Below are 55,881 nucleotides of genomic sequence, written 5' to 3'. Positions count from 1 at the left end.
CACGCGCATGATCGACAGCCTGGAAGCCGCACGCGCGCTTGACGACATCGAGGACATGACCAGGCGCGTGCGCCAATCGCAGATCTACAGGCTGTCCAGCCTGCTGATGGTGCTGTGGGGCGCGCTGGTGTTTGCCGGTAATCTCGTGACCTATCTGACGCCTCACTACGCCGACAAAGCGTGGTTGTCGGTCTACGTGCTGGCGATCGGCGGATCGGTCGTGCTGGGCGCCACGGAGAAAACCCGGCGGGGGATGAGCAGTTTCGATGTCAGGTCGCTGCTCGCCTTCGTGATGTTGTTTGCCTTCGGCTTCTTCGTCGAGACGATCGGCCATTTTGGGCCGCGCGAGATGGGCGCGTTCTGGCCGATCTATTTCATGCTGTTCTACTGTCTTGCCGGATTATGGTTCGGCATCGCTTTCACGGTCTTCGGGCTCTGCGTCACCGTCCTGACCCTGATCGGCTACATCTTCATCGGCGCGGCATTCCCGCTCTGGATGGCGTTCGTCAATGGCGGCGGCCTGATCATCGGCGGTCTCTGGATGCGGCGGAGCTGACGGCGTTGGCGGAGCTCGACGAGATCATCCATCAGCCGCTGCGGCTCCGGATCATGGCGGCCCTGAATGCGCTGCCGGCAGGGACAGGACTGGAATTCGTCCGGCTGAAGAAGCTGACGGGGGCGACCGACGGTAATCTCGGCGCCCATATCGAGACGCTGGCGCGGGCTGGCTACGTCACCGTCGACAAGGCCTTTGTCGGCAAGAAACCGCAGACGACGGTCACGCTGGCCGGCCCGGGCCGGGCCGCCTTCGCCCGCCATGTGGCGGGCCTGCAGGAAATCATTGCCGGTGCCGCGGCGAAACCGCCCGAGCCATGATTTGACTCTGTTGCGAGGGCCGGGCAATTGGGACCTCCGAATTGACCCACCCTGCGACGGCATCGACGATGAACATTCTCCTGATTGGTTCCGGCGGTCGCGAGCATGCGCTCGCCTGGAAGATTGCCGGCTCTCCACTGCTCACCAAACTGTGGTGCGCTCCGGGGAATGCCGGCATTGCCAAGGAGGCGGAATGCGTTTCGCTCGACGTGACCGATCATGCTGGCGTGATCGCGTTCTGCCAGGCCAACAAGGTCGATCTCGTCGTGGTCGGGCCGGAGACGCCGCTCGCGGCCGGAATTGTCGACGATGTCGAGGCCGCCGGCATCAAGATTTTCGGGCCCCGCAAGCTCGCCGCGCAGCTCGAGGGCTCCAAGGGGTTCACCAAGGATCTGTGCGCTGAATACGGCATTCCGACCGGGGCCTATTGCCGGTTCGACAATGCGCCGGAGGCTCTCGCCTATGTCCGCGAGCACGGTGCGCCGATCGTCGTCAAGGCCGATGGCCTGGCGGCCGGCAAGGGCGTGGTGGTGGCCAAGACGCTGGCCGAGGCCGAGGACGCCGTCAGGATGATGTTCGAGGGCGGCTTCGGCGTTGCTGGCACCGAGGTCGTGATCGAGGAGTTTCTCGAGGGCCGCGAGGTGTCGTTCTTCGCGCTGTGCGACGGCCAGACCGCGATTCCGCTGGCATCGGCGCAGGACCACAAGCGGGTGTTCGATCACGATCAGGGGCCCAACACCGGCGGGATGGGGGCCTATTCGCCGACGCCGTTCGTGACGCCGGAGATCCACGATCAGATCATGTCGCGGATCATCCTGCCGACCATCGACGGCATGAATGCGCGCGGCACGCCGTTCAAGGGCATCCTCTATGCGGGTCTGATGCTGACGGCGCAGGGCCCCAAGCTGTTCGAATACAACGTCCGCTTCGGTGATCCGGAATGCCAGGTGCTGATGCTGCGCATGATGTCGGATCTCGTGCCGGCGATGCTGGCCGCTTGCGACGGGCAGCTGAAGAACTTCGATCTGCGCTGGTTTCCAGATGCGGCCGTCACCGTCGTGATGGCCGCGAAGGGCTATCCGGGCGACTACGCCAAGGGCAGCGTGATTGAGGGGCTCGATGCGGCGGCCAAGGTCGAGGGCGTCGAGATCTTCCATGCCGGCACGGTCGCCAAGGACGGCGCCATCCTCGCCAATGGCGGCCGCGTGCTCAACATCTGCGCCAGCGGCAAGACGGTCACCGAAGCCCAGGCGCGCGCCTACCAGGCCGTGGACCTCATCCAATGGCCGGACGGCTTCTGCCGCCGCGACATCGCCTGGCAGGCGCTGGCGCAGGAGAAGGCCGGCGGCTGACGTCGCGCAATCTCAGCGCCGCGCCTTGAAGAACGCCTTCAGCATCTCGGCCGCCTGCTGCTCGCCGACGGCCGAATAGACCTCCGGCGCGTGATGGCAGGTCGGCGCGGCGAAGAAGCGGACACCGGACTCGACGGCGCCGCCCTTGGGGTCGGCCGCCCCGTAATACAGCCGGCGGATGCGGGCGAAGGAGATGGCGCCAGCGCACATCGTGCACGGCTCGAGCGTGACGTAGAGATCGCAATCGACCAGCCGCTCGCTGCCGATCACCTGCGCGGCCTGGCGGAGCGCCAGAATTTCGGCATGGGCGGTCGGATCGCGATCGGTCAAAGTGCGGTTGGCGGCGGTGGCGATGACAGCATTGTCCCGGACCACGACGCAGCCGATCGGCACCTCGCCGGAAATTGCGGCCGATTCGGCCGCTTTCAGCGCCAAATCCATGAAAGAAGGGCTCTTCATGGCTCGTAATATCCGCCCAAGTCTGCTACTGCATCGCCCTTCAGCAAAACCGGACCCCGATTTCCTGCGTGACATGCGCTGCTCAGAGCGCGCGTATCACCCATCGTCCTGCACCTCGAAGCGAGACCTTCATGCCCCGTGACACCGACAAAGACAACGATTCCCGCGGCCGCCGCGGCGGCGCCCCGCGGGGGCGGTCCGAAGGCGGCAAGGGACGCTCGGGCGCCGCACGCGGGCCGGAGAAGAAGTTCGCCAAGCGCGGCTTCGGTGACAAGGACGCTGGCGCCAAGGGCAAGCGCTCGTTCGACGACGGCCGCGCCCCGCGCCGTCGCGACGACGGCGATGCGCCGCGCAAATCCTATGGCGACAAGCCGCGCTTCAACCGCGATGAGCGTCCGCGCGGCGATCGGCCGTTTGCCGCCCGTCCGGCGCGGGCTGCCGATGGCGAGAAGCGCGCCTTCAAGCCGCGCGGCGACCGGCCGAAATTCGACCGTGACGAGCGCAGTGGCGAGAAGCGCCCCTATACGCCGCGCGCCAATCGCGACGAGGCCCGCCCGGCGGGCCGCTCGTCCGAGCGCAAGTTCGGTGAGCGCAAGCCTTACGCCGGGCGAGAGCGTGACGGCGACAAGCGGCCCTATACGCCGCGCGGAGAGGGTGCGCGTGACCGCGGCGATCGTCCGCGTGCAGACCGCAGCTTCGGGGACCGGCCGCCGCGGACCGGTGATCGCCCGGAGCGCAAATTTGGCGGAGAACGCAAGTTCTCGCGCGGCGCTGAAGGGGATCGCGGCGAGCGCAAATTCGGAGCAGGACCGCGTGGGCCGCGCAAGGAGTTCGGGGATCGGCCGCAGCGCGGCGAGACCAAGCCCTGGCAGAAGCGCGGCGCGGATGGCGATCGTCCGGAGCGCAGCCCGCGTGCCCCGCGTGAGGGCGGCCGGAGCTTCGAGCGTCCGCGGTCCGATCGTCCGCGCGAGGATCGTCCGAAGTTTGACAGACCCAAATTCGACAAGCCCAAGTTCGATCGTCCGCGCCGTCCGGAAGGGCGCACCGACTGGCAGGAGCATCCGCGCAGCGAGCGCCGCGGTGGCGATTTCGGCGATCGTCCGCGCCGCGACAATGAGGACGACAGCAGGGTCTTCGCCAAGCGTCCGGCCTTTGGCGGCCGCGGTGCCTATCGCAAGCGCAAGCCGGAGACCGACAAGCGTGTGAAGCGCGTCGTGCCCGACGAGGCGCCGAAGCCCGGCAAGGCTGGCGATCGGATCGCCAAGGTGCTGGCCCGCGCCGGCCTGGCGTCGCGCCGCGATGCCGAGGAAATGGTGACGCAGGGCCGCGTCACCGTGAACGGCCGCGTCATCAACTCGCCGGCGCTCGACGTCACCGAGAACGACGTCATCCAGGTGGACGGCGCCCCGCTGCCGCAGCGCGAGCGCACGCGGCTGTTTCTGTACCACAAGCCGCGCGGCCTGATGACGACGCACAGCGACCCCGAGGGGCGCCCGACCGTGTTCGACAATCTGCCCGAAGGCCTGCCGCGGCTGATCTCGATCGGCCGGCTCGACTTCAACACCGAAGGCCTGTTGCTGCTCACCAATGATGGCGGCCTCGCCCGCGTGCTGGAGCTGCCGGACACCGGCTGGACGCGACGCTATCGCGTCCGCGCCCATGGCGAGATCACCCAGGCGCAGCTCGACCAGCTCGCCGCGGGTGTCGAGGTCGATGGCGTGAAATACGGCCCGATCGAAGCCACGCTCGAGCGCGACCAGGGCGCCAATGTCTGGCTCATCGTCGCGATCCGCGAAGGCAAGAACCGCGAGGTGCGCAACGTGCTGGCGCATCTCGGCCTCGAGGTGAACCGCCTGATCCGCGTCTCCTATGGTCCGTTCCAGCTGCTGGAGCTGCCCGAGGGCGAGGTGCAGGAGGTCAAGACGCGGGTGCTGCGCGAGCAACTCGGCGAGAAGGTGATCGCGCAGTCCGGTGCGGATCTCGGTCCGGCGGGCACAGGCAATCGCGAGCCGCTGCCGGATCCCAAGCCCAAGCCGAAGCGCGAGGTCGTCGCCGACCGCAAGGGCCGCCGCGTGCTGGTCCAGCGCACCGGCAGCGAGGAGGCGCGCGCGCGCCACGAGGCCGAGGCGCGCTTTCCCGGTCCGCCGCGGCGGCCGAAGCGCGGCTATCACGGCAAGCGCGATATCACGCCGCAGGACGAGTAGGGTGGTGCGATGCGTGTCGTCGGTGGACGGCTGAAGGGCCGCAACATCGCCTCGCCCGCCTCGCGCGACATCCGGCCGACCCAGGACCGGCTGCGCGAGGCGCTGTTCAACATCCTCGTGCACGCCTACGACGATCCGATCGACGGCGCGCGCGTGCTCGACCTGTTTGCCGGCACCGGCGCGCTTGGCATCGAGGCGGTCTCGCGCGGCGCCGCGTTCACGCTGTTCGTCGACAACGGCGCCGAGGCGCGGGCGCTGTTGCGCAACAATGTCGAGGCGCTCGGCCTCGGCGGCGTGACCAAGGTCTACCGCCGCGATGCCACCAACCTCGGCCCGGCCTATCCGGTCGAACCATTCTCGCTGGTGTTTCTCGATCCGCCCTATGGCAAGGGTCTGGCCGAGACGGCGCTGGCTTCGCTGCGCGACGGCGGCTGGCTTGTGCCGTCAGCGCTGCTGGTGGTCGAGGAGTCGAAAGCCGCCGCGTTCAAGGCGCCCGAGGGTTTTGAAGAACTCGAGCGCCGCGCTTATGACGACACCGAGTTCGTGTTCCTGCGCCGCCCTTGATCCTTGCTCGGTGTCGCCCCTGCGAACGCAGGGGCCCATAACCACAGAATTACGTTGGGCGCAGGCTGCTCGCCACGCCGATCTTTTCCCTCACGTCAGCTGCGGCACATGGGTCCCGGGTCTGCACCTCCGCGGCGCTTCGCGCCGCTGCGGCTTGCCCGGGACGACAGCTCGTTTGCATCTGTCGTCGTGCCGCTCCTCGTCGATCGCCAGGCCGTCTCCTATCTCCTCCCGAACAGCCTTTCGACATCGGCGAGCTTGAGCTCGACATAGGTCGGACGGCCGTGATTGCACTGGCCGGAGTTCGGCGTCTCTTCCATCTCGCGCAACAGTGCGTTCATCTCCTCCGGCTTGAGGCGGCGGCCGGCGCGAACGGAGCCGTGGCAGGCCATGGTGGCGGCGACATGCATCAGGCGGCGCTCCAGCGGCAGCGCCTCGCCCCATTCCTCCATGTGTTCGGCGAGATCGCGCAGCAGCCCGGCTGCATTGATCTTGCCGAGCAGCGACGGCGTCTCGCGCACCGCCACCGCGCCGGGACCGAAGGATTCGATGGCGAGACCGAACGAGGCCAGCTCATCGGTTCGCGCGAGCAGCGCCTCGACGATGGCCTCATCAAGCTCGACGATATCCGGGATCAACAGGATCTGCCGCTGCACGCCATGCGCGGATAGCGAGGCTTTCAGCCGCTCATAGACGATGCGCTCATGGGCGGCGTGCTGGTCGACGATGACGAGGCCGTCGCGCGTCTGCGCCACGATATAGGTGTCGTGGAGCTGCGTGCGCGCTGCCCCGAGCGGACGGTCGAGCAGGTCGGGCGCGGCCGGCTGCTCGTGCAGGCGCAGATCGGCGCGCGGGCCGCCGACGTCGAATGCGGCCTGGGCCGGCTCGGCAAAGGCCGCAGGCGAGAACGCCGCAGCGGCGGGCATCGCATCCGCGCCGTGATCGCGCGGCACCGGCGCGGCGGGCGCCGATGGCGAGCGCTGCCAATCCCAGTTCATGGGACCCGGGTTGGGGCGCGGCGGCGCGAACGCCGGGCGGAACGCGGCAATGGTCGCGCCGCCGTCATTGGCAGCGGTGCGGCGTCCCTCACGCGCCAGGCCTTCCTTCAGCGCGTGAATGATCAGCGCACGGACCAGACCGGCATTGCGGAAGCGCACCTCGGTCTTGGCCGGATGCACATTGGCGTCGACCTCGCGTGGATCCAGCGTCACGAAAAGCGCCACGACGGGATGACGGTCGCGCGGCAGATAGTCGGCATAGGCCGCGCGCACCGCGCCAAGGATGAGCTTGTCGCGCACGGGACGGCCGTTGACGAACAGATATTGGCCGAGCGCGTTGGCCCGCGTCAGCGCCGGCGCGGCCGCGAAGCCTTCGACCGCGACGCTCTCCCGCGCGCTCTGCACCGCGATGGCATGGCTGCGGAAGTCAGCACCCAGGATGTCGCCGAGCCGCGTCAGCTGGCCGGGCGCCCCCGGCAGGGCCGCGGCCCAGGTCACCGGCGCGCGCTCCTCGCCGGCAATGGTGAAGGCGATGTCAGGCCGCGCCATGGCCAGCCGCCGCACCACTTCGCGGATCGCCTCGGCCTCGGTGCGGTCGGTCTTGAGGAATTTCAGACGCGCTGGCGTGGCGTGGAACAGGTCGGCGACCTCGACGCGCGTGCCTTGATTGAGCGCCGCCGGAACGACCGGTGATTTCTCGCCGCAATCGACCTGCAGCGCCCAGGCATGCGGCTCGCTCTTGTGCCGCGTCGTGATCGACAGCCGCGCCACCGAGCCGATCGAGGGCAGCGCCTCGCCGCGGAACCCGAGGGTGCGGATCTGCAGCAGATCCTCATCGTCGAGCTTCGATGTCGCATGGCGCTCGACCGCGAGCGCCAGATCGGCCGCGGTCATGCCGCCGCCATCGTCGGTGATCGCGATCTTCCGCCGCCCGCCGCCATCGGTGAAGATGTCGATGCGGCTGGCGCCGGCGTCGATCGCGTTCTCGACCAGCTCCTTGACCACGCTCGCGGGGCGTTCGACCACCTCGCCGGCGGCGATGCGGTTGATGATCTGTTCGGGAAGCTGGCGGACGGGCATGAGGCAGACTGTCGGAGGATTCGGATGTGCTGTTGTAGCCACCGCAGCGGCGCGGAGCCACGCTGCCGCTCGCCACAATTGTGACGGTAGAATAGCCTTTTTCACGCAGTGCGGCAGGCGAAAGCCACGTTCTCCAACGGGATTGTGAGGCGGGCGGGGCCAGTATATCGTTTCACGAAAATCACAATCAGCCGGAGGAAGCCCATGTGCCGTCTGTTCGCACACCAGCCTCAGCACGATTATGAGTCGCAGACCCGCTCGTTGCGGATCGGCGGCCATAGCACATCGATCCGGCTCGAAATGGCGTTCTGGGACACGCTCGAGGAGATCGCCGCCAAGGAAGGCATGAGCCTCGCCAAATTCGTGACCACGCTCTACGCCGAGGTGCTCGATCATCACGGCGAGGTGAAGAATTTTGCCTCGCTGTTGCGCTGCTCCTGTCTGATCTACCGCGCCAAGGCGACCGCCGCGCTGCCGGATTTTCGCGCGGCGGCTGCGATCATGGACGCTGCCGAGTAGCCGCTCGGGCAGTCTCTCGTCTTCCTCGGCCCGCTTGCGGGGAGAGGGCAGGGTGAGGGGGACTCTCCACAGACCGCGCTCGTGAAGAGTCCCCCTCACCCGGATGCCATCTTGCGATGGCATCCGACCTCTCCCCGCAAGCGGGGAGAGGTCACGTCGAGCCGTCGTGCCGGATGCTGCGAACTCGCGATCACCCCGGGGGTCAGATCTCCTTCTTCTGCATCGCGCCCGCGATGTAGTCGGCCTGGCGGATCGCCAGCGCCACGATGGTCAGCGTGGGGTTGCACGCCGCGCCCGTGGTGAACTGGCTGCCGTCGGAGACGAACAGGTTCTTGATGTCGTGGGTCTGGCCGAACTTGTTGACGACGCCGTCCTTGGCTTTCTCGCTCATCCGGTTGGTGCCGAGATTATGCGTCGAGGGATAGGGCGTGGTCGGATAGGTCACGGTGGCGCCGACCGCCTCGTAGATCGCCGAGCCCTGCTTGTAGGCGTGGGCGCGCATCGCGACGTCATTCGGATGATCGTCGAAATGCACTGACGCCACCGGCATGCCGAACTTGTCCTTGGCGACCGGGTCGAGCGTGATGCGGTTGGTCTCCTGCGGCATGTCCTCGCCGACCAGCCACATGCCGGCCATGCGCGGATAGGTCTCCATGGCCGCGGTGAAGCTGCGGCCCCAGGCGCCGGGATTGAGGAACGCCGCCATGAACGGCAGGCCGAGCGACAGCGTTTCCATCTCATAGCCGCCGACGAAGCCGCGCTTCGGATTGAACGCTGCCTCGTCGCGGACGATGCCGGCCATCGTGGTGCCGCGATACATGTGCACCGGGTTCTCGAACGTCGCATAGACGCTGCCGGTCATGTGCCGCATGTAGTTGCGGCCGACCTGGCCGGAGGAGTTGGCGAGGCCGTCCGGGAACAGGTTCGAGGCGCTGTTGAGCAGGAGCCGCGGGCTCTCGATCGAGTTGCCGGCGACGGCGACGATGCGGGCCTTCTGCAACTGCATCTTGCCCTGGCTGTCGGCATAGACCACGCCGGTGACCTTGCCGGAGGCATCATGCTCGATCTTGATCGCCATGCTGCCGGAACGCACTTCGAGATTGCCGGTGGCCTCGCCCTTCGGGATCTCGGTGTACAGGGTCGACCATTTCGCTCCGGATTTGCAGCCCTGGAAGCAGAAGCCGATCTGCTGGCAGGCGCCGCGGCCGTCGCGCGGCTGCGAGTTGATCGCCATGTTGCCGGTGTGCACGGTCTTGTAGCCGAGTTTGCGGGCGCCGGCCTCGAGCACCTTGAAGTTGTTGTTGCCGGGCAGGCCGGGAATGTCGTTGGTGCGGGTCACGCCCATCTTGAACTCGGCCTTGGCGTACCACGGCTCCATCTCGGCGAGCGTCACCGGCCAGTCCATCAGGCTCGCGCCGGGCACGCCGCCATAGGTGGTGCGGGCCTTGAACTCGTGCTCCTCGAAGCGCAGCGAGGCGCCGGCCCAGTGCACGGTGGAGCCGCCGACCGCCTTCACGATCCAGGCCGGCAGATTGGCGAAGTCCTTCGCCACCCGCCAGGTGCCGGACGTCGTGCGCATGTCGGTCCAGGCGAGCTGGGTGAAGCTCTCCCATTCATCGTTGATGAAGTCCGGAATCTCGTAGCGATTGCCGGCTTCGAGAATAACGACCTTGATGCCCTTCTGCGCAAGCTCGTTGCCGAGCGTGCCGCCGCCGGCACCCGAGCCGATGATGACGACGACGCTCGAATCGTTCTGATCGAATTTTGCCATTGTGGTTTACTCCGTGTTCTCGTTGTTGTTCGCCGGCGTCAGGCTTTCGGCAGCCAGTCGATGTCGGAGAAGCCACGGTTGATGTAGCCGCCATGCTCGGCGGAGGAGCCCTCGTAGCCGAATTTCGGCCAGAGCTCTTTTTGATTGTAGAGCGAGACCACGAGGTCGCCGCGGATGGTCTTGAAGAAGGTGGTCTGCTCGATGCCCTGCAGCAGCGCGACGCGGTCGGCCTCCCACGGCACCTGCGCATACGGCACCTTGTGGCGGTCCTTCGCATCCTGGTCGAGCCGGGCGATGCCGTCATTGATCATCGCCTTGACGGCGGCATCTTCGGCGGCCTTGCCGTCCCACGGCTTGACCGCGACGATGTAATAGCGGTCGGCGAGGAAGTCGTGCGGATAGATGTCGCGCGCGACCTTCACCAGCGTCTTCAGGGTAGCCGGGGTCAGCGCCTTGGCATCCTCGGCCCAGGCATCGGTGATGCCGAGGCCGGTCGCGGAGGCGACGGCGGCGGCCGGCACGGTCGAGGCCGCGCCCTTGAGAAAGACGCGGCGGTCGTATTTGTTGCGGCGATCGACTTCTCTCATGGCTATTTCCTCCGTGTGTTTGTTACTTATGTTTTTGGTTGGTCTCGCGGCTCAGCCGAAGCGGCCGCCGCGCTGGATCACCTCGATCTTGTAGCCGTCGGGATCGGTGACGAAGAAGAAGCGCGCCAACGTCGCGCCATTGTGCTTGAAGTCGCGCAACGGGCCCGGCGACAGGTTCTCGCGCTCGAAGCGGGCATGTTCGGCATCGAGATCGTCGACGACGACGGCGAGATGACCATAGCCGTCGCCCAGCGTATACGGCTCCTTGCGGTCGTAATTGACGGTCAGCTCGACCTCGAACGGCGACGACGGATGGCGCAGATAGATCAGTGCGAAGCCGTCGAAGCGCAGATTGTCGGCGATCTCCAGGCCGAAGGCGCGCTTGTAGAAGTCGAGTGCCTTGGCTTCGTCGAGCACGCGGATCATCGAATGAACCGGTTTTGCCATCTCAATTGTCCTTCAGATAGGTGATGATCGCGGCGCGCACGTCGGGCTTGGCTTGGCGGTAGGCCATCACGGCGCCGGGGATCAGCTCTTGCGGGTTGGTCAGCCAAGCATCGAGCCTGGCCTCATCCCAGGTGAAATCGGCCTTGGCGAAGCCGGCCGAATAGCGGAAGCCTTCGACCGAACCTGCGCGTCGGCCGACGACTTTCGTCAGCGGCGGTCCCTGCCGCATCGGCTCGGCGCTGCTCAGCGTATGGCAGACACCGCATTGCTGCTTGAACAAGGTCGCGCCATCGACAGGCTTTGGGGCAGGCAGGGCCATCTGCGCAAACGCAATCGTGGTGCTCAGCACCGCGCCAATGAATGACCCACACAGAAGAAGCGCGTATTGCGCCGCACGCCGTCCCGACATCGATCCTCGCTCATCATTTTTCTTGAGCCTAGGTCGCAGCTGGCGCGGCGTGGTAGTAGCGGGCTGTTTCAGCGAGAACAAAGCGTGCGCAGCAGTCGTGCGCGACGCAGCATATGTCAGTGTTGCGGACTAATCGTCGAAACGGCGCGCGCCGCGTCCCGCCTTGACGTCGCTGCGGAGCTTTTTGCCTTCGAGCCGGCGCTGCTTGGAGCCGAAAGTCGGCTTGGTCGGGCGCCGCACCTTCGGCCGCACCATCGCTTCGCGCAGCAGCGTCACGAGACGTTCGATGGCGTCGGCCTTGTTGCGCTCCTGGGTGCGGAAGCGTTCGGCCTGGATCACGATGACGCCGTTCTTGGTCATGCGCTGGCCCGCGAGGCGCGCCAGCCGTGCCGCCGCATCCTCCGGCAGCGTGATCCTGCTGGTGTCGAAGCGCAACTGGGCCGAGGTCGACAGCTTGTTGACGTTCTGTCCGCCGGGGCCGGAGGCGCGGACGAACGAGATCTCGATGTCGTTTTCGTCGATGGCGAGGTCGCGGGAAATCCGCAGCATGGGGCACCAGGGGAATCGAGGTTTTCGCGCGCACCATAGCGGCTTTAGGGGAGGCGTGCGCGGCTCGTCATGGGGACGTGGTTGGCCTGGGACAGCTGCCAAAGCCTCCGCTGTCATCCCGGCCAACGCCGGGATCCATAACCCCAGGACAAGCTTTGTGGCAGGTTGATCGTTGATCCCTTCCGCATCAGGTCGACTGCGGAGTTTGGACCCCCGATCGGCGCCGCGCCGCGCGGGCGCGCGTCATCGCTTGTCCGGGATGACGGTGGTGGGGAGGGCGGATTCACGCTTCAAACAGCCGAGGGAACGCAAGGGACAGGCGCGGCGTCAAAGGACATGGCTCCGCGGTCTCGCGGCATCTCATGCCCGAGCTCCGCGTTAAACTCGTCCCTCGCGAGGAGTGCAGAGGGCGCGGGGAATGCCGGGTGCTGGCCGCACCCATGGCCCGCCTGCGAAAAAAATGCAGGCGGCAGGTACCACAGGTTCAGCCGAGACATCCCGGCATTCCCCGCGCGATGGGCTTCACGCTTATACGCAGTCTCCCTGGTGCGCCGGGCTTTCTGGCCACCATTGCGCGACGCTTGCGCATCGGCGCGTGATACCAGCATCGGGGTATCGGGACGCTGCGACTTCACGTCCGCGACAGATCGTTCGTCCGCGCCCTCGAGAAGAGGACGCTGCGACCTCTCGCGGCCACCGCCTCCCCGCCTCGCGTGTCGTGACGATCGCGCGCAACGCCCCTCCGCAGTGAGGCGGGATGCGGACATACAATCATAGATTCCGATAATGCGCAAGAAATTTTGCTTTTTCAGAATTTGATGCCGGCTGGGACTGTCGTCGGCCGGCCGATATGGTATCGTGGCCGGCATGAGTGAGATGGCTCACCGCTTCCTCCGAGGAGCCGATCCTGCTGGCTCACCCCTGCTCCTGCTGCACGGGACCGGCGGCACGGAACATGACCTGCTGGCTTTGGCTCGAGACCTCGGTCCTGCGATGTCGAGCCTGGCGGTACGCGGCACGGTCGAGATCGAAGGAGGCTTTGCGTTTTTCTGCCGTCATTCAAACCGAACCATCGATGAAGCTGACATCACGGAGCGGCTGGAGGCTCTGGCCGGCTTTCTGAATTCATGTCGCGACCATCACGGATTTGCAGCTCCGGTCGCCGTTGGTTTTTCGAATGGTGCGATCATGGCCGCTGCGCTGCTTCTGATGCGGCCCGGATTGCTGAGAGGGGCCATTCTGTTTCGGCCGCTGTCCCCACTATCGAGAGAACTGCCGACGACGATGCAGGCGACGCCTGTGCTGATCATAGACGGCGCGAACGACAGCCGGCGTTCTCGTGGCGATGGTCTGAGGCTGGCGCAGACGCTGATACGCGCCGGCGCTGATGTGACACATCATGTCCTCGACACCGGCCATGCGATCACATCGGAGGACGTCGCGATCGCACGCGCGTGGCTGACGAGGACAGTTCCCGAAGCAATCAGCGAGCGCGCTTCTTGAGTGGCGATTTATGCCCGTGTCTTTCCATCCGTCATGACCGGGCTTGTCCCGGCCATCCACGTCGATCAGCGACCCGTAAAGACGAGGATGCTCGGGCCTTCGCCGCGCCGATGCGGCTTCGGCCCGGCCGCCCGCCTCAGTTCGTCTTGGTCACAGGCGCGGTGGCAGGGGCCTGGGCCGGCTCGGCGGCGGCCTGCGGGGTGCGGCCGACGACGGCGGTCAGCAGGCCCTGGCTCCAGAGCTGCTTGGCCGCCTTCTTGGCGTCGTCGAGCGTCACGGCGTTGACGATCTCGCTGCGCTTCTCGATGTAGTCGATCGGCATCTTGTCGAGCTGATATTGCAGCATCGCCTGCGCCAGCTTGGAGGAGGTGTCGAGCGCCAGCATCTGCGAGCCGTTGATGTAGGACTTGGCCTCGTCGAGCTCCTGCTGGGTCGGGCCGTCCTCGGCGATGCGGCGGATCTCCTGTTCGACGGCGGCGATGGTCTCGCCGGCGCGGTCGAAGCGCGTGGCGGTGTTGCCGATGAACAGCGCGGAGTGATCCATCCATAGCAGCGCGTCATAGACGGAGTAGGCGAGACCGCGCTTCTCGCGCACTTCCTTGTAGAGCCGCGACGACAGTCCGCCGCCGCCGAGAACGTGGTTCACCACATAGGCGGCCATGAAGTTCGGGTCGTGCCGGCGGATGCCGGGGCCGCCGAAGGTGATGACGGTCTGCGGCACGTCGAGCGACACGAGCACGCGCTCCGGCGGCTTGGTGGCGACGATGTCGGGCACCGGCGTCAACTGAGCCTTGTCGGGCAGCGCGCCAAAGGTCTGGTCGAGCAGCTTGCCGAGCGTGGCCGGATCGACGTCGCCGACGACCGCGACCTTCAGCGTGTCCTTGGCGAGCACGCGCCGGGTGTAGTCCTTGAGATCGTCGACGGTGATGGTCGGCACGCTCTCCAGCGTGCCGTTGGAGGGGCGGCCATAGGGGTGGTTCGGGAAGGCGAGCTCGAGGAATTTGCGGCCCGCCAGCGCGCTCGGATTGGTCGTCTCGCGGCGCAGGCCGGAGAGCACCTGCGAGCGGATGCGCTCGACGTCGGTGCTGTCGAAATGCGGCGAGGTCAGCGCCGCGCGCAACAGCTCGAACGCCTCGTCCTTGTTGTCGCGCAGCATCCGCAGCGAGCCACGGAAATTGTCGCGCGCGACCTGGAACGAGAGCTCGATGGCGCGGCGGTCGAGCCGCTCGTGGAAGGTCTTGGAATCGAGCTCGCCGGAGCCCTCGTCGAGCAGGTCGGCGACGAGATTGCCGACGCCGGGCTTGCCGGCAGGGTCCTGCGCGGCGCCGCCCTGGAACGCATATTCCATGGCGATCAAGGGCACGGTCGCGTCCTGCACGAACCAGGCTTCGATGCCGCCGGGCGACACCAGGCGCTGGATCTTGGTCGCGGCCTCTGCGGCCGGAGCGATCGTGAGCGCTGCGGCCGCGACGGTGAGGACGCAGGCGAAACGGCGGGCGAAGGTCATTGTGCTGATCACGACCGCTTCTCCTCGCGCTTGGCCGCATTGTCCTTGACCAGATAGCCGGTGACGGATCGCGTCTTCTGCAGCCAGGTCTGCGCCGCGGCGCGCACCTGCTCGGCGGTGACGGCGCGGATGCGGTCCGGCCAGCTTCTGATGTCCTCGATGCTGAGGCCGGTGGTGAGGCCGCCGCCATACCAGCGCGCCATCGTGGCCTGGTTGTCCTGGGCGTAGATCGCCTCCGCGATCAGCTGGGTCTTGACGCGTTCGAGGTCGGAGGCCGGAACCGGGTTCTGCGCGATCTCGGCGATGACGCTGTCGACCACCGCCTCGACCTGGGCGAAATCGACGCCGGGCCGCGGTGCAACCGCGATCGAGAACTGGGTCGGATCGAGCGACGTGCCCTGATAGGACGCGCTGGCATTGATCGCGAGCGGCTTGTCGACGACCAGTGCGCGGTAGAGATAGGAATTGCTGCCGCTGCCCATCAGCTGCGCCAGCACGTCGAGCGCGGCCGACTGGCCGGGGGCGGCTGTCGTGGCCGACGGCACCAGATAGAAGCGGCGCATCGAGGGCTGCTCGACATGCGGATCCGCCAAGGTGACGGTGCGTGGCGCGACCGGCTCCGGCTCCTGCGGCCGCAACCTGCGTGCGGGAATGTCTGCCTGCGACGGGATCTTGGCGAAGGTCTGCTCGACCAGCGGCCGCACTTCCTTGGCGTCGGTGTCGCCCGCGATCACCAGGATCGCGTTGTTGGGCGCGTAGAAGCGGCGATAGAACGCCAGCGCATCCTCGCGGCTGAGCTTCTCGATCTCCGGCTTCCAGCCGATCACCGGCCGGCCATAGGGATGGTTGACGTAGAGTGCCGCCATGATCTGCTCGTTGAGGCGGGCTTCCGGCGAGTTGGCGACGCGCATGTTGTATTCCTCGAGCACGACGTCGCGCTCGGGCAGCACGTTCTCATCCTTCAGCACCAGGCCGGTCATGCGATCGGCCTCGAACTCCATCATCTTCGGCAGCTGATCGCGCGGCACGCGCTGGAAGTAGCCGGTGTAGTCGACCGAGGTGAAGGCGTTCTCATTGCCGCCGATCTTCAGCACGGTCTTGGAGAACTCGCCGGCCGGATGCTTCTCGGTGCCCTTGAACATGAGGTGCTCGAGGAAGTGCGCCAGTCCCGATTTGCCGGGCGTCTCGTCGGCGGAGCCGACCTTGTACCAGATCATCTGCGTGACCACCGGGGTGCGGTGATCCTGGATCACGACGACCTGCAGGCCGTTCGGAAGGGTGAAACTGGCGGGGGGCTCGGAGGCAAACGTCGTTTGCGCCGCAGCGCCGGCCGTGAACGCGAGCAGAGAGACGAGCGCGGCAGCGACGGGGATGAACCGGTGCGAGGACATCATGATCCTTCTGAAGGCCCGAGAGGGGCGATCGGGTTTGAGCGCAGCATGCTACACCGCGCGGGACGGAGCCCGGCGTCACAAAGCGGCGATGCATGGTGCTGCCGCAAGACATTAAATTTCGCTAACGCCGGCACTGCCGGCGGTTCCGGAGACCTTGGGGCGGCGGACGGAATTACCGTTCCTTGCCGGTCATGATGTCCATCTGCTTGGCACCCAGCGGCTCCTGCGGACCGGTGCCGTAGGCATAGCTCGGCGATGGCGTCTGGTAGCCGGGCGGCGGCTGGGTCAGGCTTTCGCGCTGCGGCTCGCTGGTGAACGGCTTCGCCTCGCTGTCATTGCCCTTGAACATGCCGAACAGGCCGCCCTTGAAGCCGAGCTGCGACGGGCTCAGCATCGGATTGTTGGTGACGCCCGGCTGGACCGGCTCGGTCTGCTTGGCGGACGCGGTGCGTCCGGCGCGCATCTCGGCGGGCGTCAGCGGACGCGCCGACGCGACGGGATCCTTGTTTTCCTTCTTGCGCGCAGCCGCGGCGGCACGACGGCGCTGCTCATCCGGGTCCTTCGGCCAGTTCGGCGCCGTGGCCTGTGCCGCGGCCGCCGCCGGGGGCGGCAGATCGAGCTTGGGCGGAACCACCAGCGGCGAACGCTCGCGGTAGTCGATCGTCGGCGTCTCCATGTTGGTGCCGCCGATCCCGCGCATCAGATTGTCGATGATCTTCTCTTCGAAGGTCTTGTCGTCTTCGTCGTCGTCCTGGGCGCGCGCGGTGCCGGCGGCCATCATGAGGCCGATTCCGAGCGCCACGGCGGACAGCCGCAGAGCGCGAATGGCCGTGCTGGTCACGATCCGGCCGCTGACTTCGGTCTTGCGCATGGCTTTCCCTGTCCTCGCTTGTCCAGTGCTCGTGATCAGACGAACCAACCGTGACCCCGACACTCGCGGACCCTCCGCAAGCGGGTCGTCCGGTCATCCGCCGATCCCGAAAACGTGAAGAACCTCAGGCTCTTGAGCCCAGATCGGCAGGACCGGTATCGACCCCGATCAGGGCGCTTTTGCGGCGGGGCCGCCGAAGAAGGAGTCATACAGCAGGCCCGCCACCCCGGCAACGATCGCCACGTCGGCCAGATTGAAGATGTACCAGTTGTACACGGTGCCGCCGATCTCGACATGGAACAGCGCAAAATCCACCACCGCACCATAGGCGAGCCGGTCGATGCCATTGCCGATGGCGCCGCCGATGATCATGCCGAGCGCCGCCGTGGCGAGCTTGGTTTCCGACCGCGCCATCCAGATCGCCAGCGCCACCACAGCGACGGCCTTCACCGCCATCAGCCCATATTGCGCGAGCGCGCTCTCGTTCTGCAGCCAACCGAAGGAGATGCCGATGTTCCAGGCGAGATAGAGGTCGAAGAACGGTGTGACCTTCACGGTGCCGCGGTTCGGCAGGTCGAACACATAGAGCAGCCACAGCTTGGAGGCCTGGTCGATGACCAGCGTGGCGAGGCCGGCGAGCAGGCCGAGGCGGAGGCGGGGGGTCATTGGACGAAAAGTGCTCCGCAGACGACGGTGCGCTCCCTCGCCCCGTTGTTACGGGGAGAGGGTTGGGGGGAGGGGCGGACGCACGGGGAGTGTCCGGGGTGAGACCTGTACCCCCTCACCCGGATTGCATCTGGCGATCCAATCCGACCTCTCCCCGCAGGCGGGGAGAAGTTAGAGCGGAGCGCGTCGCGCCATCCGTCCAAGCCAGGGAAGGGTCTGTGATTCACTAGACACTCACCCCGAGCGCCTTCCATTCGCGCAGCGCCTGCGCGTCACGCGGCGAGACGTCGGGATACTCTGCGTCCTCGCCGACGCTTTCCAGGATCTTCCAGGAGCGGGCGCATTTGCGGCCGACGGCCTTCTCGACAATGACGGCAACGCCCGGCACCGCATCGAGCCGGAACGCCTCCGCCGGTGCTTCGCCCTCGCGCACCTCATAGTTCGAGGTGATGCAGATCTCGGCCAGATCCGTGTCGAACAAGGTGCCGAGCAGCGCGCGATCGGCGACATAGATGATCGGCGAGGCTTCCAGCGAGGAGCCGATGGTCTTGGCCGCGCGGGCGAGCTCCAGCGCGCCGGTGACGACGCGCCTGATGTTGCGGATGGTCTCCCATTTCGCGGCCAGCGCCTCGTCGCGATAGCCATCCATCGTTTCTGGGAACAGCGTCAGATGCACCGACGGTGCGGCGTCAGGCCGGTACATCCGCCACGCTTCGTCGGTGGTGAAGGACAACACCGGCGCCAACCATTTCAGGATCGCGTCGCAGATCAGGTCGATCGCGGTGAGCGCGGCCTTGCGCGCCACCGAGGACGGCGGGTCGCAATACAGCGTGTCCTTGCGGATGTCGAAATAGAACGCCGACAGCTCGGTGTTCATGAACGCCGCGAGCGAGGCGATCACGGTCTTGTAGTCGAACGCGGCATAGGCGCGGCGGATGACCTCGGCCTGCTCGGACAATTGATGCAGCATCAGCCGTTCCAGCTCCGGCATGTCGGCGAACGCCACCGCCTCGCTGCGCTTGTAGTGATGCAGCGTGCCGAGCATCCAGCGGATCGAGTTGCGCAGCTTGCGATAGGTCTCGATGGTGTTCTTCAGGATCTCCGGGCCGATGCGCTGGTCGTCGGCATAGTCGGTCGCGCAGACCCACAGGCGCAGGATGTCGGCGCCGGAATCCTTGATGACCTTCTGCGGCTCGACGGTGTTGCCGAGCGACTTCGACATCTTCCGGCCGTTCTCGTCGAGCGTGAAGCCGTGCGTCAGCACCACATCGTACGGCGCCCGGCCGCGGGTGCCGCAGCTCTCGAGCAGCGAGGAGTGGAACCAGCCGCGATGCTGGTCCGAGCCTTCAAGATACATCACCGTATCCTGGCCGCCATCGACCTTGCGCTTGATGCCGGCGAGGCCGGGGAAATGCACGGGGTCTTCGAGCACGAAGGCGTGGGTCGAACCGGAATCGAACCAGACGTCGCAGATGTCGTCGACCTTCTTCCAGTCCTCATTGGCCCGCGAGCCGAGGAAGCGCTCGCGCGCGCCGTCGGCATACCAGGCATCGGCGCCTTCCTTCTCGAAGGCGTCCGCGATGCGGGTGTTCACCGTCTCGTCCTGCAGGATCTCGGCGGAGCCGTCGCCCTTTTCGCGCACGAACACCGCGATCGGCACGCCCCAGGCGCGCTGGCGCGAGATCACCCAGTCCGGCCGGTTGGCGATCATGCCGTTGATGCGGTTCTGGCCGGCCGCCGGCACCCATTGCGTGACCGAGATCGCGCGCAGCGCGCGGGCACGCAGGGTGTCGCCGGACTTCGCCTGACCGTCATCAGCGATGTCCTTGTCCATCGCGATGAACCATTGCGGCGTGTTGCGGAAGATCACCGGCTTCTTGGAGCGCCAGGAGTGCGGGTATTGATGCTTGAGCCGGCCGCGCGCCAGCAGCATGCCCGCCTCGGTCAACGCCTTGATGACGGCCTCGTTGGCGTCGCCCTTCTCGCCCTTGTCGTTGATGACGCGTTTTCCGGTGAAGCCCGGGGCGTGATCGGTCAGCGCGCCGTTCTCGTCGACAGTGTAGGGGATGGTGGTCGCGATGCCTCGGCCTTCCAGCTCGCGGCCATGCGCCATCCAGACGTCAAAGTCCTCGCGGCCGTGGCCGGGCGCAGTGTGGACGAAGCCGGTGCCGGTGTCGTCGGTGACGTGGTCGCCGGGCAGGAGTGGCACGACGAAATTGTAGCCGCCGGCGAGACCCCTGAACGGATGCGCGCATTCGACGGCATCCAGCGTGTCGCCGGGGATGTCGCGCAGTCTGTTGTAGCTCGTGACGCGCGCCTGCTTGAACACGCCCTCCGCGAGCGCGTCGGCGAGGATCAGCTTGTCGCCGGTCCTGGCCCAATTGTCCGCAGGCGCGTCGGTGACCTCGTAAAGGCCATAGGCGATCTTGGGCGAGAACGAGATGGCGCGGTTGCCGGGCAGGGTCCAGGGCGTCGTGGTCCAGATCACCACCGAAGCGCCTGCGAGCGCGCCATGGGCCGGCGAGGTCACCGGAAACTTCACCCACACCGTGTCGGACTGATAATCCTCGTATTCGACCTCGGCCTCGGCCAGCGCCGTCTTCTCGACCACGCTCCACATCACAGGCTTGGAGCCGCGATACAGCGTGCCGTTGGCGGCGAACTTCATCAGCTCGCGCGCGATCTGCGCCTCGGCCGGATAGGTCATGGTGGCGTAGGGATGGTCCCAGTCGCCAATGACGCCGAGACGCTTGAACTCCTCGCGCTGCACGTTGAGCCAATGCTCGGCATAGGCGCGGCATTCCTTGCGGAATGCGACCATGGCGGCGGAGTCGCGGAAGTCGGGCTTGGTCTTGCCCTTCTTGCGGTAGTTCTCCTCCTCGATCTTCCATTCGATCGGCAGGCCGTGACAGTCCCAGCCCGGCACATAGTTGGAATCGTGGCCGAGCATCTGCTGGCTCTTGGTCACGACGTCCTTGAGGATCTTGTTGAGTGCGTGCCCGATATGGATGTTGCCATTGGCGTAGGGCGGGCCGTCATGCAGCACGAATTTCGGCCGCCCCTGGGCGGTCTCGCGCAGCTTGCCGTAGAGGTCGATGTCACTCCAGTATTTCAGGATCTCCGGCTCGCGCTGCGGCAGGCCGGCGCGCATCGGGAATTCCGTCTGCGGCAGATAGAGGGTTTTCGAGTAATCGGCGGCGTCGGACTTTTGCGGCTTCTCGGACATCGTGATCTGGCTTGATGAGCTCAAAGAGGGGGCGCGGAGGCGCGAGCTGGGATCGCGGGCGGCGGAACGAGCAGAGACATCCCGGTCTTGCGCCGAGCTCGAAAAGCTCAGGCGGAAGCCGGGCCGCTAATGCCGATGATGCGCCGTATCAACATGGGGCTTTCTCATAGCAGCCGGACGGCGAAATCGCAAAGTGATCGTGCGCCGCCGGGCAGCCGGGCCTATTCGATCTCGCCGAGCCGGGGGAAGAGGCCTGCATTCGCCTGAAGCAGGGCGCGGGCCTTGGCACTGTCGTCGTCCATCTGCCGGATCAGGGCCTCGATCGAGCTGAATTTCGCCTCCTCGCGGATGAAGCCGATGAAAGCGATATCCAGGACCTCGCCATAGAGGCTGTCCTTGAAGTCGAACAGGAAGGTCTCGAGCAGCGGCGCGCCATTGTCGAAGGTCGGCCGGCGGCCGAAATTGGCGACGCCGTCGATCTGCACCCGGTTCGCACCGCGGCCGCGGCCAACCCGGACGGCATAGATGCCGTGGCGCAGGCCGCAATCGCGGTCGAGCCGCATATTGGCGGTGGGGTAGCCGAGATCGCGGCCGCGCTTCTCGCCATGGATGACCTCCGAGGTCACGAACCAGGGGCCGCCGAGCATCGCGGTGGCCTCGGCGACCTGGCCCTCGGCCAGCGCCTCGCGGATCGCGGTCGAAGAGACCGGCCGCTCGTCGATGTCGACATGGGGCTGCACGTCCACCTCGATGCCCAGTTTGGGGGCCTCGCTGGCGAGCAGAGTGGGCGAGCCGACGCGACCCTTGCCGAAATGAAAGTCGTAGCCGACCGCGATCCCGGCGACGCCGAGGCGGCCGATCAGTTCATGGTGAATGAAATCCTGCGCCGAGGTCTGGGCACGGCCCTTGTCGAAGGTCATGACGACGGCGCCCTGCAGCCCGGTTCCGGCCAACAGCCGCAGCTTGGCGCGTTCGTCGGTGAGTCGGAATTGCGGTGTGTTGGGGCTGAAGAAGCGCCGTGGATGCGGCTCGAAGGTCAGGGCGAGCGCCGGACGGCCGTGACTCTTGCCCATTTCGACCGCCGCCTCGATCACGGCCCGGTGGCCGAGATGGACGCCGTCGAAATTTCCCATCGCCACCACCGCGCCTTTGACGATGTCGGCCGGCGGGGTGGTGTCGCGGATGATCGTGAAAGCAGCCATGTGACGGAAATATCTCGTGGATTCGCGAAGCCGCCGATCGGCGGAGGTCGACCTGGACCGTGGGCGGCCGGCCTGCCGAAGTCAAGCCGAAGGGGGCCCCGGGCGCATGCAGCGCAGCAAAGCCGACATGCGAACGGGGTGCAGTTAACGCGCTGTTTAACGGCTGGTGCTACTCCTGAACCCGGATGGCGGAGGTCGTTCGAGACCTGAGCCGAAAAGATCGTTTTGGTAACAGTCTGCGCGTTGTGTTCGCGTTGGGGGAGTCAAGATGGCGGTTGATTTGACGATGCCGGTGCTCGTCGTCGACGATTACAGCACCATGATCCGTATCATCAGGAATCTTCTGAAACAGATTGGGTTCGAGGACATCGACGACGCCAGCGACGGCTCGATGGCGCTCAACAAGATGCGCGCCAAGAAGTATGGCCTCGTGATCTCGGACTGGAACATGGAGCCGATGACCGGCTACGACCTGCTCCGCGAGGTCCGCGCCGATCCCAACCTGGCGACCACCCCGTTCATCATGATCACGGCGGAATCCAAGACCGAGAACGTGATCGCGGCCAAGAAGGCCGGCGTGAACAATTACATCGTCAAGCCGTTCAACGCGGCGACCCTGAAGACCAAGATCGACGCCGTGTTCCCGGACATGGCCACGGCCTGAGCGCCGGTCGAATCCTGCGATCCCAGCATGAAAAACGCCCGGCCTGACAGCCGGGCGTTTTTCATTGTCACCACTTCAATTCCCGCATCAGGGCGCGCGGCGGATGGCCGAACAGCTCCTTGACCGAGGCCGGATCGAGCTGATCGACGCCGGCGAACTCCTCGGAATGAATGCCGCGGGTCACGAACAGGCAGTCGATGCCGAAAGCATGCGCGCCGGCGAGGTCGGTGCGGACGGAATCGCCGATCGCGAGCACCTCCTCGCGCGCGACCGGCCGGCCGGCATGCTGCTCGGCGAGCCGCATGGCGCGTTCGTAGATCGGCCGGTGCGGCTTGCCGTAGAAGATCACCTCGCCGCCGAGTTCGCGGTAGAGTTCGGCGATGGCGCCGGCGCAGTAGATCAGGCGGTCGCCGCGTTCGACCACGATGTCCGGATTGGCGCAGATCAGCGGCAGCTTGCGCTCCAGCGCGCGAAGCAGCATCGGCCGGTAATCCTCGGCGGTCTCGGTCTCGTCGTCGTAGAGGCCGGTGCAGATGATGTAGTCGGCCTCGTCCTGCGGCGACAGGGTCACCTCGAGGCCGCGATGGATCGAGTTGTCGCGCTCGGGGCCGAGCCAGAACACCTTGCCGCCGGGATGGTCCGCCACGTAATGGCGGGTCAGGTCGCCGGAGGAGACGATGGCGCTGTAGACCTCGTCGGCCACGCCGAGCTTGCGCAGCTGCCGCTGCACGGAATCGGCCGGCCGCGGCGCATTGGTGATCAGGATCACCGTACCGCCCTCGCGCCTGAAGCAATGCAACGCCTCGCAGGCCTCGGGAAAGGATTCCAGCCCGTTATGGACCACGCCCCAGATGTCGCTCAGCACGACCTGCTTGCGGCCGACCAGGTCGCGCAGCCGCTCTTCGAAGTGCAGCGACGTCATGGCAGCAGGCGCGGCTCAGGCCGGTCCGGCGATGCGACGCGCCAGTGCAGCATTGCCGACGCTTCGCGGTGAGGCGCTGGTGGTTGACGCGTCGGAGGAATGAGGGCCGGCGGCATTGGGATCCTGAATCTTGATGTCCTGCCCGCCTCCAGGGGAGGCCGCAGCGGCCACGCCGGTAGCAGATGAACCCTCGGGCCGCAATGGCCGCGGCGGGGCGAACAGGAAGCCCTGGCCGAACCGGACGTCGTAGTCGAGCAGGTCGATGACGCTGCGCTCGCCCTCGATCCGCTCGGCGATCAGGTCGATGCCGAAGCGGCCCAGCAGGTCGGAGAGGTCGGTCGGGTGGATGTCGGACACCGAGCCCTGCTTGGGATCGAGCAGCAGCGCCGCCGGCACCTTGATGAAGCGGATGCCGCGGTCGGCGAGCTCGCGCGGCTCGAACCGCAATTCGGTGACGTGGTCCATCGAGAAACGATAGCCGCGCTGGGCGAGCGCCGCGAGATGCTCGGTCTCGGTCGGGCCGAGGTTGCGCAACGTCGCCTGCTTGAATTCGAGCACGAAGGACGGCGCCAGCGCGCGGTTGGCTTCCAGGAAATCCAGGCACTGTGAGAAGTTGGCGGGGCTGCTCAGGGTGGCCGACGAGACGTTGCAGAAGATCCCGACCTCCTTGTTGCGCACCATCAGCCGGCGCAGCACCTGCACGCAGCGGAGCATCACCATGTGGTCGATGCGCCCCACCAGGCCGGCCGCCTCCGCGATGCCGATGAAGTCGTCGGCGGCAAGCACCTGGTCGCGCTCGTCGCGCAGCCGTGTCACCGCTTCGTAGAATCGCACCTTGCGTTGTGGCAGCGTCACCAGCGGCTGCAGATAAATGTCGAGACGGTTGTCGTCGAGCGCAGCCTTTACGGCGGCGAGCATCTGCGGCTGGCTGCGCGGGGCGGCGGGGGCTGCGGCAGCGGCCGGGGGCGCGTTGGTCGCGACAGGCGAGGGGCTCGGCTGCGACGGGACCGGCTTCGCAGGCGTCAGGCCGGCGGGAGGGGTGACGCGCATGCTGGGCTCGGCCGGCTTCACCTCGGGCGCGGTCGCGGGGGCGATTTTGGGCTCCACGACTGGAGTCGAAGCCGGTGCGGCCGCAGCAGGACGCACGGGTTCCGCCGAAGCAGACGGTGTCGGTGCCGATGCTGCTGGCTGGGCCTGAGAGGGGATCGCGGCGATCAGATCCTCGTGCTGTGCGACCGTGACGGCGAGCTGCTTCATCAGGCCGCCGAGCTCGTTGATCTCGCTGATCACGCCCTGCAGGCGGTCGGTGCTGACCGAATTCGACGACACCACGCGCCCTTCGACCGCGGACAGGCGGCGACCGAACTCGGCGACTTGGCGCGCGAGATCGGCGGTGCCACGCGACAGATCAGCAATCTGGCTGCCGACGTCGGAGCGGTCGCGCAGCCGCATCGACACGGCGTTGTAGAGGATGAGGAAGGTCAGCGCGGCGAGTGCGACGATCGCAGATTCCGAGCCACTCATACCGGCCACCGAATACAGGATCAGGCCGAGCGAAGCCGCGACCAGAACCATGCAGATGGCGATGAAAATCGTGGAAATCCGGATCATGCTGCGCGACGCTCCCAACCGAATACAACCCTAGCACTTCTGTTGATTCGCGAGGATAGCTGGCAGGATTCAAATACCGGGAGAGACAGATGATTTCCCCAGGGCGTGTCATTTACGCAAAATCACGCCGCAAGGTGAAGTGTCATCGTAGTGACGCGTCCCGTAGAACAACGGAGTACGGGCCAGCGTCGCTGGACATGGTGAACATTCATGAGAGGCGGAAGTCGATCGGCCGCGTTCCACGCGACGAAATCGGCGATTTTGTTTCTGGATCATTTCTGACGCGCTGACGCGGACCGATCGGCGCCTCCGCGAAGGTGTCCGCATGCTGGTGCACATGTCACCCTCGTCAAGTTGATCAGCTCAGATGATCCAGTCATGGTTCGACCCTCATCGAACCAAGCGTTCCCCTCAGCGTCACGCGTTGCGGTGCTGACGCCTTCGCAGGGCGGCCACGCCGAGCAGCAGCGCTGCAACGGCGACTCCGACTGGCAGGTTGACGCGGCCGAGTGCGCCACCAAGACCGCCGCCGTGGTTCGAAGACGTCGCCGAGGGTGCGAGCGGGATAGTGTCGGGGTCGATCTCGTCGGCGTCGGGCTGGCGCGACGTCGGCGAGGCGATCGCCACGCGCAGCCGGCTGCCGAGGGACGGATAATGCGGGGCCGGGCTGCGCAACTTGACGGCTGCGATCACGGCAAAGATCACCGCCAGCGCGACCAGGATGCCGCCGACCACCGCGAATGCGGTGAACAGGCCGTAGGTCATTTCCACCCAACGGAACAGCGCCGTCAGGCCGACGATGCAGGCCGCGATCAGGAAGAGGCCTGCGGTCGCGAACAGCCCGGCAGCCACGACGTAGGAAGTCACCGTGCCCGTGGCCTGCCGCGCGCGGTCGCGCATATAGGATTGCGTGGCGCGTTTGACGCGGTTCAGCCGCTGCTCCAGCCCCAGCTGCAAGAGTTCGCCTGGCGGTGCGAGCATGCGCGTCCTCCGAAGGTTCGTTTGCCGCGCGCGAAACGCCGGCTCGCGACATGAACGTGGAGGGGGTGCGAAGGTTCCCGGCGAGCGCGGCCCCGGGGCTGCGCCGCCGGTCGTGGCACCAAAACAAATCCCCTCCTCGCTGGCGCGGGGAGGGGATGATCGAGCTGACCAGGAGGGCTGAGGCTTACGCCACGGCCTTGATGACCTTGCCGACCTTGTCGACGATCTCGCCGATCTGGTCCTCGCTGATGATCAGCGGCGGAGTCAGCGCCAGGGTATCGCCGGCGATGCGCAGCATCAGGTCGGTGTTGTGGAAGGCTTGCTCCATCGCCGAGTAGCCGCGCTTGCCGGCCGCGTCGGGCAGCGGCGCGAGGTCGATGCCGGCGGTCAGACCGACGGTGCGGATGTCGAGCACGTTGGGCAGGCCCTTCAGCGACATCACGGCGTCGGCCCATTTCGGCTCGATCGCCTTGGCATGCTCGAACAGCTTGTGGTCGCGGTAGATGTCGAGCGTGGCGAGGCCGGCGGCACAGGCGATCGGATGTGCCGAGTAGGTGTAGCCGTGAGTGAACTCCACCATGTGCTCCGGGCCGCTCATGAAGGCATCGTGGATGGTGTCGCGCACCACCACGCCGCCCATCGGCGCGGCGCCGTTGGTGACGCCCTTGGCGAAGGTGAGCAGGTCCGGCGTCACGCCGTAGCGCTCGGCGGCAAACGCGTGGCCAAGGCGGCCGAAGCCGGTGATGACCTCGTCGAAGATCAGCAGGATGCCGTGCTTCTGGGTGATCTCGCGCAGGCGCTTGAGATAGCCCTTCGGTGCCGGGATCACGCCGGTCGAGCCGGCCATCGGCTCGACGATGACCGCGGCGATGGTGTTGGCACCGTGCAGCGCGACCAGGTTTTCCAGCTCTTCGGCGAAATGCGCGCCGTACTCCGGCTCACCCTTGGTGAAGGCCTGCTTCTCGCGATCATAGGTGGCGGGGATGTGATCGACGCCCGTCAGCAGCGTGCCGAACATCTTGCGGTTGTTGACGATGCCGCCGACCGAGGTGCCGCCGAAACCGACGCCATGATAGCCGCGGACACGGCCGATCAGGCGGGTTCGGCTGCCCTGGCCGTTGATCTGGTGATAGGCGAGCGCCATCTTCAGCGCGGTATCGGCGGCCTCCGAGCCGGAGTTGCAGAAGAACACGTGATCGAGGCCGGCGGGCGCGAGGTCGGCGATGCGGTTCGCCAGCTCGAATGCCTGGGGAATGCCGAACTGGAATGGCGGCGCGTAATCGAGGGCGGCGGCCTGCTTGCCGATCGCCTCGGCGATCTCGGTGCGGCCGTGTCCGGCGTTGCAGCACCACATGCCGGCGGCGGCGTCGATGATCTTGCGGCCATCGATCGTGATGTAGTGCATGTCCTTGGCACCGGCGAGCAGGCGCGGATTCTTCTTGAACGCGCGATTCGCGGTGAACGGCATCCAATGCGCGGCAAGATCGTTCGGAACGGTGACGGCGGGGCGGGGGCTCTTGTCCAGCATGGGGACCTCTCGGGACGTTCAAGGCAGGTTGTGCGACGGCGCCAGCATGATCCGGAAAGGTGGCGAACCGGTGCCAAGACAGCTTGCCGAAACGGATCGTGCTTGATGGGCCCGAATGCGCGCCGACGTGGTCAGCCGACTGTCCGAGCCAGCGGCAAGCTATCAGCTTCGCGCACCGACGGAAATGTCAAAGGTCCAGCGTTCCTGCTGCTCTGGTGAGCGGATTCTGCACGGCAACGGCAGAAAGTGCTGTTTGGTGGAAGTTGCCGCGTCATTTTGCGCCAATGGATCGGACGGCGCGGGGATCGCGCCTGCGCCTGGCGGACGCTGCCTCAGACCAGATCCTGGGCGGTGATCCAGAACACCTCGCCCTCGGACTCCTCGGTATCGAGCCACAGCAGCGGCAGGTCCGGATACGACGCCTCGATCTGCGGCCGGTCGCGGCCGACCTCGCACAGCAGCCCGCCTTCCGCGGTGAGATGGTCGCGTGCCTGGCCGAGAATGCGGTGGATGATGTCGAGGCCGTCGGCACCGCCATCGAAGGCGAGCGTGGGCTCGGCGCGGCATTCCTGCGGCAGCCCGGCCATGCCCTCGGCATCGACATAGGGCGGATTGCTGATGATCAAATCATAGCGACGCTGGCTGAGCGGCGCGAACAGATCGCCGCGGTGCAGCGAGATGCGCTCGCCGAGGTCGTAGTCGGCGACGTTCTTCGCGGCGACCGCGAGCGCATCCTTGGAGATGTCGACGGCGTCGATCATCGCGTTGGGGAAGTGGCGGCTGGCCAGGATGGCGAGACAGCCGGAGCCGGTGCAGAGATCCAGCACGCTGTCGACGGCCAGCGGATCGTCGATCAGCGAGGTGCCGTCGGCCTCGGCGCCACCGAAATGCGTCTCCAGGAGTTCGCCGATGAAGGAGCGCGGCACGATGACGCGCTCGTCGACATAGAACGGCAGACCGCGCATGTAGACCTTGTTGACCAGATAGGCCGCCGGCTTGCGCGTGGTGATCCGGGTCGTGATCAGGTCGAGGATCTGCTTGCCCTCGGCGGCGGTCACCCGGGCGGTGACGAAGCTCTCGAACTGATCGGGGCGCAGATGCAGCGCTTCACCGATCAGGAAGGCGGCCTCCGACACCGGATCGGTGGTGCCATGCGCAAACACCAGGTCGGCGTCCTGGAACCGGCTCACCGCATAGCGCAGATAGTCGAGCAGGGTCACAAGCTCGCCAGCATTCACCTTCGGCAGCTTGGGTGCCGGCGCCTTGCGCGGCGCAGTCGTCTTGACCTTCTTCGCCATCACGATGTCCAGCGCGCCGCGGCGGCGTCGTCGTGGCTCTTGGCCTCGACCCAGCTGCCGCCATCAGCGGTCTCCTCGCGCTTCCAGAACGGCGCGTTGGTCTTGAGATAATCCATCAGGAACTCCGCGGCCTCGAACGCCGCCCGGCGGTGGCTCGACGCGGTGACCACCAGCACGATGTTCTCACCGGGCGTGATGCGGCCGAAGCGGTGGATCACGGTCAGGCCCTGCAGCGGCCAGCGTGCCATCGCCTCCTCGGCATGGCGCATGATCTCGGCTTCTGCCATGCCCGGATAGTGTTCGAGCACCAGCGCGCTGATCGGCGTGTCATGGTCGTTGCCGCGGCACAGGCCGGAGAAGCTGACGACTGCGCCGATATCGGTGCGGCCATGGCTGAGCGCCGCGATCTCGGCCGCGGTGTCGAAATCCTCTGGCTGCACGCGGACGGTGACGATCGCGGTCATGGTGCGGGTCTTCTGCTGGCGTGCTCAGCCGCCGGTCATCGGCGGGAAGAAAGCGATCTCGCGGGCGCCCGAGATCGGGGCATCCGGCTGCACATGCGACTGGTCGATGGCGGCGCGGATCACCTTCGGCTTCTCGAAGGCATAGGCATAGCCTTCGCCCTGCGCGGTCAGCCAGGCGATCAGCTCGCCCACCGTGCGCACGCTCGCAGGCGGCTCGATCGTCTCCTCGGCCTTGCCGATGCGCTCGCGCACCCAGGCGAAATACTTCACCTTCATCGCGAATCTTCCTCGATGAGGTGGTGGATGCCGGAGCGGAAATAATCATAGCCGGTATAGATCGTGAAGATCGCCGAGGTCCACAGCAGCACGATCCCGATCATGGTCACCACCGGCACGATCTGGTCACCGGCCTCGCCGGCGAGCAGGAAGCCGATCGCGATCAGCTGCATCGTGGTCTTCCATTTCGCGACCTTGGTCACGGGAACGCTGACGCGCAGCGCGGCGAGATATTCGCGCAGGCCCGACACCAGGATCTCGCGGCACAGGATCACGATGGCCGCCCACAAGGTCCAGCCATGGATGCTGTTGTCGGCGGCCAGCATCAACAGGCAGGACGCGACCAGGAGCTTGTCCGCGATCGGATCGAGCATGCGGCCGAAGGCCGATTGCTGGTTCCAGATGCGGGCATAATAGCCGTCGAGATAATCGGTTACGCCGGCCGCGATGAACACGGCGACGGCGACCCAGCGCAGCCACAGCGGATAGTCCATGATGGACTGCGCGTAGATGCAGCCGACCACGACCGGTATCGCGGCGATCCGCGTATAGGTCAGGATGTTCGGCAGGGACGTCGACGTCTTGCTGGGCACGCGTGTGGTCGCAATGTTCATCCGGTGTACCAATACTGATGCCGTGCGAACGTCAACCTTCGAGCCGAACTGCACCGGCAGGATGACGCAGATATGACGCGAATCGCAACGAAGTCTTGCCGAGATAGGAACTCTCCCGCGCAGGGCAACGCGAGCCGCAATGCTTCATTAAGCAACCGGACGCGGTCGCGCCAGTCTCCAGATCGGCGCGGCCGGCGTCCGCCGCCCGACCTTATTGCGCTGCAATGACAATGGCGCGAAGCGCGGGCCAAGCCAAGTCAGCCGGTCATCTCAGCCGTCCCTGTCAGATGGCCTCGGCGCCATGCACCGCGCACCAATGCGCCTGGCGTTCCGCGAACACGCGGTCGCGGACATAGTCCAGCGTCTCCTCGTCCAGGGTCTCGATCACGTCGAGGCTGAACGCCTCCGCGCCATGGGCGGTCCAGGCCGCTTGCAGGCCGCCGCGGCGATGGCCGCCCTGGCGCAGGGTGAACCAGAGGCGGTTCTGGATCTTGTCGAGGTCCGGCGCGCAGCCGATCCAGCGCTCGCTGGTGGCGGCGCAGGTCACCGCGAAGATGCCGGCGGGAGACTTGCGTTCCTTATAGGCGGCGACGGCCGCCTTGCGCTGGTCGGGGGTCATGGTGGGGCTCCTGGATTTTCATCCGGGTGTATATCCGATATTTTTGTCCGGGTAAATTGTTTTCGTCAGACTGGAGCCGGTGCCTCGGTGGGGCGCCACCCTCGCCGTCTTTCCGGGGCCGCACCTCAGCTCGCATTGCTGTGAAAATACTCGAAAATCTTCCGCGCGCTTTCGGCGCTCACGCCCGGTACCTTGCCGAGATCGGCGATCGAGGCGCGTTCGATCTCTTTCAAGGTGCCGAAATGGTGCAGCAGCGCGCGCTTGCGCGACGGGCCGATGCCGGGGATCTCCTGCAGGCCGGCCTCGCGGATGTCCTTCTTGCGCAGCTTGCGGTGTGAGCCGATGACGAAGCGATGCGCCTCGTCGCGCAGGCGCTGGATGAAATACAGCACGGGATCGCGCGGCTCGAGCTTGATCGCCTCGCGCTCGGGGATGAACAGCGTCTCGCGGCCGGCGTCACGGTCGGGGCCCTTGGCGACCGACATCAGCGCCACGTTGGTGACGCCGAGTTCGGTGAAGATCTCGCGGACGGCATTGAGCTGGCCGCGGCCGCCGTCGATGATCACGAGGTCCGGCCATTGTGGCACGTCGTCCTCTTTCGCGGCGCGCGCGACGTCCTTTTCGGACGGCGCGACCAGCCGCTTGAAGCGGCGCTGCAGCACCTCTTTCATCATCGCATAATCGTCGCCGGGCGTGAGCCCTTCCGACTTGATGTTGAACTTGCGGTACTGGTTCTTCATGAAGCCGTCGGGGCCGGCGACGATCATCGCGCCGACCGCGTTGGTGCCCTGGATGTGGCTGTTGTCGTAGACCTCGATCCGCTTCGGGATCTGCGGCAGGCCGAGCGTCGTCGTCATCGCTTCCAGCAGGCGGCTCTGCGTCGCGGTGTCGGCGAGCTTGCGGCCCAAGGCTTCGCGCGCATTGGTCAGCGCATGCGTGACGAGGTCCTTCTTCTCGCCACGCTTCGGCGTGGAGACTTCGACCTTGTGGCCGGCCTTGACGCACAGCGCCTCAGCCAGCAGTTCGGCTTCCTCGATCTCGTGCGACAGCAGGACCAGGCGCGGCGGCGGCTTGTCGTCGTAGAACTGCGACAGGAAGGCGGACAGCACCTCCTCGGGCGTGAAGGTCTTCTCGGCACGCGGGAAGTAGGCGCGGTTGCCCCAGTTCTGGCCGGTGCGGAAGAAGAACACTTCGACGCAGAAGAAGCCGCCTTCCTGGTGGACTGCGAATACGTCGGCCTCCTCGACCGTCCGTGGATTGATGCCCTGTTGCGAGGAGATCGCCGACAGCGCCGCGAGACGGTCGCGATAGACGGCGGCTGTCTCGAACTCGAGCTCGCTCGAGGCCTTCTCCATCTCGGCCGCGAGCAGGGCCTTCACCGCCTGGCTGCGGCCGGACAGGAAGTCGGTCGCCTCGCGCACCAGCTCGGTATAGCCGGGAAAGTCGATCTCCTGGGTGCAGGGACCGGCGCAGCGGCGGATCTGGTGCAGCAGGCAGGGGCGGGTACGGCTCTCGAAGAACGAATCGGTGCAGGAGCGGATCAGGAACGCGCGCTGCAGCGCCGTGATGGTGCGGTTGACCGCGCCGGCTGAAGCAAACGGGCCGAAATAGCGTCCGGGCCGCGACTGCGCGCCGCGGTGCTTGAGGATCTGCGGCGCCCAATGGTCGCCGGTGATGAGAATGTAGGGGAACGACTTGTCGTCGCGCAGCTGCACGTTGAAGCGCGGCTTGAGCTGCTTGATGAGGTTCGCCTCGAGCAGCAGCGCCTCGGTTTCCGTGGTGGTCGAGACGATCTCGACAGCCACGGTGGCCGCGATCATGCGCAGGATGCGCGCCGGCAGCGGCGCATTGGCGCGGGCATAGGATGACAGGCGCTTTTTGACGTTCTTGGCCTTGCCGACATAGAGCACGTCATGGGCCGCATTCAGCATGCGGTAGACGCCGGGCGAGGTCGGCGCCAGCCGCACCGCGTTCTCGATGGCGGCATGGCCGGTCGCGAGCGGACCTTCGCCGACCGGCTCCAGGGTCTCTTCCGTCAACTCCGGCAGGCGCGATTCATCGTCCTCGTCGGCCGCGGAGGCCGCGGGATCGAGATCGGGCGTATCGGTCGGCTCGGGCGGCAGGTCGGCCGCGGCGCCACGCCTGGGGTCGGGCGCCGGCGCCTTGGATGGATCAGAGCTTTGGGTGGTCATGTCAGCAAATTAAGCGCTCGCGGCCGCGCCCGCCAGCGTGCGGTGGCGCCATGCACAGCGGCCGCGGTAACGCTTCGTTAAGCACGTTAATCGGCGGGTAACCCGGCTTAACAACGGCTTAACCTAAAACTCTCGATAAATGCTCACGAAAAAAGACGGAGTTCCGTAACCATGCCGGCCCGCGCGCGATCGTCGCGCGGCGCATGCTTCGGGTGGTGACGGCGAGTTGCGTGGAGTGAGCGATGAACAGGTTCATGGTGGGTGCTGCCGTCGCAGCGGCGCTGGGATCGGTGTCGGCGCAGGCGGCCGATTTCAATTACGGGCGCCAGGCGCCCTATACGGTGAACCAGCCGCTCAATGCCTATAGCTGGGCCGGCCCCTATCTCGGCGGCACGCTGGGCTATGAATGGGGATCGGTCGGCAACAACCCGACCAAGCCATCCGGCCTCGTCGGTGGCCTGACCGCAGGCTATAATTGGCAGAACGGCCCCTGGGTGTTCGGCGCCGAGGGTGACATCAACCTGACCGGGGCCAACGACACCTTCGCACCGTGGAAGTTCTCGAACCCCTGGTTCGGCACCGTGCGTGGCCGCGCGGGCTACGCCTTCAACAACATCCTGTTCTATGGCACCGGCGGTCTCGCTTTCGGCGGCTTGCGCGGCGAGACCTTCGGCCTCTCCGAATCCCACACCTCGCTGGGCTGGACGCTCGGCGCAGGCGCCGAGTTCGGCCTGGCGCAGAACTGGACGGCCAAGATCGAATATCTCTACATCGATCTCGACAGCAGCAATTTCGTGATCACGGGGGCGAAGAACGACTATCGCTTTGGAGTGGTGCGCGCAGGCATCAACTTCCATTTCTGATAGGAAAAAATTAGGAAGAAGAAACGCCGAACAACAACCTCCCGGCCGCGCGAGCGGCCGGGATTTTTTTGGTCGCGCGGGCGCGATCCGGAAAAGCGGCAACCGCTTCTCCGCAAGGAGCAGGCTCGAACAAAGCGATCAGTTCATGATGCCGCTCCGGATGCGCCGCATGATCTGTTCGGGACAGGCGCGCAGCATCATCGGCAACGGCGTGAAAGCCGTGCACGCGACCCGGCCGGGAGCCAGCACTTTCAGACAAACGGATGGTTTGACGTCGAGCCGCCCGCGATCTGCGACCGCTTTTCAAGCGCGGTCGCGATGGCGCGGGCGTCGCTCTAGGACGACAGCACCAAGTTCACCGCTTTGGGGCCCTTGCCCTTCTTGTCCGGCTCGACCTCGAAGCTGATACGCTGTCCTTCGCTCAGATCCTTCAAGCCGGCGCGCTCCACTGCCGTGATATGCACGAACACGTCGCGCCCACCATCGTCCGGCTTGATGAAGCCGTAGCCGCGTTCACCATTGAAGAATTTGACTGTCCCAGTCATGGCCATCGGGAAACTCCTCCCCCGCATTGCTTCCTCCACTGCGCGTCTGCGCAGCGTCCGACCGGACATCACTTTGATCGGAAAGCGTTGGCCACCTTAACGTCCAGCGCTCATCACGCCGGAACGTCGGATCTTGTTAGGCCTTGATCACCCCGCCGCAACCATTCGCGGAAGCGGAACGTAAAGCCAGTCTTACAATCGGACACTGTAATACGGTTCCGCGCCGATTGACTACGGCTTTTCGACCAGTGCCCGCTTCAAGCTTTGGGGAATTCCAGCCGAAACCGTGCGGCGCCACCTTGGCCCAGCGGGCGTTGCAGCTCCTGCAGGATCAGCTTGAGCTCATCATGCAATGTCCAAGGCGGGTTGACCACCAGCAGGCCGGTCGAGGTCAGCGCCTCGCCCTCGATCTGCGGCGCCACGCTGAACTCGATCCGCAGCACCTTGCCCGGTGGCTTCGCCGCGGCTGCGAGATGGGCGACGCGCTCCGCGAGTTGCTCGGTGGCGCGGCGGCTCTTGGCCGGGTACCAGAGCACATAGATACCGGTTGTCCATTTGGCGAACGCGGTCGCGAAGCGGTCTGCGAGACGCTCGAACTCATCCTTGGCTTCGAAGGCGGGGTCGATCAGCACGAGGCCGCGACGCTCATTCGGCGGTACGAAAGCCGGCAAGGCGACCCAACCGTCGAGATCGACGACGCGGGCCTGCGTGTCGCGGCGCAGCGCATCGATCAATTGCTTGCGCGGGACCGGCGCCAGCTCGCACAGGGTCATCCGGTCTTGCGGCCGCAGCAGCGCGCGGGCGATCAGTGGCGAGCCGGGATAGGCGACGAGCTCGCCGGGCGGATTGAAGGATCTGACGATGTCGAGATAGGGCGCGACCAGCGCATAGGCCTGCTCGGACAGCCGCGCCTGCAACAGTCGCGCGATGCCGGTGAGGAATTCGCCACTGCGCGTGGCCTCGTCGCCGGTGAGATCATACAGGCCGGCGCCGGCATGGGTGTCGATGACACGAAACGCGGCCGGCTTCTCCTGGAGGTAGACCAGGATGCGCGTCAGCACGATGTGCTTGATGACATCGGCGAAGCCGCCGGCGTGAAAGGCATGTCGGTAATTCATGCCGCAGCAGTTACGCCGTTCCGGATGAAAAGGGTACCCCGGCGATGCGCCGGCCGCGGACAACGAACAGCCCGCGGCCGGGAATGCAGGCTGGCCGACCCCCGGCCCTCGCCCAGCGGACTGCTAGCCGCCGCGGACCGGCGGCATGTTGACCTCGTCGCGCCGGCAGGCCTGGCGATCGACTTCGTCGCAGTTGCGGAATTCCAGATCCTTCGACAGGCAGATCCGCACCTCGCTCAACCGGGTGCGGTTGCAGGTAATGGCGATGGCCGAACTGGTGAGCTTGGGATTGGCCTTGATGAAGGCCTCCTCGACCGCGGTGGGGGTGACCGTCTTGGCCTGCGACAAATCGAGGAATTCCTCCGGGATCTTGATCGCGGCGCGTGCCTTGCGGATGGTTTCGAAATAGGTCTTCGCGGACAGGCCGGCGCAGGTGCCGTGCTTGTCCCACTCGTTGTAGATCAGCCCCGGCGCTGGCATCAGATCGAGCATCGAGGTCATGATGTTGCGCGGCAGGCGCGGCGCCGGCTGCTCGCAATATTCGGGATAGCCATTTTCATATTGCGGCCAAAGCCCATGCACGACGAACGAATAGGGCCGTCCGCTGCATTGCTGGGAGCGGCTGCCGCGGCCGCCGCGCTCTTCGACCTCGGCGCAGAACGAGGGCGACCAGGAGAGCGACAGCACGTAGAAATCGAACGCGCCCGGCGCGTTCTGGCGCCGGTCCTGGGCGCCGGCGGGCCAGGCCCCGAGGGCGCAGAGCAAAGCGATACAGGCGGCCGTTCTGAACAGCAGGGCGGCAGGTCGGCGCAGGCATTCGAACATGGCTAACTCCCCGGAGAATTCCAGGAACTTAGCAGTCGGCGGGAACATTTCAAGAACAAAAAAGATGACGCTGCGCGCGGCCGGCTCTGTCACATGCGCGAAACCTGCCGATCAACAAGCAGCAGGTGGCGAGTGGATCAGGGCTTGGCGGCGCGGCAGGCCGGATTGAAGGCCCAGTTGCGGTCAAGGCCGACGACGCAGAACTCGACGCCCTGGTCGTAGCCGGCGAAGCCGCCATCCTCGATGATCGAGTAGTTGACGGTCCGCACCTTGCCGTCGCTAACCATCACGCTGCCGGTGCAGAACCGGCGCGGAATGTTATCGGACTGCCAGGGGCGGAACGCGATCTCACGGACATTGGCGACGCCGGTGATCGTCAGCGTCGAATTCCAGAAGGTGCTTTCCTTCTCCTGGAACCGCGACACGATCGTCGGAACGGCTGCCTCGCAGGGCGCGACTCGGCCTTCATATTTCGGGCCGGACAGCCAGAAGTTCATCTCCAGCGGATTGGCGGCCTTGGCGGGAGCGGACGCGGCAATCGTTGCCAGCAGCGCGCCACAAACCGCGCCGAACGTCTTGAAAGCTGTGCTGAAGTCGCGCATGGGCCGTCCGCAAAGGCTGGATCTGAGGGAGAGACCGTGCCGCGACCGCCCCAGCAGGTCAAGTGCAACGCGGCAACACTCCACGATTAGTCCTGTTAACCGCAGGCCGGTGTTCTTTTCTTGGCCGGACATGACCTTTAGGATGACAGGCCAGCGCAAGGAGAATGCAATGCGGATGCTGAAGGGCGGGATCGCGAAGGCCCGATTCGGAACGATGGCCGGCCTGATGGCCGCCATGGCGGTGCTGGCGGTCGCGCCCGCCCACGCCTATTGGGTGCCGCCGATCAAGGGCAACGACACCGGCGGCATCATCGCCTATCCGGTGGCGCAGACCGCCGATGCCCGCCAGATCGCGGCTGATCACTGCGCCTCCTACGGCAAGGTCGCGAAATTCCTCGCGGTCGATGCGCGTTATGGCGGCTATGTGTCCTTTGCCTGCCGCTGGGTGCCTTACGGTTCGGCGCAGCGGCCCTTGCGGACGCTGTACTGAACCGAATCGTGGCCTGACTAAACTAACGCCATGATTCGGCGTCATCGGTCCGCCGATCGACAGCAAAGCCGGAACACAATCATGACACGTCAGCGCCTCGTCCTCGGAGCTCTTTGTTGCGGCCTTCTGGGTTGCGGCCTTCTGGGCGGAACGGCGGGCGTCGCTTTTGCCCTCGACCTGCCGGTGCGCAAGCCGGGCCTGTGGGAGCTCAAGATGCTCAGCGCCGGCGGCCAGACGCCGGAGGCGACGATGCAGCATTGCACCGACGAGACCACCGACAAGGAGATGAACAACTTCGCTTCGCCGATGGCGCAGCAAGTCTGCTCCAAGCAGGACATCCAGAAGACCGCCACCGGCTACGCCACCGATTCGGTGTGCAATTTCGGCGGCATCAATACGACGTCGCATGCCGACATCACCGGCGACTTCAACTCCGCCTACACGGTGAAGACGATGTCGCGCGTCACCGGCGGCGCCGCCGGCACCGGTGTCAAGGATACCGCGATGACGATCGAGGCCAAGTGGCTCGGAGCCTGCAAGCCCGGCCAGAAGCCCGGCGACATCGTCATGCCCGGCGGCATGAAGATGAACATCAAGGACATGGGCAAGCTCAAGAACCTGATCCCGGGTGTGAAGCAGTAGCGCGCAAGATCGATCGCCGCACCTGTCGGCGAGCCGAGTGAACTACGAACGGGTTGCTGCGACGGCAGCGCGCTCCGCTGCTCAGACCGGGATCCGCACGCTGGCGCGCAATCCGCCCATCGGGCTGTCGCCGAGCGTGATGTCGCCGCCATGCGAGCGCGCAATGTCGCGGGCGATGGCCAGGCCGAGGCCGGTGCCGCCTTCGTCCTGGTTGCGCGCGTCGTCCAGGCGTAGGAACGGCTTGAACACCTCCTCGCGCATCTCGGCCGGAATGCCCGGACCGTCATCATCGACCGTGATGGTGAGATAACGGTGGTCGCGATGGCCGGTGATGGCGATCGCATCGGCATGGCGTGCCGCGTTGGACACGAGGTTGCCGAGGCAGCGCTTCAGCGCCTGCGGCTTCACTGTGACAACCGGCAGGCCATGGAACGACACCGTAGCGGAATGGCCGTTGCGCTCGGCGTCGCCGCGCAGCTCCTCCAGCGCGTTGGAGATATCGGTGGGCTGCGCGATCTCGCCATTGTCGCCGCGCGCAAACGCCAGATAATCCTCCAGCATATGCGACATTTCGTCGACATCCTTGCGCATGGCGTCGATCTCGGGGCTGTCGCCGAGCAGCGCCAGTTCGAGCTTGAAGCGCGTCAGGATGGTGCGTAGATCGTGGCTGACGCCGGCCAGCATGGCGGTGCGCTGCTCCATCGCGCGCTCGATGCGCGACTTCATCTCCAGGAACGCATGCGCAGCGCGCCGCACCTCGCGCGCCCCGCGCGGCCGGAAGTTGTGGACCTCGCGGCCCTTGCCGAAACTCTCGGCGGCATCGGCCAGCCGCAGGATCGGCTTGATCTGGTTGCGCAGGAACAGCACCGAGACGATCAGCAGGATCGACGAGGTGCCGACCATCCAGAACAGGAAGATGTCGGTGTTCGAGGCATAGGCGGCGCCGCGCTGCGCGAACACCCGCATCACGGCATCGTCGAGCGCAATCCGGATCTCGACGAGGTTGGAGCGGCCGACAGTGTCGATCCAGAACGGGCGGCTGATCTGACGGCCGATCTGGCTGGACAGCGACTGGTCCAGCAGGTTGAAGAACGGCTTGGGGCCGGGCGGTGGCATGTCGCCGGCCGGCAGGAAGTCGACCACCAGATTGAGCCGCTGCTGCGCGATTCGCCGCAGCGTGGTGCGGTCCTTGTCCTGCGGATAGCCCTTGTAGATCTCGATCAGCGCCGCGACGTCCTGCACCACGGCGGCCGACAGTCGCCGCGTCACCGTGTTCCAGTGCCGCTCCATGAACACGCCGGCCACGACGGTCTGCAGGATCACCATCGGCACGATCATGATCAGCAGCGCGCGGGCATAGAGCCCTGTCGGCATCCAGCCCTTGAAAGCGTTGCCGACGATGCTGTTGACCCGCGACACCCGGCGCGAGGCGGTGCGGATGAGGGTGAGGCCGGTGTCGAGCGTGGTCATGTCAGAGAGAGCATTGTTGTTGCACGACCGCCCTCGGCAGGGTCGGTGCACCCTCTCCCCTTGTGGGAGAGGGTGGTTTCGAACGAAGTTCAAAACCGGGTGAGGGGTATGCTTCCGCGATCTCGTCTGCGGAGACAGACCCCTCACCCGGCTCGCATGTCGCTCCGCTCATGCGATCCCCCCTCTCCCACAAGGGGAGAGGCTGCACCGACCGTGCGGCGAGGGCGTCGTAAGCCTCAGGGTTCGAGAGAAGCGGACGAGCATGACCGCCACCGGAGAAACAGACGCGCGTGATGTCGGAGCAGTTTTTCATACTCAGCCCGAAACCATCAGCCGGTAGCCGATGCCGCGCACGGCCTGCAGGAACAGCGGGTTGGCGGGATCGATCTCGAGCTTGCGGCGCAGGCGGTTGATCTGGACGTCGACGGCGCGCTCGTTGACGGTGCCGTTGCCGGTCAGCGCGCCGCGCGGCACGGTTTCGCCGCGGGCATTGGCGAGGATGCGCAGCATCTCGCGCTCGCGGTCGGTGAGATGGACGATCTCCTCGCCCTGTTTCAATTCGCCGCGCGCCAGATGATAGACGAACGGGCCGAACGCGATCTGCTCGATGACCTCCTCGGCCGGCGGCGGCGCCGCGCGCTTGAGGATGTTGCCGATGCGCAGCGCCAGTTCGCGTGGTTCAAACGGCTTGGCCACGTAGTCATCCGCGCCGAGCTGCAGGCCCTCGATGCGGCTGTCCGGCTCGGCGCGCGCGGTGAGCATCACGATAGGCACCGAGGATTGGGTGCGGATGAAGCGGGCGAGGTCGAAGCCGCTTTCGCCGGGCATCATCACGTCGAGGATCAGGAGATCGAAATGCAGACCGGTCAGCTTGGCGCGCGCGTCGCTCGCGCTTGCCGCGGTGGTGACGCGATAGCCTTCGCCGCGCAGGAAGCGCGACAAGAGATCGCGGATGCGGCGGTCGTCGTCGACGAGCAACAGATGCGGTGCGTCGTCGGCCGGCGTCTGCGGCGGATGGGAGGTGATGGCGGCGATCGGCACGGTCACTCCTTGGCAGCGGCGACGGGCGTCCTGAAAATGGCTTCCAGCACCTTGTCCGGATCGTCGCGATCGATCATCGCGCGCAGGAACTGCCGGACCTTGTCGGCGCCGGCCGGTCCGATCTGCTCCAGCGCATGATCGATGCGCCGCGTCTGCAGCCCGGCCAGCTTGGCCACCAGCGCCTCGCCCTTGGGCGTGGCAAAAAGAAGGCGCTGCCGGCGATCATTGTTGCCGGTCTTCTGCACGATGTAGCCCTCGTCGAGCAGTTGCTTGAGCACGCGTCCGAGCGACTGCTTGGTGATGCGCAGCACGTCCAGCAGATCGGCGACCTTCAGGCCGGGATAGCGGGTGACGAAATGCATCACGCGGTGATGCGCGCGGCCGAAGCCGAACGCCTCCAGCTCCTGATCCGCATCGCCGACGAAGTCGCGATAGGCGAAGAACAGGAGCTCGATGATGTCCCAGCGCAGCGGCTCTCCGTCTGCACCGGCCTGAGGCTCGGCTGCCCGCAGCTCGGGACTCAATACCGGAGACGAGAAATTTATGTCAGCCATATTGACGTTTCTGCGGTTCAATGTTACAAAACAATCGCCCGCCACGAAATTTTTGATCGTGCATGGATGGCGACGGTTTCAGGACGTGACTGAACGGGTTAGGCAACCCGGACGGGTGTCCGGGGCCACTGATTGAACAACCGTGTGATGTCGAGCGGCATTTCGGCAAACCATACTGGACTTCCGCCGGGCGCAAAAGCATGTCCTGTGACGGCATGCTTGCCTGGCGACCGGCTCAAGGACCGGCCGCGGCTGGTCCGACATTCAAAGAGCCGACTGAACCGGACGGGCAGGTCGGCCACAGAACTCGCGCATGGCGATCAAGCGGGGGAAGCAAGGACATGACTTTGACATTCGACATCAAGCCGACGACCAACCCCACCTCCGACCAGGAGCGCGCCGCCAAGCTCGCCAATCCGGGCTTCGGCCGCGTGTTCACCGATCACATGGCCGTGGTCCAATTCAGCCAGGACAAGGGCTGGCACAGCGCGCGCGTCGAATCCCGCGCCAACTTCCCACTCGATCCGGCGGCTGCCGTCCTGCACTACGCGCAGGAGATCTTCGAAGGGCTGAAGGCCTATAAGCGTGACGATGGCGGCGTGAACCTGTTTCGGCCCGACGCCAATGCGCAGCGCTTCTGGAACTCGGCCGAGCGCATGGCGATGGCGCAGCTGCCGCAGAACGTCTTCATCGAGGCGGTCGAGCAGCTCGTGCGGATCGACCGCGCCTGGATCCCCGGCGGCGAGGGCAGCCTGTATCTGCGTCCCTTCATGATCGCCAACGAAGTGTTCCTCGGCGTGAAGCCGTCGGCGGAGTACATCTTCGCGGTGATCGCCTCGCCGGTCGGCTCCTATTTCAAGGGCGGCCCGGCGCCGGTTTCGATCTGGGTCTCGGAGAACTACACCCGCGCCGCCGTCGGCGGCACCGGCGGCGTCAAATGCGGCGGCAATTATGCCGCCAGCCTCAAGGCGCAGGCCGAGGCGATCGCGCATGGCTGCGACCAGGTCGTGTTCCTGGACGCGATCGAGCGCCGCTATGTCGAGGAACTCGGCGGCATGAACGTGTTCTTCGTGTTCGACGACGGCTCGCTGTCGACGCCGCCTTTGGGCACCATCCTGCCGGGCATCACCCGCGACTCCATCATCAAGCTGGCGCGCGACGCCGGCCGCGAGGTGCGCGAGGAGGCCTATGCAATCGACCAGTGGCGCGCGGACGCCAAGAGCGGCAAGCTCAAGGAGGCGTTCGCCTGCGGCACCGCCGCGGTCATCTCGCCGATCGGCAAGGTGCGCTCGGCGAGCGGCGATGTCCTGATCAATGGCGGCGAGGCCGGCCCGGTCGCCATGGGCCTGCGCAAGCAGCTCGTCGATATCCAGTACGGCCGTAGCGCGGATCCGCACAACTGGATCCGGGATGTGAAGTAGGGGGCTGTTGCTCCGACAAAGGTCGACTCCCCTCCCCCTTGCGGGGAGGGGTCGGGGGCGGGGGTCCCAGGAAAGACTGCCCGTGTGGCCCCCCGCCCCGACCCTCCCCCGCAAGGGGGGAGGGGGCACGCTGCCCGTGCGGCGAACATCCCGGCTCACATGGAGATGTTCGAGCCAGTGCTACGCGTCAGCGCTCGACCAGAGCCGCGGGTTGCCGCACCCCGTCCCGGCTGCTACCAACCAAGCAACGAATTCCATCCCATCGGGTGGGCAAAGGGCCGCGCAGCGGACCCTGCCCACCGCTGCGATGTCATCCAGCCATTGGTGGGCCCGCTGCGTCTGGCTCACCCTACGTGTCGAGTCCCATGTCCGACAAACCGAAGAAACAACAGAAGCTGAAGGCGCGGCTGCCGCGCGGGCTCGAGGATCGCGGCCCCGCGGCGATCGCCGCCACGCGCGAGATGGTCGAGAAGATCCGCGCCGTCTATGAACGCTACGGCTTCGAGCCGGTGGAGACGCCGGCGTTCGAATATACCGATGCGCTCGGCAAGTTCCTGCCCGACCAGGACCGCCCCAACGAGGGCGTGTTCTCGTTCCAGGACGATGACGAGCAATGGATCTCGCTGCGCTACGACCTCACCGCGCCGCTGGCGCGCTATGTCGGCGAGCGCTACGGCACCGACGGCCTGGTGCTGCCCTATCGCAGCTACCGCTCCGGCTACGTGTTCCGCAACGAGAAGCCGGGCCCCGGCCGCTTCCGCCAGTTCATGCAGTTCGACGCCGACACGGTCGGCTCCGCATCGCCGGCCGCGGACGCCGAGATGTGCATGATGGCGGCGGATACGATGGAGGCGCTCGGCCTTAAGGGGCACTTCATTGTAAAGGTAAGTAATCGCAAGGTGCTGGATGGCGTACGGGAGTCACTAAACGTCACAGACGATGTTCAGTGGCTTACGGTAATGCGAGCGATCGATAAGTTGGATCGACTTGGTTGGGAAGGAGTTGAGCAGCTCCTCGGAGTTGGCCGCAAGGACGAGAGCGGAGACTTTGCAAAAGGTGCTGGCCTATCCAACGACGCGATTAACATGATCAAGGTCTTCCTTGAAGGTGGCCTGCCTGTAGATGTCTCGCTTGCGGAGAACCCGCACCGGCCAATGCACGATATGAAGACGAACCATCCAGGTACGTTCGTAGACAACCTTTATGGTCTAAGTCAGTGGCATGGATTAATTGGACAGACCAAGAGCGGAGCAGAAGGCCTTAAGGACCTTACGGAAATTGTTAGCTTCTGCGAAGCAGCTGGTTACGGTTCAAATAGGATTACGGTCGATGTGTCAGTAGTTCGTGGCCTCGAGTACTATACGGGACCTGTTTTCGAAGTCGAACTTCTCCTCGAAACCAAAGACGAAAAAGGCCGCCCCGTGCGCTTCGGCTCGGTCGGCGGCGGCGGGCGCTATGACGGCCTGGTCTCGCGCTTCCGCGGCGAGCCGGTGCCGGCGACCGGCTTCTCCATCGGCGTGTCGCGGCTGCAGGCGGCGCTGACCTTGCTCGGTAAGCTCGACACGCGCCCGGCCTTCGGGCCGGTGGTCGTCACCGTGTTCGATCGCGACCGCGTCGCGGACTATCAGAAGATGGTTGCGACCTTGCGCAATCACGGCATCCGCGCCGAGCTCTATCTCGGCAACCCGAAGAACATGGGCAACCAGCTCAAATATGCCGACCGCCGCAACGCGCCCTGCGTGATCATCCAAGGCTCGGATGAAAAGGCGCGCGGCGAGGTGCAGATCAAGGATCTGATCGAGGGCGCCAAGGCGGCGGCTGCGATCGCCTCCAATCAGGAATGGCGCGAGAGCCGCCCGGCGCAGGTCTCAGCCAAGGAGGACGAACTCGTCGCCGCTGTCCGCGAGGTGCTCGCCCGCCACGACGTGAGCTGGGGGTAACACGACGCGTCATGCGCGGGCTTGACGCGCGCATCCCTCACGTCAAACGATGCTGTCGATTTTGACACGTCATTGCGGGCGAAGCGAAACCATCCAGGGCCAAGCCACACGACCTTTCGGAGAAACCCTGGATCGCTTCGTCGCTTCGCTCCTCGCGATGACGAATTCCACCCCTAAGCTGGTCGCGAGAACGACGAAAATTGGTAGGAGAAACGAATGCCCGAGATCACCGTGAACATGGCTGCCGGCCGCACCGACGAGCAGAAGGCCAACATGATGCGCGACATCACCCAAGCGCTGGTGACGCATCTCGGCGTCGATCCGGAGGCCGTGGTGATCCAGATCAACGAGGCGCCGCTGACGCACAAGATGAAGGGCGGCAAGACCTTCGTCGAGCGCGCGGCTGAGCAGAAGAAGTAGTTGGCCGTCATCCCGGCGAGGCCATAACATCTGTCTCGACAAAATTCGCTGTCGTCCCTGCGAACGCAGGGACCCATACCCCCAGTGAATGGTTTGAGGCGCGCTGGTCATCGGCCTTTCGCCCGTCACGACCGCCGCGGCGTAGGGGGCCCGGATCGGCGCCGAGCCGCGCTGTCGCGCGTCACGGCTTGTCCGGGACGACAACGGAGTTCGGAGCGATCATGGACGCACGTGAGATCATCAAGCCGGGCATGCGCGCCGAGCGGTTGCTCGTGGTGCCGCCGGAGCGCACGGTCGGGCACTTTGTTCCGCATATGCCGATGGTCTATGCGACGCCGATGATGATCCTGGAAATGGAGATGACCTCGGGCGACGCCATCAATCCGGTGCTGCCGCCGGGCTGGGTCACGGTCGGCACCGAGGTCAATGTCCGCCACCTCGCAGCGTCACCGGTCGGCGCCACCATCCGCACGGTCGCCGAGGTGATCGAGGTCGAGCGCCGCGTCATCCGCTTCAGCGTCGAGGCCTATCACGGCGAGACCAAGATCGGCGACGGCCGTCACGGCCGCGGGCTGATCAATGTCGAGCAGTTCAAGAAGCGGTTCGCCGTGCCGTAGTGCGCTTGGTGCGGCAGATGCCGCGATCTTGCGTCAAACAAGCTCGTCATGCGCGGGCTTGACCCGCGCATCCATCTTCTCACCAGAAACATTTTTGCTAAGAAGATGGATTGCCGGGCCAAGCCCGGCAATGACGGCGGAGGGCGCGGGGACTACGTCGCCAGTTCCTTCGACCGCGCCGTCGCGGCGGCCACTGCGCGCTCCAGCAGCGGCTGGAATCCATCCGGCCCCATCAGCACCGACAGCGCGGCCGCGGTGGTGCCGCCGGGCGAAGTGACGTTCTGGCGCAGCGTCGCGGACGACAGCTCCGAGCGATGCAGCAGCTCGCCGGCGCCGGACACCGTGTCGCGCGCGAGCCTGGTGGCGAGCGCCTCGGGCAGGCCGGCGGCGATGCCGGCGCGGGCGAGTTCCTCGGCGAGCAGGAACACGTAGGCCGGACCCGAGCCGGAGACGGCCGTCACCGCATCCATCAGCGCCTCGTCATCGACCCATTCGACCGCGCCGGTGGCGCGCAGCAGCGCATCGGTCAGCGCGCGCTGGGCGGCGCTGACATCGCTGGCGGGAACAGCGACGGTGATGCCGCGACCGATCGCGGCGGGCGTGTTCGGCATGGCGCGGACCACGGCGCCGCCCACGACGTTCTGCAGGCTGGCGATGGTCGTGCCCGCCATGATCGACAGCACCAGCGTGGTGTCGGCGACCCATGGCTTCAGCGCCGGCCCGGCCTCGCGGAACATCTGCGGCTTGACGGCCACGATCACAACCTCGGCCGGGCTGGGCGCAGCCGGATTGAGGCGAATGCCCCTGGCCGCGAGCGCGGTGATCTCCGCCGACGGCATCGGCTCGATCACCACCACGCGCGCCGGATCGAGGCCGCCGGCCAGCCAGCCGGTCAGCATCGCCCCGCCCATCTTGCCGGCGCCGGCGAGGACGATGGGGCCTGTGGTGTGTTGCAGTTCGGAAACGGACGTCATCGAGCCACTACCCGTCATGGCCGGGCTTGACCCGGCCATCCACCAATATCGAGAAGCGGCTTTTAGAGCATGATCCGGAAAAGTGGAAACCGGTTTTCTGAAAAGATCATGCTCAAACAAAGCGGAAAGATCATGATGTGAGATGGATGCGCGGGCAAGCCCGCGCTGGGCGAGAGGGCCGCCTTACGCCTCGCCTTCGGTGTCGAACAGCGCTGCTGCCATGGCGTCCTGCGTCGACTTGCCAGCCCAGACGACGAACTGGAACGCCGGGAAATAGCGCTCGCAGGCGTGGATGGCGCCGGCCAGCATGCTCTCGCATTGCGGCCCGGAGGCGGTGATGCCGCCCGGCAGCACCAGTGCCTGACGGTGCATCACCATGCCGGTGTGGGTCCAGATGTCGAAATGCCCGAGCCACAGTTGCTCGTTGATCGCGGCGATCAGCCGCTGCACCTCGGCACGGCGCGCTTCGGGAATCTTCATGTCGAAGGCGCAGGCCAGATGCAGCGCCTCGATCTCGGCCATCCAGGTGAAGGAGAGCTGATAGTCGGTCCACTGCCCCTTGGAGGCGATCGTGATCTCGTCCTCGCCGGAGCGCTCGAACATCCAATTGTTGTCGGACGCGATGTTCTCCACCACGCTCAAAGGATGATCTCCGGAATCGATAGTGCTCTCGAGCAGGGACATGCCGTCTCGACCTCTGTCTTCTTGATCTCGTTGGTACATACGCGGCGACCCGGCCCGCGCCCTGTCGGCGCCTCGAACCCGGCTTGCAGCCCCGGAGGATGCCCGGGCGTGCGCGGACAAAGTGATGTGATTTGCGGAATCCGCGCAACGGGGGGGTGAGTCCGTCCACAGCCAAACACCGCTTCGTCCACAACTCCTGTCCAGCCTGTGGAATCATGGCCGAATGAGAACAAAACGGAATCGGATTCGACGCAGCGTCTGATCAGGGGCCTGATTTGCGGGGGAACGGCCGCTTCTGGCCGCATGGCCGTCCCTCATGGAGCGCGGGCGTGAGCCCTTGTCGACGCCGCGGAGCCCCTGCATAGTTCCTGTGGGCCGTCCATCCGGGCGGCTCATGTTCTCAGGGCGGGGTGAAATTCCCCACCGGCGGTAAGCGCTCTCGGCCGAGCGCGCGAGCCCGCGAGCGCCTTCTGCAAAAGGCGTAATCCGGAGAATCCCGTTCCCCGGATCGCGCCAAGAGCAGAAGGGTCAGCAGATTCGGTGCGATTCCGAAGCCGACGGTCACAGTCCGGATGAAAGAGAACGGGTCCCGGCTCTCCGCGCAATTCCGCGCGGGGCGTCGTCGTTCCGTGTGCCCTGATTCTGGTCTCTGACGAGGACAACCATGAATCAGATCCTACAAGACGCGCCTACCGATACCCTTCCCGCCGACACCTCACCCACTGCGACGATCAGCGCAGACAGCGCGCCGGCTGAGCCGAGCCCGCCCGACGACGCGCCGCCGGCGCCATCGCATCCGCGCTTCACCAAGCCGCAACGCGTCGCCTTCGTGCAGTCGGCCTGGCATCGCGACGTCGTCGCCGAATGCCGCCATGCCTTTCTCGACGAGATCGCGGCGCGCCACATCGCGCGCGACCGCGTCGATATCTTCGAGGTGCCCGGCTCGTTCGAGATCCCGCTGCATGCGCAGCTTCTGGCCAAGACGCGGCGCTACACCGCGATCGTCGCGGCCGGGCTCGTCGTCGATGGCGGCATCTACCGCCACGAATTCGTCGCCGACACCGTGATCAAGGCGCTGATGGATGTGCAACTGCGCACCGAGGTGCCGGTGTTTTCAGCGGTGCTGACGCCACAGCAATTCCACGAAACGCAGGCGCATTTCGATTTCTTCCGCAAGCATTTCGCCACCAAGGGCATCGAGGTGGCGACGGCCTGCGCGGAGACCCTGCTGAGCCTGGAGCGGCTGCGCAGCCAGGTGGCGGCCGGGATCATCTGAGGCGGCGACGTCGTGTGGCTGGTCGCGGCCAGCCACATGCGCGCCGCTTTCAACACCCCCAGCGACAACGCGTCCCCTTCCGCTCGTCGCCTCATGTTGTCATTCCCCTTGCGGCGCCTGTAAAATCTCCCCGGGAGGAGGCCTGCCCGTGGCGACGGGCGGCCGACAAGGATGATCGAAGGATACGATCCTTATCTCGTCGCGCTCTCGGTCGTGATCGCGAGCCTGGGTGGCTATACCGGCTTTGGTCTCGCTGCGCGCATCCGCAGCGGGCCGGGAGCCAATCCGCGCGTGCTGTTGTCCGGCGCCGCGGGCATTCTGGCCGTGGGCATCTGGACCATGCATTTCGTGGGCATGATGGCGGCCCCGTTGCCGGCCGATGCGGTCTATCTGGTGCTACCGACCATCATCTCCTTCCTGATCTGCGCGCTGGTGGTCGGCATCTCGCTGTTCTTCGTCAGCATCGGCGATCCCGCAGCCAGGCGCGTCGTTCCGTCAGCGCTGCTGCTCGGCGCCGGCATCGCCAGCATGCATTATGTCGGGATGCACGGTCTCGCCGGGCCGTTCGGACTGACGCACGATCCGGCGCTCGTGGCGCTGTCGGTCGGCATCGCGATCATCGCCGCCTATGGCGGCCTGCGCATCTTCCTGGCGCGGCAGGACGGGCTGCGGCTCGCCATCAGTGCGGTCGCGTTCGGAGTCGCGGTCTCCGGCATGCACTATACGGCGATGCTGGGCATGCATGTCGTGCCGGAAGGCGCGGGACATCATCACGCCGCGGGGCTTGCTGCATCGCCGCAAGCGCTGGCGATCGTCGTCGCGGTGCTCTGCTTCGTCCTCGCTGCCGGCTTCCTGCTGTCCCTGGTGCCCGACCCGCGCCGCCAGTCGGGGGTGGCCGCGGTGCTGCCTGAGGCGGCGCCTCGTCTCGCGCCGGAACCGGCCGCTTCGCCGCCGCCCGCGCAGCCGGCGGCGCCGGCGTCTCCCGATCCCGTCGAGAATCCCCCGTCCGCCCGCCGCATCGCCGCGCCGCTCGGCGGCATCGGCCAGCCGCCGCGCGTCGCCGCAGCACGGCTGCCGCTGGAAGGCGCCAATGGAACCCATTTCATCGATGCCGGTGATGTCCGCAGCGTGCGCGCTGACGCGCACTATACGAGGGTGCATGACGGCACCCGCGAGCGGATGTGCCCGTGGTCAATCTCCGAGGCCGAGGCGCAGCTCGATCCCGGCCGCTTCCTCCGCGTCCATCGCAGTCACATCATCGCCATCGAGCACGTGATCTTTGTGGGCAAGGAAGGCGAGGGGGCGATCATCGAGCTCGATGGTCCGTCCAAGCCGCGCGTGCCGGTGAGCCGCGCCAAGGTCGCCGAGGTCAAGGCGCGGCTCGGGCTGCGGCGGCCGGCCTGAGCCTGAGACTTAGTTCGCAGCTGCGGCAGCGCGCCGCTCGTCGTCGCAACGCACACATGTCGATCATGTCAGGCGCGCACCGCGCGTCGCCGCGGGCGTGGCGTCGCGCGCCGACTCGCACCGCGTCTCCGCCGAATTGGGTCGCCCTCGCTGACGCAGTTCGTGCGCAGCGACCCGCAATTCGTGCGATTTCACCGCCTTCCGTGCCGGCTTCGTTGCGCAACCGGTCAACCCGGTCGACTCTCTGCAACAATAGCGCGACGCGCCTGTCTTCGTCCTTCGCTCTCGCAGCAAGAACAAGCGCCGGCCGTTTCAGCGCAAGGCCAAGCCGACAAGGCAAGCCAGCACAGGAGGAAACGCCATGATTCCAGGCCCGTTCGACTATCACAGGCCGGCGAGTGTCGGCGACGCAGTCAAGCTGCTCGCCGATCTCGGCGACGAGGCCCGCCCGCTCGCCGGCGGTCACAGCCTGCTGCCGATGATGAAGCTGCGGCTGGCGACCCCGGCGCATCTGATCGACCTGCACGGTATCGCCGGCCTGAAGGGGATCTGCCGCGACGGCGACCGGATCGTGATCGGCGCGATGACCACGCAGGCCGAACTGCTGGCGTCGGCCGAGATCGGAGAGAGCCTGCCGATCCTGCACGAGACGGCGCTCCTGATCGCCGATCCGCAGGTGCGCTACCGCGGCACGCTCGGCGGCAATGTTGCCAATGGCGATCCCGGCAACGACATGCCGGCGCTGATGCTGGCACTGGATGCGAGCTATCGCCTCGAAGGTCCGAACGGCGCCCGCGAGGTCGCGGCGCGTGAGTTCTACCAGGGCGCCTATTTCACGGCGCTCGAGCCCGGCGAGATCCTGACCGGCATCAGCATCCCCGTTCCTCCTGCCGGTCACGGCTACGCCTATGAGAAGCTGAAGCGCAAGGTCGGCGATTACGCGACCGCGGCGGCCGGCGTGGTGCTGACCATGGCCGGCGGCCAGGTGGCGAGCTGCGTCATCACGCTGACCAATTTGCACGAGACGCCGCTGCTGGCCACCGACGCGGCGAACGCCGTGATCGGCACCACGCTCGATGACGCTGCGCTGAAGGCGGCCGCAAGCGCAGCGCGCGCGATCATGCAACCGGCCTCCGATGCGCGCGGACCTGCCGAGTACCGCATCCATGTCGGCGGCATCATGGTGATGCGCGCGCTGCAGCGCGCGGCAAGCCGGGCGAGCTGAAGCTCGCTTCGCCAGGCGGCGAACACTCTCGTCCCCCTCCCCCTTGTGGGGGAGGGCGGGGAGGGGGGAGCCCAAGGCGACACTGCCGCCGTGGACCCCCACCCCCGACCCCTCCCCGCAAGGAGGAGGGGAGCGCACTGACAACGCGGCTCGAGTCGAGCCCAAGCCATGCGATCTTCCAGGGAGCAACCAATGCCCAAAACCCACATCACAATGAAGGTGAACGGCAGCGAGGTCGAAGGCCTCGCCGAGCCGCGCACGTTGCTGGTGCATTTCCTGCGCGAGCAGGCGCAGCTCACCGGTACTCATATCGGCTGCGAGACCAGCCATTGCGGCGCCTGCACGATCGACATCGACGGCATGAGCGTGAAGAGCTGCACCATGCTCGCGGTGCAGGCCAATGGCGCCGAGATCACCACGATCGAGGGCATGGCCAATGCCGACGGCACCCTGTCGCCGCTGCAGGAAGGCTTCCGCATGATGCACGGCCTGCAATGTGGCTTCTGCACCCCCGGCATGATCATCCGCGCGCATCGGCTGCTGAAGGAAAATCCGTCGCCGACGGAAGCCGAGATCCGCGCCGGCATCTCCGGCAACATCTGCCGCTGCACCGGCTACCAGAACATCGTCAAGGCGATCCAATACGCCGCCGCCAAGATCAACGGCGTTGAATTCCAGGAGGCCGCGGAATGAACGACATGACTCCCACGCGGGAACAACGCGAAGCCGCGCTCGAAGGCATGGGCTGCCGGCGCAAGCGCGTCGAGGACATCCGCTTCACGCAAGGCAAGGGCAACTACGTCGACGATGTGAAATTGCCGGGCATGCTGCATGGCGATTTCGTGCGCTCGCCGCATGCGCATGCGCGGGTGAAGGCGATCCACACCGAGGAGGCGCTGAAGGTGCCTGGCGTGCTCGCGGTCATCACCGCCGAGACGTTGAAGACCGTCAACCTCGCCTGGATGCCGACGCTCGCCGGCGACGTGCAGATGGTGCTGGCCGACGGCAAGGTGCTGTTCCAGAACCAGGAGGTCGCCTTCGTCGTCGCGACCGACCGCTATGCCGCCGATGACGGCGTCTCCAAGGTGGTCGTCGAGTACGAGCCGCTGCCGGTGCTGGTCGATCCGTTCAAGGCGATGGACCCGGATGCGCCGGTGCTGCGCGAGGATCTTGCTGGCAAGACCGTCGGCGCACACGGGCCGCGCAAGCACCACAACCACATCTTCGAATGGAGCGTCGGCGACAAGGAGCTGACCGACGCCGCGTTCAAGAAGGCCGAGGTCACCATCAAGGAGATGATCTCCTATCACCGCACCCATCCGTCGCCGCTGGAAACCTGCCAGTGCGTCTGCGCGTTCGACAAGATCAAGGGTGAGCTGACGATCTGGGGCACCTTCCAGGCGCCGCATGTGATCCGCACCGTGGTGTCGCTGATCGCCAAGATCCCCGAGCAGAAGATCCACGTCATCGCGCCGGACATCGGCGGCGGCTTCGGCAACAAGGTCGGCGCCTATCCCGGCTATATCTGCGCGGCGGTGGCCTCGATTGTCACCGGCAAGCCGGTGAAATGGGTCGAGGACCGCATCGAGAACCTGACCGCGACGGCGTTCGCGCGCGACTATCACATGACCACCGAGATCGCGGCGACCAAGGACGGCAAGGTCACCGGCCTGCGCGTCCACGTGCTCGCTGACCATGGCGGCTTCGACGCCTGCGCCGATCCGTCGAAATGGCCGGCCGGCTTCTTCAACATCGTCACCGGCTCCTACGACTTCCCGGTCGCGCATCTCAGCGTCGACGGCGTCTACACCAACAAGGCGCCGGGCGGCGTCGCCTATCGCTGCTCGTTCCGCGTCACCGAGGCGGCTTATTGCATCGAGCGGGCGATGGATATTCTCGCGCAGAAGCTCGGCATGGACCCGGCGGAGCTGCGCCTGAAGAACTTCGTCAAGCCGGAGCAATTCCCCTATCACTCGGCGCTGGGCTGGGAATATGATTCCGGCGACTACCACACCGCCATGCGCAAGATGATGGAAGCGGTGGACTACGCAGGCCTGCGCAAGGAGCAGGCCGAGAAGCGCGCGGCGTTCAAACGCGGCGAGACCCGTGAGATCATGGGGATCGGCGTGTCGTTCTTCACCGAGATCGTCGGCGCCGGTCCGTCCAAGAACTGCGACATCCTGGGGATTGCGATGTTCGATTCCTGCGAAATCCGGCTGCACCCGACCGGGGCCGGCATCGCGCGGATGGGCACCAAGAGCCAGGGCCAGGGCCACGAGACCACCTGGGCGCAGATCATCGCCAGCGAGATCGGCATTCCCGCCGACAACATCATGGTGGAGGAGGGCAACACCGACACCGCGCCCTACGGCCTCGGCACCTACGGCTCGCGCTCGACCCCGGTCGCCGGTGCCGCCATCGCGATGGCGGCGCGCAAGATCAAGGCCAAGGCGCAGATGATCGCGGCCTACAAGCTCGAGGTCCACGAAGACGATCTCGAATGGGACATTGACGGCTTCCGCGTCAAGGGCCTGCCGGAGAAGGTCATGTCGATGAAGGACATTTGCTGGGCGGCCTACAACTCGGTGCCGCCGGGCATGGAGCCGGGGCTGGAGGCGGTCAGCTATTACGACCCGCCCAACATGACCTATCCGTTCGGCGCCTATCTCTGCGTCATGGACATCGACGTCGATACCGGCGTGTACAAGGTCCGGCGCTTCTATGCGCTGGATGATTGCGGCACCCGCATCAATCCGATGATCATCGAGGGCCAGATCCATGGCGGTCTCACCGAAGCCTTCGCGATCGCGATGGGCCAGGAGATCCGCTACGATTCCGAGGGCAATGTCGTCACCGGCTCGTTCATGGACTTCTTCATGCCGACCGCCGTGGAGACGCCGCACTGGGAGACTGACTTCACGGTGACGCCCTCGCCGCATCATCCGATCGGCGCCAAGGGCGTCGGCGAAAGCCCCAATGTCGGCGGCGTGCCGGCGTTCTCCAACGCCGTCAACGACGCGTTCGCGTTCCTCGGCGCCACCCACATCCAGATGCCCCACGACTACTGGCGCAACTGGCAGGCGGCGAAGAATCTGGGCGTGGTGGCGTAGGCTGTAGCCAAGATCACCGCCGTCATTGCGAGGAGCGAAGCGACGAAGCAATCCAGAGTCCCGCCGACCACCCTGGATTGCTTCGCTTCGCTCGCAATGACGGAGAGAGAACCGACGCGGTCACCGCATCAATGGTGCACTCCCCTCACCCTTGCGGGAGGGGTCGGGGGTAGGGTCCCCGGCGGCAGACTCGCTTGGGGCTCCTTGAGCCCTTCCCCACAAGGGGCAGGGAACGTACTGCTTGTGCGGTGAGATCGAGAAACGAACTGGTATGAAAGCCCGCGACGACATCGCCAAATCTCTCGCCGCCTGCGGCTACATCGCCGATGGCGAGCTGGCAACGGCGGTTGCGCTGATGCAGCTTCTGAAGCGGCCGTTGCTGCTCGAAGGCGAGGCTGGTGTCGGCAAGACCGAGGTCGCCAAGGCGCTGGCGTCGGTTCATGCGACCGAGCTGATCCGGCTGCAATGCTATGAAGGCCTCGATCAAAGTTCGGCGCTCTACGAATGGAACTATCAGCGCCAGTTGCTGGCGATCGAGGCGCATCGCGGCCATGCCGAGGCGATCGAGGACCAGATCTTCTCGGAGAAATATCTGCTGGAGCGGCCGCTGCTCGCGGCCATCAGGCGCGCCAGGCCGCCGGTGCTGCTGATCGACGAGATCGACCGCGCCGACGACGAGTTCGAGGCCTTCCTGCTGGAGCTGCTGTCCGACTTCCAGGTCTCCATCCCCGAGCTCGGCACCGTCAAGGCGACCAGCATTCCGCACGTCGTGCTGACCTCCAATGGCACCCGCGAGCTGTCGGACGCGTTGCGCCGGCGTTGTCTTTATCATTATGTCGACTATCCGGATGTCGATCGAGAGGCGCGCATCATCCTGGCGCGGATCGGCGGCGCCTCGGCTTCGCTCGCACTGCAGATCGCGCGGCTGGTCGAAGGCTTGCGCAAGGAGGAACTGCGCAAGGTGCCTGGCGTCGCCGAGACGCTCGACTGGGCGGCGGCGCTGGTCGGGCTCGACGTGCGCGATCTCAAGGATCAGCCCGAGCTCGTGCACGACACGCTGATGTGTCTGCTCAAGACGCATGAGGACCGCGCCCGCATCACGCGCGAGATCACGGCGCGGCTGGTGGGGAAGGTCGCATGAGCTGTTGTGGCGCCACGCCTGACCATGAAGACCTCGACGCGGTGGCGCGGCTCCTCGTGGGCCGCCTGGGCGCGTTTGTGAAAACGTTGCGCGACAACGGCTTCGCAGTCGGACTGCAGGAAGGGCAGGACGCCGCGGCGGTGATGGCCGCGGGTTATGCCGGCAA

The 55,881-nt window shown here is 66.0% G+C and carries 54 protein-coding genes and 1 riboswitch (1 of these 55 only partly in view); of the genes, 22 read left to right on the top strand and 32 right to left on the bottom strand.

What is annotated here, in order from left to right:
• Window positions 1-7 precede the first annotated feature (7 nt).
• The 3 genes from HL671_RS24520 to purD all read left to right on the top strand — a co-directional run bounded on the left by HL671_RS24520 (window position 8) and on the right by purD (window position 2,228).
• Window positions 8-556 carry a hypothetical protein gene (locus tag HL671_RS24520; protein ID WP_012041937.1) on the top strand — a complete coding sequence of 183 codons (549 nt, stop codon included), beginning with the start codon at window positions 8-10 and terminating at the stop codon, window positions 554-556.
• Window positions 557-561: 5 nt separating this feature from the next.
• Window positions 562-876 carry a winged helix-turn-helix domain-containing protein gene (locus tag HL671_RS24515; protein ID WP_012041938.1) on the top strand — a complete coding sequence of 105 codons (315 nt, stop codon included), beginning with the start codon at window positions 562-564 and terminating at the stop codon, window positions 874-876.
• 68 nt (window positions 877-944) lie between these two features.
• Window positions 945-2,228 carry a phosphoribosylamine--glycine ligase gene (gene purD, locus HL671_RS24510; RefSeq protein ID WP_172239446.1) on the top strand — a complete coding sequence of 428 codons (1,284 nt, stop codon included), beginning with the start codon at window positions 945-947 and terminating at the stop codon, window positions 2,226-2,228.
• Window positions 2,229-2,240: 12 nt separating this feature from the next.
• On the opposite strand, the gene HL671_RS24505 is transcribed toward purD, so the two are convergent.
• Window positions 2,241-2,687, bottom strand: a complete 447-nt coding sequence (locus HL671_RS24505) for a nucleoside deaminase (protein ID WP_172239444.1) — start codon at window positions 2,685-2,687, stop codon at window positions 2,241-2,243.
• 131 nt (window positions 2,688-2,818) lie between these two features.
• On the opposite strand from HL671_RS24505, the gene HL671_RS24500 reads away from it, so the two are divergent.
• Complete coding sequence (locus HL671_RS24500) at window positions 2,819-4,891, top strand: pseudouridine synthase (protein WP_172239442.1); 2,073 nt, start codon at window positions 2,819-2,821, stop codon at window positions 4,889-4,891.
• 9 nt (window positions 4,892-4,900) lie between these two features.
• Window positions 4,901-5,455 carry a 16S rRNA (guanine(966)-N(2))-methyltransferase RsmD gene (gene rsmD / locus HL671_RS24495; RefSeq protein WP_012041942.1) on the top strand — a complete coding sequence of 185 codons (555 nt, stop codon included), beginning with the start codon at window positions 4,901-4,903 and terminating at the stop codon, window positions 5,453-5,455.
• A 221-nt stretch (window positions 5,456-5,676) separates the two neighbouring features.
• Here rsmD and mutL read toward each other — a convergent pair whose 3' ends face one another.
• The gene (mutL, locus tag HL671_RS24490; RefSeq protein ID WP_172239430.1) at window positions 5,677-7,533 is read right to left on the bottom strand and encodes a DNA mismatch repair endonuclease MutL; all 1,857 of its coding nucleotides are present in this window, start codon (window positions 7,531-7,533) and stop codon (window positions 5,677-5,679) included.
• A gap of 204 nt (window positions 7,534-7,737) precedes the next feature.
• Here mutL and HL671_RS24485 point away from each other — a divergent pair, with 204 nt between their 5' ends.
• A complete protein-coding gene (locus HL671_RS24485) occupies window positions 7,738-8,052 on the top strand; it encodes a ribbon-helix-helix domain-containing protein (RefSeq protein WP_012041944.1) in 315 nt (104 codons plus the stop codon).
• A 202-nt stretch (window positions 8,053-8,254) separates the two neighbouring features.
• Here the strand turns inward: HL671_RS24485 and HL671_RS24480 are convergent, their stop codons facing one another.
• The 5 genes from HL671_RS24480 to arfB all read right to left on the bottom strand — a co-directional run bounded on the left by HL671_RS24480 (window position 8,255) and on the right by arfB (window position 11,815).
• Window positions 8,255-9,823, bottom strand: coding sequence for a GMC family oxidoreductase (locus tag HL671_RS24480; RefSeq protein WP_012041945.1), 1,569 nt, complete (start codon window positions 9,821-9,823; stop codon window positions 8,255-8,257).
• A 38-nt stretch (window positions 9,824-9,861) separates the two neighbouring features.
• Window positions 9,862-10,410, bottom strand: coding sequence for a hypothetical protein (locus HL671_RS24475; RefSeq protein ID WP_012041946.1), 549 nt, complete (start codon window positions 10,408-10,410; stop codon window positions 9,862-9,864).
• 51 nt (window positions 10,411-10,461) lie between these two features.
• Entirely contained in the window at window positions 10,462-10,857 is a 396-nt protein-coding gene (locus HL671_RS24470; RefSeq protein ID WP_041750462.1) for a VOC family protein, read from the bottom strand.
• A gap of 1 nt (window position 10,858) precedes the next feature.
• Window positions 10,859-11,176: a c-type cytochrome gene (locus HL671_RS24465; protein WP_172239505.1), complete on the bottom strand. Its 318-nt coding sequence runs from the start codon at window positions 11,174-11,176 to the stop codon at window positions 10,859-10,861.
• A 219-nt stretch (window positions 11,177-11,395) separates the two neighbouring features.
• Window positions 11,396-11,815, bottom strand: coding sequence for an alternative ribosome rescue aminoacyl-tRNA hydrolase ArfB (arfB, locus tag HL671_RS24460; RefSeq protein WP_006610408.1), 420 nt, complete (start codon window positions 11,813-11,815; stop codon window positions 11,396-11,398).
• Window positions 11,816-12,682: 867 nt separating this feature from the next.
• On the opposite strand from arfB, the gene HL671_RS24455 reads away from it, so the two are divergent.
• Window positions 12,683-13,318 (top strand): alpha/beta hydrolase, encoded by a 636-nt coding sequence (locus HL671_RS24455; protein WP_041750463.1) that lies wholly within the window; start codon window positions 12,683-12,685, stop codon window positions 13,316-13,318.
• Window positions 13,319-13,454: 136 nt separating this feature from the next.
• Here HL671_RS24455 and HL671_RS24450 read toward each other — a convergent pair whose 3' ends face one another.
• The 6 genes from HL671_RS24450 to HL671_RS24425 form a co-directional block, all read right to left on the bottom strand.
• On the bottom strand, window positions 13,455-14,825 hold the full coding sequence (locus HL671_RS24450) for a M16 family metallopeptidase (RefSeq protein WP_210264075.1): 1,371 nt from the start codon (window positions 14,823-14,825) through the stop codon (window positions 13,455-13,457).
• A gap of 8 nt (window positions 14,826-14,833) precedes the next feature.
• Window positions 14,834-16,219, bottom strand: a complete 1,386-nt coding sequence (locus HL671_RS24445; RefSeq protein WP_012041952.1) for a M16 family metallopeptidase — start codon at window positions 16,217-16,219, stop codon at window positions 14,834-14,836.
• Window positions 16,220-16,391: 172 nt separating this feature from the next.
• Window positions 16,392-17,090 carry a hypothetical protein gene (locus HL671_RS24440; protein WP_041750465.1) on the bottom strand — a complete coding sequence of 233 codons (699 nt, stop codon included), beginning with the start codon at window positions 17,088-17,090 and terminating at the stop codon, window positions 16,392-16,394.
• A gap of 168 nt (window positions 17,091-17,258) precedes the next feature.
• Window positions 17,259-17,756, bottom strand: a complete 498-nt coding sequence (gene lspA / locus HL671_RS24435; RefSeq protein ID WP_172239427.1) for a signal peptidase II — start codon at window positions 17,754-17,756, stop codon at window positions 17,259-17,261.
• Window positions 17,757-17,982: 226 nt separating this feature from the next.
• Window positions 17,983-20,982, bottom strand: a complete 3,000-nt coding sequence (ileS, locus tag HL671_RS24430) for an isoleucine--tRNA ligase (RefSeq protein ID WP_172239424.1) — start codon at window positions 20,980-20,982, stop codon at window positions 17,983-17,985.
• A 221-nt stretch (window positions 20,983-21,203) separates the two neighbouring features.
• Window positions 21,204-22,184 carry a bifunctional riboflavin kinase/FAD synthetase gene (locus HL671_RS24425; RefSeq protein ID WP_172239421.1) on the bottom strand — a complete coding sequence of 327 codons (981 nt, stop codon included), beginning with the start codon at window positions 22,182-22,184 and terminating at the stop codon, window positions 21,204-21,206.
• A gap of 268 nt (window positions 22,185-22,452) precedes the next feature.
• On the opposite strand from HL671_RS24425, the gene HL671_RS24420 reads away from it, so the two are divergent.
• Entirely contained in the window at window positions 22,453-22,848 is a 396-nt protein-coding gene (locus HL671_RS24420) for a response regulator (protein ID WP_006613531.1), read from the top strand.
• Between the two features lie 67 nt (window positions 22,849-22,915).
• Here the strand turns inward: HL671_RS24420 and HL671_RS24415 are convergent, their stop codons facing one another.
• From HL671_RS24415 to uvrC, 10 genes are all read right to left on the bottom strand, one after another.
• The gene (locus HL671_RS24415; RefSeq protein ID WP_012041958.1) at window positions 22,916-23,770 is read right to left on the bottom strand and encodes a TIGR01459 family HAD-type hydrolase; all 855 of its coding nucleotides are present in this window, start codon (window positions 23,768-23,770) and stop codon (window positions 22,916-22,918) included.
• 15 nt (window positions 23,771-23,785) lie between these two features.
• Window positions 23,786-25,381, bottom strand: a complete 1,596-nt coding sequence (locus tag HL671_RS24410) for an EAL domain-containing protein (RefSeq protein WP_012041959.1) — start codon at window positions 25,379-25,381, stop codon at window positions 23,786-23,788.
• A gap of 417 nt (window positions 25,382-25,798) precedes the next feature.
• The gene (locus tag HL671_RS24405; protein ID WP_041750466.1) at window positions 25,799-26,362 is read right to left on the bottom strand and encodes a phage holin family protein; all 564 of its coding nucleotides are present in this window, start codon (window positions 26,360-26,362) and stop codon (window positions 25,799-25,801) included.
• A 184-nt stretch (window positions 26,363-26,546) separates the two neighbouring features.
• Window positions 26,547-27,890: an omega-aminotransferase AptA gene (gene aptA / locus HL671_RS24400; protein WP_012041961.1), complete on the bottom strand. Its 1,344-nt coding sequence runs from the start codon at window positions 27,888-27,890 to the stop codon at window positions 26,547-26,549.
• Window positions 27,891-28,222: 332 nt separating this feature from the next.
• Complete coding sequence (gene prmB, locus HL671_RS24395) at window positions 28,223-29,188, bottom strand: 50S ribosomal protein L3 N(5)-glutamine methyltransferase (RefSeq protein WP_172239418.1); 966 nt, start codon at window positions 29,186-29,188, stop codon at window positions 28,223-28,225.
• Window positions 29,188-29,652: a molybdenum cofactor biosynthesis protein MoaE gene (locus HL671_RS24390; RefSeq protein WP_012041963.1), complete on the bottom strand. Its 465-nt coding sequence runs from the start codon at window positions 29,650-29,652 to the stop codon at window positions 29,188-29,190. Before HL671_RS24390 ends, prmB begins: the two co-directional genes overlap by 1 nt.
• Window positions 29,653-29,676: 24 nt before the next feature.
• Window positions 29,677-29,928 carry a molybdopterin converting factor subunit 1 gene (gene moaD / locus HL671_RS24385; protein ID WP_172239415.1) on the bottom strand — a complete coding sequence of 84 codons (252 nt, stop codon included), beginning with the start codon at window positions 29,926-29,928 and terminating at the stop codon, window positions 29,677-29,679.
• Window positions 29,925-30,542 (bottom strand): CDP-diacylglycerol--glycerol-3-phosphate 3-phosphatidyltransferase, encoded by a 618-nt coding sequence (pgsA, locus tag HL671_RS24380; protein ID WP_041750468.1) that lies wholly within the window; start codon window positions 30,540-30,542, stop codon window positions 29,925-29,927. Before pgsA ends, moaD begins: the two co-directional genes overlap by 4 nt.
• A 283-nt stretch (window positions 30,543-30,825) precedes the next feature.
• On the bottom strand, window positions 30,826-31,161 hold the full coding sequence (locus tag HL671_RS24375; RefSeq protein ID WP_172239412.1) for a GIY-YIG nuclease family protein: 336 nt from the start codon (window positions 31,159-31,161) through the stop codon (window positions 30,826-30,828).
• A gap of 125 nt (window positions 31,162-31,286) precedes the next feature.
• Window positions 31,287-33,353 (bottom strand): excinuclease ABC subunit UvrC, encoded by a 2,067-nt coding sequence (gene uvrC / locus HL671_RS24370; protein ID WP_172239409.1) that lies wholly within the window; start codon window positions 33,351-33,353, stop codon window positions 31,287-31,289.
• A 242-nt stretch (window positions 33,354-33,595) separates the two neighbouring features.
• Here uvrC and HL671_RS24365 point away from each other — a divergent pair, with 242 nt between their 5' ends.
• Entirely contained in the window at window positions 33,596-34,216 is a 621-nt protein-coding gene (locus HL671_RS24365; protein ID WP_012041968.1) for an outer membrane protein, read from the top strand.
• A 335-nt stretch (window positions 34,217-34,551) separates the two neighbouring features.
• Here the strand turns inward: HL671_RS24365 and HL671_RS24360 are convergent, their stop codons facing one another.
• The 4 genes from HL671_RS24360 to HL671_RS24345 all read right to left on the bottom strand — a co-directional run bounded on the left by HL671_RS24360 (window position 34,552) and on the right by HL671_RS24345 (window position 37,306).
• Window positions 34,552-34,767, bottom strand: coding sequence for a cold-shock protein (locus HL671_RS24360; protein ID WP_012041969.1), 216 nt, complete (start codon window positions 34,765-34,767; stop codon window positions 34,552-34,554).
• Window positions 34,768-35,018: 251 nt separating this feature from the next.
• A complete protein-coding gene (locus tag HL671_RS24355) occupies window positions 35,019-35,879 on the bottom strand; it encodes a 23S rRNA (adenine(2030)-N(6))-methyltransferase RlmJ (RefSeq protein WP_012041970.1) in 861 nt (286 codons plus the stop codon).
• A 123-nt stretch (window positions 35,880-36,002) separates the two neighbouring features.
• Window positions 36,003-36,704, bottom strand: coding sequence for a ribonuclease T2 family protein (locus tag HL671_RS24350; RefSeq protein ID WP_172239406.1), 702 nt, complete (start codon window positions 36,702-36,704; stop codon window positions 36,003-36,005).
• Window positions 36,705-36,841: 137 nt separating this feature from the next.
• Window positions 36,842-37,306 carry a hypothetical protein gene (locus tag HL671_RS24345; protein WP_172239404.1) on the bottom strand — a complete coding sequence of 155 codons (465 nt, stop codon included), beginning with the start codon at window positions 37,304-37,306 and terminating at the stop codon, window positions 36,842-36,844.
• A gap of 169 nt (window positions 37,307-37,475) precedes the next feature.
• On the opposite strand from HL671_RS24345, the gene HL671_RS24340 reads away from it, so the two are divergent.
• Together HL671_RS24340 and HL671_RS24335 are read left to right on the top strand one after the other, a co-directional pair.
• Entirely contained in the window at window positions 37,476-37,796 is a 321-nt protein-coding gene (locus HL671_RS24340) for a hypothetical protein (protein WP_172239401.1), read from the top strand.
• An 81-nt stretch (window positions 37,797-37,877) separates the two neighbouring features.
• Window positions 37,878-38,438, top strand: a complete 561-nt coding sequence (locus tag HL671_RS24335) for a DUF3617 domain-containing protein (protein ID WP_172239398.1) — start codon at window positions 37,878-37,880, stop codon at window positions 38,436-38,438.
• Window positions 38,439-38,519: 81 nt separating this feature from the next.
• On the opposite strand, the gene HL671_RS24330 is transcribed toward HL671_RS24335, so the two are convergent.
• From HL671_RS24330 to HL671_RS24320, 3 genes are all read right to left on the bottom strand, one after another.
• Window positions 38,520-39,908 (bottom strand): ATP-binding protein, encoded by a 1,389-nt coding sequence (locus HL671_RS24330; RefSeq protein ID WP_012041975.1) that lies wholly within the window; start codon window positions 39,906-39,908, stop codon window positions 38,520-38,522.
• Between the two features lie 315 nt (window positions 39,909-40,223).
• Window positions 40,224-40,955: a response regulator gene (locus HL671_RS24325; RefSeq protein WP_012041976.1), complete on the bottom strand. Its 732-nt coding sequence runs from the start codon at window positions 40,953-40,955 to the stop codon at window positions 40,224-40,226.
• On the bottom strand, window positions 40,952-41,503 hold the full coding sequence (locus tag HL671_RS24320; RefSeq protein ID WP_041750469.1) for a MarR family winged helix-turn-helix transcriptional regulator: 552 nt from the start codon (window positions 41,501-41,503) through the stop codon (window positions 40,952-40,954). Before HL671_RS24320 ends, HL671_RS24325 begins: the two co-directional genes overlap by 4 nt.
• A gap of 341 nt (window positions 41,504-41,844) precedes the next feature.
• Here HL671_RS24320 and HL671_RS24315 point away from each other — a divergent pair, with 341 nt between their 5' ends.
• From HL671_RS24315 to HL671_RS24300, 4 genes are all read left to right on the top strand, one after another.
• A complete protein-coding gene (locus tag HL671_RS24315; protein WP_012041978.1) occupies window positions 41,845-42,924 on the top strand; it encodes a branched-chain amino acid aminotransferase in 1,080 nt (359 codons plus the stop codon).
• A gap of 365 nt (window positions 42,925-43,289) precedes the next feature.
• Window positions 43,290-44,864, top strand: coding sequence for a histidine--tRNA ligase (gene hisS / locus HL671_RS24310; RefSeq protein ID WP_172239395.1), 1,575 nt, complete (start codon window positions 43,290-43,292; stop codon window positions 44,862-44,864).
• A gap of 216 nt (window positions 44,865-45,080) precedes the next feature.
• Window positions 45,081-45,284 carry a tautomerase family protein gene (locus HL671_RS24305; protein ID WP_012041980.1) on the top strand — a complete coding sequence of 68 codons (204 nt, stop codon included), beginning with the start codon at window positions 45,081-45,083 and terminating at the stop codon, window positions 45,282-45,284.
• A 221-nt stretch (window positions 45,285-45,505) separates the two neighbouring features.
• Window positions 45,506-45,901 carry a thioesterase family protein gene (locus HL671_RS24300; RefSeq protein WP_012041981.1) on the top strand — a complete coding sequence of 132 codons (396 nt, stop codon included), beginning with the start codon at window positions 45,506-45,508 and terminating at the stop codon, window positions 45,899-45,901.
• Between the two features lie 152 nt (window positions 45,902-46,053).
• Here the strand turns inward: HL671_RS24300 and proC are convergent, their stop codons facing one another.
• Together proC and HL671_RS24290 are read right to left on the bottom strand one after the other, a co-directional pair.
• Window positions 46,054-46,875: a pyrroline-5-carboxylate reductase gene (gene proC / locus HL671_RS24295; RefSeq protein ID WP_172239392.1), complete on the bottom strand. Its 822-nt coding sequence runs from the start codon at window positions 46,873-46,875 to the stop codon at window positions 46,054-46,056.
• A 183-nt stretch (window positions 46,876-47,058) separates the two neighbouring features.
• Window positions 47,059-47,559 carry a type III secretion system chaperone family protein gene (locus HL671_RS24290; RefSeq protein WP_012041983.1) on the bottom strand — a complete coding sequence of 167 codons (501 nt, stop codon included), beginning with the start codon at window positions 47,557-47,559 and terminating at the stop codon, window positions 47,059-47,061.
• Window positions 47,560-47,951: 392 nt separating this feature from the next.
• A riboswitch (FMN riboswitch) is annotated at window positions 47,952-48,147 on the top strand.
• A 76-nt stretch (window positions 48,148-48,223) separates the two neighbouring features.
• Between HL671_RS24290 and HL671_RS24285 the strand changes: the two genes are divergently transcribed.
• The 7 genes from HL671_RS24285 to HL671_RS24255 all read left to right on the top strand — a co-directional run.
• Entirely contained in the window at window positions 48,224-48,835 is a 612-nt protein-coding gene (locus HL671_RS24285) for a 6,7-dimethyl-8-ribityllumazine synthase (RefSeq protein ID WP_172239389.1), read from the top strand.
• A 171-nt stretch (window positions 48,836-49,006) separates the two neighbouring features.
• On the top strand, window positions 49,007-50,239 hold the full coding sequence (locus tag HL671_RS24280; protein ID WP_172239386.1) for an MHYT domain-containing protein: 1,233 nt from the start codon (window positions 49,007-49,009) through the stop codon (window positions 50,237-50,239).
• A 361-nt stretch (window positions 50,240-50,600) separates the two neighbouring features.
• A complete protein-coding gene (locus HL671_RS24275) occupies window positions 50,601-51,464 on the top strand; it encodes an FAD binding domain-containing protein (protein ID WP_172239383.1) in 864 nt (287 codons plus the stop codon).
• Between the two features lie 192 nt (window positions 51,465-51,656).
• A complete protein-coding gene (locus HL671_RS24270) occupies window positions 51,657-52,157 on the top strand; it encodes a (2Fe-2S)-binding protein (protein WP_012041987.1) in 501 nt (166 codons plus the stop codon).
• Entirely contained in the window at window positions 52,154-54,574 is a 2,421-nt protein-coding gene (locus HL671_RS24265) for an aerobic carbon-monoxide dehydrogenase large subunit (RefSeq protein ID WP_012041988.1), read from the top strand. Before HL671_RS24270 ends, HL671_RS24265 begins: the two co-directional genes overlap by 4 nt.
• Before the next feature lie 271 nt (window positions 54,575-54,845).
• Window positions 54,846-55,715, top strand: a complete 870-nt coding sequence (locus HL671_RS24260; RefSeq protein ID WP_172239380.1) for an AAA family ATPase — start codon at window positions 54,846-54,848, stop codon at window positions 55,713-55,715.
• Window positions 55,712-55,881 carry the beginning of a vWA domain-containing protein gene (locus HL671_RS24255; protein ID WP_041750471.1) on the top strand. The gene runs 1,036 nt beyond the window's last position, so the window shows 170 of its 1,206 coding nt (coding positions 1-170); its start codon is at window positions 55,712-55,714; the stop codon falls past the right edge of the window. Before HL671_RS24260 ends, HL671_RS24255 begins: the two co-directional genes overlap by 4 nt.

The organism is Bradyrhizobium denitrificans (assembly GCF_013179005.1).
Taxonomy (GTDB): domain Bacteria; phylum Pseudomonadota; class Alphaproteobacteria; order Rhizobiales; family Xanthobacteraceae; genus Bradyrhizobium; species Bradyrhizobium denitrificans.
This window is presented reverse-complemented; position numbering and strand designations above follow the sequence as displayed.

Bases quoted from the DNA above. Each gene is read 5' to 3' on its own strand.
- HL671_RS24485 (WP_012041944.1), top strand. From the start codon at position 7,738: ATGTGCCGTCTGTTCGCACACCAGCCTCAGCACGATTATGAGTCGCAG.
- HL671_RS24445 (WP_012041952.1), bottom strand. From the start codon at position 16,219: ATGATGTCCTCGCACCGGTTCATCCCCGTCGCTGCCGCGCTCGTCTCT.
- HL671_RS24270 (WP_012041987.1), top strand. From the start codon at position 51,657: ATGCCCAAAACCCACATCACAATGAAGGTGAACGGCAGCGAGGTCGAA.
- mutL (WP_172239430.1), bottom strand. From the start codon at position 7,533: ATGCCCGTCCGCCAGCTTCCCGAACAGATCATCAACCGCATCGCCGCC.
- HL671_RS24465 (WP_172239505.1), bottom strand. From the start codon at position 11,176: ATGGCCCTGCCTGCCCCAAAGCCTGTCGATGGCGCGACCTTGTTCAAG.
- hisS (WP_172239395.1), top strand. From the start codon at position 43,290: ATGTCCGACAAACCGAAGAAACAACAGAAGCTGAAGGCGCGGCTGCCG.
- HL671_RS24285 (WP_172239389.1), top strand. From the start codon at position 48,224: ATGAATCAGATCCTACAAGACGCGCCTACCGATACCCTTCCCGCCGAC.
- HL671_RS24450 (WP_210264075.1), bottom strand. From the start codon at position 14,825: ATGACCTTCGCCCGCCGTTTCGCCTGCGTCCTCACCGTCGCGGCCGCA.
- HL671_RS24345 (WP_172239404.1), bottom strand. From the start codon at position 37,306: ATGCGCGACTTCAGCACAGCTTTCAAGACGTTCGGCGCGGTTTGTGGC.
- HL671_RS24340 (WP_172239401.1), top strand. From the start codon at position 37,476: ATGCGGATGCTGAAGGGCGGGATCGCGAAGGCCCGATTCGGAACGATG.
- HL671_RS24375 (WP_172239412.1), bottom strand. From the start codon at position 31,161: ATGACCCCCGACCAGCGCAAGGCGGCCGTCGCCGCCTATAAGGAACGC.
- HL671_RS24410 (WP_012041959.1), bottom strand. From the start codon at position 25,381: ATGATCCGGATTTCCACGATTTTCATCGCCATCTGCATGGTTCTGGTC.
- HL671_RS24415 (WP_012041958.1), bottom strand. From the start codon at position 23,770: ATGACGTCGCTGCACTTCGAAGAGCGGCTGCGCGACCTGGTCGGCCGC.
- ileS (WP_172239424.1), bottom strand. From the start codon at position 20,982: ATGTCCGAGAAGCCGCAAAAGTCCGACGCCGCCGATTACTCGAAAACC.
- proC (WP_172239392.1), bottom strand. From the start codon at position 46,875: ATGACGTCCGTTTCCGAACTGCAACACACCACAGGCCCCATCGTCCTC.
- HL671_RS24275 (WP_172239383.1), top strand. From the start codon at position 50,601: ATGATTCCAGGCCCGTTCGACTATCACAGGCCGGCGAGTGTCGGCGAC.
- HL671_RS24365 (WP_012041968.1), top strand. From the start codon at position 33,596: ATGAACAGGTTCATGGTGGGTGCTGCCGTCGCAGCGGCGCTGGGATCG.
- uvrC (WP_172239409.1), bottom strand. From the start codon at position 33,353: ATGACCACCCAAAGCTCTGATCCATCCAAGGCGCCGGCGCCCGACCCC.
- moaD (WP_172239415.1), bottom strand. From the start codon at position 29,928: ATGAAGGTGAAGTATTTCGCCTGGGTGCGCGAGCGCATCGGCAAGGCC.
- HL671_RS24360 (WP_012041969.1), bottom strand. From the start codon at position 34,767: ATGGCCATGACTGGGACAGTCAAATTCTTCAATGGTGAACGCGGCTAC.
- HL671_RS24315 (WP_012041978.1), top strand. From the start codon at position 41,845: ATGACTTTGACATTCGACATCAAGCCGACGACCAACCCCACCTCCGAC.
- lspA (WP_172239427.1), bottom strand. From the start codon at position 17,756: ATGACCCCCCGCCTCCGCCTCGGCCTGCTCGCCGGCCTCGCCACGCTG.
- HL671_RS24335 (WP_172239398.1), top strand. From the start codon at position 37,878: ATGACACGTCAGCGCCTCGTCCTCGGAGCTCTTTGTTGCGGCCTTCTG.
- HL671_RS24520 (WP_012041937.1), top strand. From the start codon at position 8: ATGATCGACAGCCTGGAAGCCGCACGCGCGCTTGACGACATCGAGGAC.
- HL671_RS24330 (WP_012041975.1), bottom strand. From the start codon at position 39,908: ATGACCACGCTCGACACCGGCCTCACCCTCATCCGCACCGCCTCGCGC.
- purD (WP_172239446.1), top strand. From the start codon at position 945: ATGAACATTCTCCTGATTGGTTCCGGCGGTCGCGAGCATGCGCTCGCC.
- HL671_RS24455 (WP_041750463.1), top strand. From the start codon at position 12,683: ATGAGTGAGATGGCTCACCGCTTCCTCCGAGGAGCCGATCCTGCTGGC.
- HL671_RS24390 (WP_012041963.1), bottom strand. From the start codon at position 29,652: ATGACCGCGATCGTCACCGTCCGCGTGCAGCCAGAGGATTTCGACACC.
- HL671_RS24480 (WP_012041945.1), bottom strand. From the start codon at position 9,823: ATGGCAAAATTCGATCAGAACGATTCGAGCGTCGTCGTCATCATCGGC.
- HL671_RS24440 (WP_041750465.1), bottom strand. From the start codon at position 17,090: ATGCGCAAGACCGAAGTCAGCGGCCGGATCGTGACCAGCACGGCCATT.
- HL671_RS24280 (WP_172239386.1), top strand. From the start codon at position 49,007: ATGATCGAAGGATACGATCCTTATCTCGTCGCGCTCTCGGTCGTGATC.
- HL671_RS24355 (WP_012041970.1), bottom strand. From the start codon at position 35,879: ATGAATTACCGACATGCCTTTCACGCCGGCGGCTTCGCCGATGTCATC.
- HL671_RS24475 (WP_012041946.1), bottom strand. From the start codon at position 10,410: ATGAGAGAAGTCGATCGCCGCAACAAATACGACCGCCGCGTCTTTCTC.
- rsmD (WP_012041942.1), top strand. From the start codon at position 4,901: ATGCGTGTCGTCGGTGGACGGCTGAAGGGCCGCAACATCGCCTCGCCC.
- HL671_RS24305 (WP_012041980.1), top strand. From the start codon at position 45,081: ATGCCCGAGATCACCGTGAACATGGCTGCCGGCCGCACCGACGAGCAG.
- HL671_RS24260 (WP_172239380.1), top strand. From the start codon at position 54,846: ATGAAAGCCCGCGACGACATCGCCAAATCTCTCGCCGCCTGCGGCTAC.
- HL671_RS24350 (WP_172239406.1), bottom strand. From the start codon at position 36,704: ATGTTCGAATGCCTGCGCCGACCTGCCGCCCTGCTGTTCAGAACGGCC.
- prmB (WP_172239418.1), bottom strand. From the start codon at position 29,188: ATGGCGAAGAAGGTCAAGACGACTGCGCCGCGCAAGGCGCCGGCACCC.
- HL671_RS24505 (WP_172239444.1), bottom strand. From the start codon at position 2,687: ATGAAGAGCCCTTCTTTCATGGATTTGGCGCTGAAAGCGGCCGAATCG.
- HL671_RS24405 (WP_041750466.1), bottom strand. From the start codon at position 26,362: ATGCTCGCACCGCCAGGCGAACTCTTGCAGCTGGGGCTGGAGCAGCGG.
- arfB (WP_006610408.1), bottom strand. From the start codon at position 11,815: ATGCTGCGGATTTCCCGCGACCTCGCCATCGACGAAAACGACATCGAG.
- HL671_RS24320 (WP_041750469.1), bottom strand. From the start codon at position 41,503: ATGGCTGACATAAATTTCTCGTCTCCGGTATTGAGTCCCGAGCTGCGG.
- HL671_RS24470 (WP_041750462.1), bottom strand. From the start codon at position 10,857: ATGGCAAAACCGGTTCATTCGATGATCCGCGTGCTCGACGAAGCCAAG.
- HL671_RS24300 (WP_012041981.1), top strand. From the start codon at position 45,506: ATGGACGCACGTGAGATCATCAAGCCGGGCATGCGCGCCGAGCGGTTG.
- HL671_RS24290 (WP_012041983.1), bottom strand. From the start codon at position 47,559: ATGTCCCTGCTCGAGAGCACTATCGATTCCGGAGATCATCCTTTGAGC.
- pgsA (WP_041750468.1), bottom strand. From the start codon at position 30,542: ATGAACATTGCGACCACACGCGTGCCCAGCAAGACGTCGACGTCCCTG.
- HL671_RS24500 (WP_172239442.1), top strand. From the start codon at position 2,819: ATGCCCCGTGACACCGACAAAGACAACGATTCCCGCGGCCGCCGCGGC.
- HL671_RS24420 (WP_006613531.1), top strand. From the start codon at position 22,453: ATGGCGGTTGATTTGACGATGCCGGTGCTCGTCGTCGACGATTACAGC.
- HL671_RS24265 (WP_012041988.1), top strand. From the start codon at position 52,154: ATGAACGACATGACTCCCACGCGGGAACAACGCGAAGCCGCGCTCGAA.
- aptA (WP_012041961.1), bottom strand. From the start codon at position 27,890: ATGCTGGACAAGAGCCCCCGCCCCGCCGTCACCGTTCCGAACGATCTT.
- HL671_RS24425 (WP_172239421.1), bottom strand. From the start codon at position 22,184: ATGGCTGCTTTCACGATCATCCGCGACACCACCCCGCCGGCCGACATC.